Below are 55216 nucleotides of genomic sequence, written 5' to 3'. Positions count from 1 at the left end.
CAGCCTGCCCCGGCCCAGGTTCAGCAGCGCCATCGCGAGCTGCCGTCCCTCCGGCCCGAGTTCGCGGTAGCGGGCCAGCACGTCCATCTCGCGGTTGTAGACGATCCTGGTGCCGCCCGCGGCCATCCTGGCGGCGCCGATCGTCTTGGACACCTCGACCCGGCGTTTGACCAGGCGCAGGATCTCACTGTCGAGCCAGTCGATCTCCTTCCGGAGCTCGCCGATCTCTTCGGCGGTGGCGGCGGGTTCTTCGGCATCCGGCTTCTGCGTGGTGTTCATCGGGACCTCTCTTCGGTCCGGATTCCCTGCTGGCCCCCGGAACGGCGAAAGCCCCGGGTCCGCGTGGACTCCGGGGCTTCGGGTGATGGCGTTTTCGGGCACTACGCGATCACGGGAGCCGGTGTCCGGATCCCGTAAAAAAATCGGAACGCGTGGTGCTGCACGCCGATCATTATGCCACAGCGACGCCGTCACGCGGCCGGAAGCCGCGACGGGCCCCGCGCACCCGCGCGTGCACGAGCACGCTCATCGCGAGCCAGAACATCGGCAGGGCCGGCCAGAAGAACGGCACGCCCGAAACCGTCCAGCGGACGATGAGCAGCACCGAAAGCACCGCGGCGATCGCGAGATGGACCCGCACCGCCGGATGCCCGAAGGCGACCGGACGCCGTTTGAGCGCGGGTCGCGGCAGGTCCGAGGTGAGCGCCTCGAGTTCGTCCGTGTACTTGGTGGAATACACAGTGCCGAGCCGCTCTTCTACTTCTTCGAGGGTGAGCCGGCCTTCGCCGCCGGCGGCCTGGATGAGCGAGGCGACCCGCCCCCGGTCGGTGTCGGCTGCCCTGAGCCGGGAGGGAATTCCGTTGGTGTCCATGGCATCCGATCCTCCGCCGCGAACGCCGCCCGCGCGTCGGACGGCAGGCGACAACAGCGCCTACGCCCGGCGCTGTAGCGTGGACCGGCGATGAACACCCTCTTCGATCTCCCAGCGGACGGTCCGGCCAAGTCCCGGCACACGGACCTGCTCGACGACCTGAACCCGGCACAGCGCGAAGCCGTGACCCACGCGGGCTCGCCGCTGCTCGTCGTCGCGGGCGCGGGTTCGGGCAAGACCCGGGTGCTGACCCGGCGGATCGCCTACCTGCTGGCCGAACGGGACGTGCATCCCGGCCAGATCATGGCGATCACGTTCACCAACAAGGCGGCCGCGGAGATGCGGGAGCGAGTGAGCGACCTCGTCGGCCGCCGCGCGAACGCCATGTGGGTGTCGACGTTCCACTCCATGTGCGTGCGGATCCTGCGTCGTGAGGCCAAAACGCTGGAGATGTCGTCGAGTTTCTCGATCTACGACTCGGACGACACGAAGCGACTGATCACGCTCGTCGCCCGCGACCTCGACATCGACCCGAAGCGGTACGCGGCGCGCACGCTGGCCGTGCACATCTCGAACCTCAAGAACGAACTCGTCGACCCGGAGACGGCGTCGTCGAACGCGGCCAACGACCTGGAGCGCCGGGTCGCCGAGGTCTACGTCGAGTACCAGCGCCGGCTCAACCAGGCCAACGCGTTCGACTTCGACGACCTCATCATGCGGACGGTCGAACTCCTGCAGACCTTCCCGGACGTCGCCGAGTACTACCGGCGGCGGTTCCGGCACGTGCTGGTCGACGAGTACCAGGACACGAACCACGCGCAGTACACGCTGATCCGCGAACTGGTCGGCACCGAGGCGAACGAGGCGGGCATCGAGCCCGCCGAACTGTGCGTCGTGGGTGACGCGGACCAGTCGATCTACGCCTTCCGCGGCGCGACCATCCGCAACATCGAGGAATTCGAACGCGACTTCCCGAACGCTCGGACCGTGCTGCTGGAACAGAACTACCGCTCGACCCAGACGATCCTCTCGGCGGCGAACGGCGTCATCGCGCGTAACCCCAACAGGCGCGCGAAGCGGCTGTGGACCGACGCGGGCGACGGCGAGAAGATCGTCGGCTACGTCGCGGACAACGAGCACGACGAGGCCGCGTTCGTCGCGGGCGAGATCGACGCGCTGGCGGACAAGGGCGAAGCGGACTACTCCGACGTCGCGGTCTTCTACCGCACCAACAACCAGTCCCGCGTCTTCGAAGAGATCTTCATCCGCCTCGGCCTGCCCTACAAGGTTGTCGGCGGCGTGCGGTTCTACGAACGGCGCGAGGTCCGCGACATGCTCGCGTACCTGAGGGTGCTGGCGAACCCGGAGGACACGGTCAGCCTGCGCCGTGTCCTCAACGTTCCCAAACGCGGCATCGGCGACCGTGCCGAAGCGGTCATCGCGACCTACGCCGAGCGCGAGCGCATTTCGTTCGCGCAGGCGTTGCGCGGGGCCGTCAACGGCGAGGTGCCGCTGCTGAACCCGCGCTCCGCCAAGGCGATCACCGGTTTCGTCGAGCTGCTGGACGAACTCGGCGAGGTCGTCGAGAGCGGCGCCGAGGTCGCCGACATCCTCGAAGCGGTCCTGGAGCGCACGGGCTACCGCGCGGAACTCGAGGAGTCCGACGACCCGCAGGACGCGTCGCGGGTGGAGAACCTGACGGAACTCGTCACCGTCGCGCGGGAGTTCACCGAATTCACCGCCGAGGTCGCCGGTCCGGACGGAGAACTGCCCGAGGCCGAACCCGGGGTCCCGGAGCCGGGCTCGCTGCCCGCCTTCCTGGAACGGGTCTCGCTGGTGGCGGACGCGGACTCGATCCCCGCGGCCGACGGCGGCGACGACGGGGACGGGCACGACGCGGGGGTGGTCACGTTGATGACCGTGCACACCGCGAAGGGCCTCGAATACCCCGTCGTCTTCTGCACGGGCTGGGAAGACGGGATCTTCCCGCATATGCGTGCCCTCGGTGACCCGACCGAGCTGGCCGAAGAACGACGGCTCGCCTACGTCGCGATCACGCGCGCCAGGAAGCGGCTGTACGTCTCCCGTTCGATGGTGCGCTCCGCCTGGGGGCAGCCGCAGATGAACCCGGCTTCGCGGTTCCTGGACGAGCTTCCGGGCGAGCTGGTCGATTGGCGCAGGCTCGCGCCTTCGTCGTCCTCCGGTGGTTTCGGTTCTTCGGGCGGCTCGCCGCGCGCCGCGACGACCTGGGGCCGCCGCGGTGGTGGCACCTCGTCGCCGTCGGGTTCGACGGGTACGAGCCCGTTCGGCAAGGGCTGGAAGGACACCGTCGCGCTCAAGCTCGACGTCGGCGACAGGGTCAGCCACGACAAGTACGGGCTCGGGACCGTCGTCGCCTGCGACGGGGCCGGGCCGCGGGCCACCGCGACCATCGACTTCGGTGCCGCCGGCAAGGTCCGGCTAATGCTCATCGGCAGCGTCCCGATGGTCAAACTCTAGCCCTGACCTGCGCTTTCATCCCCGTGTCCGAAAATTGTCGGACCCTTCCCGTATACCTCTGTCATCGAACACGAGTTCGATGCGCTGGGGTATGCTGGACGAGCCGGTGTGCCCCGATCAGGGAGGGGGCGCACGGTGTGGACGGGGTCTTGTTTGGTGTTCTCGCGGGTGGGGTACTGGAGTACTTGCGGGGCGTTGAAGAAGGGGCGGGGCCGGATCGGGGTCCGGAACCGCCGGAAGTGCTCAGGCTGGTCGCGGCCTGGCGCGCGTTACTGCGGATGCACGAGCTGGACGGGGTCGGCCGGTGCGTCGTATGCGGGCACGCGCGGCTGTTCGGGCCGCGGCCAGCCGGGTGCCGGGGTCCTTCGCGGGGAATCTTCGCCGGACGGCTGCCGATCAGACGGCGCCCGGTGGGTCTCTGCACGGTGTGGCAGGTCGCCGTGGGGTACTTCATCCGAAGAGCGCCCGACGGCGTCGCGTGAGGGCGCTGAGGGTGCGGAAAGCCGGACCTGCTCGGAGCCGGAGGACCCACGACGCTTCCTGTGCCCAAAGCCGGAGCACACAGCGGAGATCCTGAAGGCGCGCCAGAGCGCCGTTGCCCGGCGCGCGTGTGCTTCAGGCGGGATTACCGGTGTAGCGGTGGGGAAAGAGGCTCGATCAGCCGACGTTGACGCCGCGGGCGGCGAGCCACGGGCGCGGGTCGATCTTCTTCGTGCCGTTCTGCCACACCTCGAAGTGCAGGTGCGGGCCGGTGCTCTGGCCACGGTTGCCGACCTCGGCGATCTCCTCGCCGCACTTGACCTTCTGGCCTTCGCGGACGGAGAACGAGTTCATGTGGCCGTAGACGTGGATCGTGCCGTCGGCGAGCTGGACCTTGACCCAGAGACCGAAACCGCTGGCCGGGCCGGCCTCGATGACCGTGCCGTCGGAGGCCGCGACGATCGGGGTGCCGATCGGGGCCGCGATGTCGATGCCGAGGTGGCTCGTGCCCCACCGGGCGCCGAAGCCCGAGGTGAAGGTGCCCTTGGCGGGCATGCAGGTCTTGGGCCGCTTGGCCTCTTCGGCCGCCTTGCGGGCCGCTTCGGCCTCACGCTTGACGCGGGCCTGGGTGATGCTGCTGTTCTCCGAGAGCTTCTGGGCTTCGGCGGAGGCGTTCGTCGAGTGGCTGGTCGGCAGCAACTCGGGGGCGCCACCACCGGCTCCGCCGCCGAGGGCGAACGAAGCGCTCGCGTCCTGGGTGCTGGCCAGCGGGGTGACAGCGGCGTCGGAGGATTCCGAAACGGACTTCAGGGTCTGCCCGGCAGCGGCGGCCGCGAAGGCGCCGGCAGCGACGGCTGCGACCACGACACGGCCGCGAAGAGCCGAGGACGGGGGCGACAGGCGGTGCGAGCCCCGGACGCGGACGACCGCACCATCCAGTGCGTTCTCGAGCGCCGGGGAAGGAGCTTGGCCGCCGGGGGAGCGGTGTGAAGCCAAGACGGGGCCTTCCATGTTCGGGGAGTCTGATCAAGAGCCCGGGCGGGGGAACCCGGTGAACGACCTCGGGGGTGGTTCGTTCGTTGCTCTCATTCGTGATCTGACTGTAATGGGGACGCGGGAACAGTAACGAAGCGGTACCCCGATCAGCAAGATCTGAGGCCTTCCTCGGCCGATCGGGCGACGGCGATCTGGCCGTTATCCAGTGAATATTACCCAAAGTTAAAGGAGGTTTACTCGTAACCTTGTGACTTGCGTTACAGGTTCATGCGGCCGTTCGGGGGTACCGGAGGGCCGGGAAGGAGGCGAACGGGGGAAATAACCGGTTGCCGAGAGGTGTTGAAGGAGGTTTATCCGCCGTCGGTCCCCGTGGGACCTGCTGTGTCCTCGTGACGACCCACTGTGACCCGCCGCTGACGTGCCCGGTCTGCCGCCGTGACGCACCGCGACCCCTTCCCGAGCTGCCGCCCCTGCCTGCTGTCGCGCCGGTGCGGGTCCGGCTTGCTAGCGTCGCCGTCGATGACTTCGCGCTCACGGCCCCCTGGTGACGAATCCGCGGAATCCGCGGAACCGGCCGGGCAGTCCGTCCCCGGGACAGCCTCCGCCGAACTTTTCCGGAGCGAACCGGGCGCCCGCCCGCGAGCGCTCGTGCTGTCGGCGGGGCTGGTGTCGGCCGGTGCGGTCGCGCTGACCGCCGGCGCGTTGCTGCCCGTCGTCCGGGCCGGTTCGCCCGGATTCACCGCCTGGCCGGTGCTGGTCGTGCTGGCCTTGGTTCCCGCGGCGGCAGTGCTCCACGCGGTGGTCACGGGACGCGCCGGGCTCGCGTCCGGGCTGGTGCTCGGCCTGACCGCGCTGGCGCCCGGACGGTTGCTGCTGGATCTGCAGCTGCTCGCGGACGGATCGCTCGCCGCGCGGCCGGAACTGTTCCTCGCCGATCGCCTGCTGACACTGCCTCCCGCCGGGCCGGGACTGTGGGCGCTGGTGGTGGGGCACCTGCTCACCCTCGCCGCCGGCGCGTTCGCCGCGGGCACCGCCCGCGACGAGGCGGAACTGGCCGGCGAACTCGACGGGCGGCGGCGCTGGCGGCTGCTCGGGCCGGTCCTCGGCGTGGCGGGCGGGCTCGGGCTGCTGCTCCCGCCGTTGGGGTCGGGCAACGCGTACCTGCTGGCCAAGAACGCCTTCGAGGGCCCGACGGTCGCGATGGCCGGGTATCTGCTGCTCGCGGCCTTGCTTCCGCTGACCGTGCTCGTGGCGGTGAGTTCACCCTCGGCCGCGGTGGGCAAGGGCGGGTTCGCCGGTGCGGCGCTGGCGGCGCTCGCGGTCGGCGTACCGCAGGTGCTCGCGGGGCTGGTCGTGGACAGGCTCTCGGTCGCGCCGGGGTCGGTCGTGGTGACTCTCGCGGGTTCGGCGCTGCTCGGGCTGGCCTTCACCCGGTTCGACGGCGCGGAGGCCGGTGAGGCGGTCACCGGGGATCTGGCAGGCGAGGCCAGGCTGCCCGGACTGTTCTGGTGGCGGCTGGCCACCGGCGCGCTGGCACTGCTCGCCGCCGCGACGGCGGTCGCGGGCGCGCTGACCCCGGTATTGAAGGCCAACGGTGCGACGCCCGTCCCGGAGACGCCGGCGCGCTGGCTGCTGCTCGGCGCCGCCGTCGTACTCGCCGTACCGGCGCTGTTCGTCTTCGTGCCGAGGCTTTCGGCGTTCGCCAGGGGAGTCGTCGCGGCCACGTGGGTGGGCGTCGTCCTCGCGGGCGCGGCCGTGCTGAGCGCGGCCCTGTCCGTGACCGAGGACAAGGCGGTCGACCCCGCGTTGTTCGGTGTCGACCTCCCGGTGCTGCCGGACAAGATCGGCTTCTCGGCGGGCCCCGGCGTCACCTGGACCTTCATCTCCCTCGCGCTGGCGGCCATGGCCGGGCTCGCCGCCGTGATCACCGGGGTGGTGGAGCGTGACGACGACGCCGCCGATGCTGCCGACGACGGCTCACGGACGAGCGGCAACGTGCTCACCCCGGTCGTCGCGGCGGCGGTGCTGGCGGTCGCCGCGTTCGGCACGCCTGTGTTCACTGCCCCCGGCTACACCGCGCCGGGTCTGTGGTCGGACTTCGGCTCGGCGTCGTGGGGTCTGCTCGGCGCGCTCGCGGTCGTGCTCGGCCTGTACGCGCTCGTCGTGCGTTCGCGTCCGGTCGCGGCCGCGTCCGCGCTGATCGGTGCCGCGCTGGTACTCGACCTGCGCGCGGCGGAGTGGGCACTTGTCGGTTCGGAGTACGAGGGCGCGTCGGCGGGTGTCGGGTTCTGGCTCGCGTTGAGCGCAGCCGTCGTCTCCTTCGTCGCGGCCGGGATGGCCGTCGCGGGTTCGAGGCGGTCCAGGTGACCCGTCGTCTCCTGCGCGTCGTGCTGGCCGAGTTCGACATCGCGGATGGTTCGGCCGTCGCGCTCGGGAGGCTGCTGCGCGACGACGGGGTCGAGGTCGTCTACTCCGGGCGTCTCGGCGCCACCGAGCAACTGGTCCGGACGGCTGAACAGGAGGATCCGGACATCCTCGGCGTCGTGCGGGGAGCGAGTGAGCCGGAAGGGCTCGCCGAAGCGCTCCCGGACGTCCTTCTCTTCGCGGTCGGTAACGGGCCGAGCCGGTTCGAGAACGCCTTCGAAACGCTGGAAGAGGCGGCGAACTGGGTCTCCGGTGTGCGGTCTCACACCGTGGAAACACCGTCTGACCGCGTACGGTGACCGACTTCACCAGGTGCGGAGTCCCCTGCTTCTGCGCAGGTCGCTAACCTCGACTGGTCCGACAGCGCGGTCCGGCAACGGACCACCACAGTGGCGTGTCGTCAGGAGACTGGAGTAGTGGACCTCTACGAATACCAGGCGAGGGATCTCTTCGCCGCCCACGGAGTACCGGTTCTGCCGGGTGCCGTGGCAAACACCCCCGAAGAAGCCAAGGCCACCGCCGAGAAGATCGGCAACCAGGTCGTCATCAAGGCCCAGGTCAAGACCGGCGGCCGCGGCAAGGCCGGCGGCGTCAAGCTGGCCCAGACGCCCGACGAGGCCGCGGAGAAGGCCGAGGCGATCCTCGGTCTGGACATCAAGGGCCACATCACGCGTCGCGTGCTGGTGGCCGAAGCCTCGGACATCGCCGAGGAGTACTACTTCTCCTTCCTGCTGGACCGTGCGAACCGCACCTTCCTCGCGATGGCTTCGGCCGAAGGCGGCGTGGAGATCGAGCAGCTGGCCGTCGAGCGTCCCGAGGCGCTCGCGAAGATCCCGGTCGACGCGATCAACGGTGTCGACAAGGCAAAGGCCGTCGAGATCCTGACCGCGGGCAAGTTCCCGGAGAAGGTCATCGACGAGGCCGCCGACGTCGTCGTGAAGCTCTGGGAGACCTTCGTCTCCGAGGACGCGACCCTGGTCGAGGTCAACCCGCTGGTCCGTGACCCGCAGGACAAGATCATCGCCCTCGACGGCAAGGTCACCCTCGACGAGAACGCCTCGTTCCGTCAGCCGGGCCACGAGGCCCTGGTCGACAAGGACGCGGAGAACCCGCTCGAGGCCAAGGCCAAGGCCAAGGACCTCAACTACGTCAAGCTCGACGGCGAGGTCGGCATCATCGGCAACGGCGCGGGCCTCGTGATGTCCACTTTGGACGTCGTGGCCTACGCGGGCGAGAAGCACGGCGGCGTCAAGCCCGCCAACTTCCTCGACATCGGCGGCGGCGCTTCGGCCGAGGTCATGGCGGCCGGGCTGGACGTCATCCTCAACGACACCGACGTGAAGAGCGTCTTCGTCAACGTCTTCGGCGGCATCACCGCTTGCGACGCGGTCGCGAACGGCATCGTCGAGGCGCTGAAGATCCTGGGCGACGAGGCCACCAAGCCGCTCGTCGTGCGGCTGGACGGCAACAACGTCGTCGAGGGTCGCCAGATCCTGGCCGACGCGAACCACCCGCTGGTCACCGTGGTGGACACAATGGACAACGCGGCCGACAAGGCCGCCGAGCTCGCCGCGGCAGGTGCGTGAGATGTCGATCTTCATCAACGAGAACAGCAAGGTCATCGTCCAGGGGCTCACCGGCTCCGAGGGCATGAAGCACGCGACCAAGATGCTGAAGTCCGGCACGAACATCGTGGGTGGCGTCAACGCCCGCAAGGCCGGCCAGACCGTCTCCATCGAGGGCAAGGACCTCACCGTGTTCGGCACGGTCGAGGAGGCCATCAAGGAGACCGGCGCCGACGTTTCGGTCATCTTCGTGCCGCCGAAGTTCGCCAAGGACGCGGTCATCGAGGCGATCGACGCCGAGATCCCGCTCGCCGTGGTGATCACCGAGGGCATCCCGGTGCACGACTCGGCCTACTTCTGGGCGCACGCGGTCGCGACGGGCAACAAGACCCGGATCATCGGGCCGAACTGCCCCGGCGTGATCAGCCCCGGCAAGTCGAACGCGGGCATCATCCCGGCCGACATCACCGGCGCCGGCCCGATCGGCCTGGTGTCGAAGTCCGGCACGCTGACCTACCAGATGATGTACGAGCTGCGTGACATCGGTTTCTCGACCGGTGTCGGCATCGGCGGCGACCCGGTCATCGGCACGACGCACATCGACGCCCTCGAGGCGTTCGAGGCCGACCCCGAGACCAAGGTCATCGTGATGATCGGCGAGATCGGCGGCGACGCCGAAGAGCGCGCCGCGGCCTACATCAAGGAGAACGTGACGAAGCCGGTCGTCGGTTACGTCGCGGGCTTCACCGCGCCCGAGGGCAAGACCATGGGCCACGCCGGCGCCATCGTCTCCGGCTCCTCCGGCACGGCCGCCGCCAAGAAGGAGGCCCTCGAGGCCGCCGGCGTCAAGGTCGGGAAGACCCCGAGCGAGACCGCCGTCCTGGCGCGCGAGCTGTACAACAGCCTCTGACCCTTCGGAGACTGACGCTTACCCCGGCGGGCCGGGCACCCCCGGTGCCCGGCCCGCCTGCTTCTACCCCTCCCTCCCGCCCCCGCGCGTCGACTTTCGCCCCCTAATCGCGCTCCCTGGGGCAGGTCGACTTTCGCCCCCTAATCGCGATCCGGGGGCCGTGTCGACTTTCGCGGGCTGACCGCGATCCGCGGGGGCGCGTCGCGATTAGGGGGCGAAAGTCGAAACGGGCGTCGACGGGGGTTCCGCACGGAACCCGATCGGGTGTACAGACGTCTCAGAGCCCGAGGCGTGGGGTGACCGCGTGTGCGCTAGCGTTCGAGCATCACAGCCGCCTCGTTTGTCCCGGGAGTCCCGCGTGCCCCGGGGTGCCGGTCGAACGACAGGAGAGCATTCGGATGTCCTATCCCAGCGGTGGGCCCGGCTACCCCCAGCAGGGTGGCGGCCAGCAACACCCCAACCCCGGCTCGGGAGCCTTTCCACAGCAGCAGGCGCCGTCGCAGGCGGCCCCGCTGAACCTGGCGCTGCTGCTCGCGCTCGCCGTCACCGTCCTCGGGCTGGTGCAGTTCTTCATCGGTTTCTCCGACGAAGCCGACGCCGCCGGACAGGTTTCGGTCTTCCTCCTGGTCAGCGGTCTGCTCGCGGCCTTGCACGCGCTGCCGCGCGGCCCGAAGACGCTGCCGTTCGCGGCGTTGTTCAGCGTCCTCGGCGCGTTCGGCGGTCTCGACCTGATCATCGGCTACGGGGGCGGTCGTGACGAGGTCTCGGTCCCGGGCATCCTCACCGTGGTGCTGATCCTGGGCATCCTGCAGATGCTGGTCGCGGTCGCCGCGCTGCTCTTCGAGCACGAGGTCATCAAGCTGCCCGCCGCGAAGCCGCAGCAGCAGTCGCCGCAGGGCCCCTACAGCCAGCAGTTCCCGCAGCAGGGCCCGCAGGGTCCGTTCGGCCAGCAGGGGCAGCAGGGGCCGGCCGCCACTCAGGTCCAGCCGTTCCCCGGCGCGGGCCAGCAGGGGCAACAGGGCCAGCAGGGTCAGCAGCAGGGCGAGCCGTCCGGCCCGTTCTCGCAGCCGGGCGGGTTCCAGCCGCCGGTCACGCAGCCGCCGGGCCAGCAGGCCACGACGTACGCGCCGCAGCAGGGCCAGTTCTTCCAGCAGCCGCCGTCCTCCTCCTCGGAGCAGGGCCAGAACCCGGGTACGCCGCCGGGTGGGTTCGGCCAGCAGAGCTGATCTCTCGCACGTAAAAAGCACCCGCTGTGACTCTCCGTGTCACAGCGGGTGCTTCTTTTTCCGGGGTTACCCGACCGGGTGGGTTGGGCCACGCGCGCCGTCCGACGGCGGCGTGCCTCACCCGGACGGACCAGTCCGGATGTCATGGTGCGGATCATGAAGCTGCTCACCCGTGACGAACGCCCGCCGGGCGAAGAGCCGGTGAGCGACCTCGTCCCCGAGCCGGAGGTGTCCAGGGCGAAGCGGGTCCGGGTGTTGCTCGCCGCCGCCTGCGCGCCCTTGCTCTTCTCCTACACCGCCGTCGCGACCGTCCTCGCGGTGGTCGCGTTCGCCGCCGACCGTTCCCGCTTCTCCGGCATCGGCACCCTGCGCGCCGCGGGTCCGGGCTGGCTCGCCTCGTGGCAGGTGGGACTCGAATTCGGCGGCCACCCCCTCAGCGTGCTGCCGCTCCTGCCGACCATCGCCGTCGCGTGGTTCACGGCGCGGACGGCTTCGCGGGCCGTGCGCCGGATCGGCGGCGGGACCCCGGCCGACGCGGTTCCGGTGGTCGCGGTGATCGCCGGGTCGCACGCGTTGTTCGGCGTGCTCATCGCTCTGCTGGCCGGGGGATCGCCGGTCGGGGTGAACCCACTGACCGCCTTCTGTGTGCCAGGGCTCCTCGCCGGGCTCGCCGCCGTCGCGGGAACCGCCAAGCGGTGCGGATCGCCCGCTACGCTGCGGGAGCGATTCGACCCGGTGGCCGTCCACGGGCTGCGGGCGGGCGCGCTCGGCCTCGCCGCGCTGATCGCCTGTGGCGCGGCGGTGTTCACCACCGTCACCGCCGTCTCATGGTCCACTGTGGACGGCTTGTTCGAACCGGGCCTCGGTGCGAGTCTTGGCTTGTTCCTGCTTTCCGTGGCCTATCTGCCGAACGCCGTCATCGCCTCGCTGTCCTTCACCACCGGTCCGGGATTCTCGGTCGGTTCCCTGACCGTCGGCATGTTCGGCTACCGCGAAGGGCAGCTGCCGGGAGTGCCGGTGCTGGCGGGGATCCCGTCGCATCACGCGGTCTGGTGGCCGGCGCTGCTGCTCCTGCCCGCGCTGGTCGGCGCGCTGGTCGGCTGGAAGATCCGCGCGATCGACGAGGATCCGATGCTGCGGATGCGCGCGGTCGCCGTCGCCGGTGCGCTCGTCGCGTTCGGCTGCGTCGTCCTCGGGACCCTCGCCGGTGGCCGGCTCGGTGACGGGCCGTTCGATCCGGTCAGCGTGCCGGTCGGGGTCGCTTCGGTGATCACCTTCTGCTGGATCGTCATCCCCGGCGGGTTCGTCGCCTTCTTCACCGGTGCGCACGAGGCTCCCGAACCGCCTGGGGAACCGGGCGAAGACACCGAAGACACCGAAGACACCGATGCCACCGAAGACATCGACGCCACCGAGGTCGCCGAAGCCGACGAAGAAGTCGTCGAGTCCGAAGAGGGCGAAGCAGCGGAACCGGACGAAGTCATCGAGGCCGAGGCCGAATTCGAGGACGAAGCCGAAGCGGAACTCGCCCGCGAGCTGGGTGAGGACCTCGACGGGACCCCGGCCGAAATCGAGCCCGGATCCGAGCCTGAGCAGGACATCGCTGTGACCGAGTCCACCGACGGGTCCGGCGACGAAAGCTCGCCCGGCGGCGACCGTTAGGGTTGACGCGACCAGGTGAAGCGCCGTACGCCCGAGTGCGTACCGCCGTGGCAAGGAGCCCGTTCTGGCTAGTCGGTTGGACCTGCCCACTCCGGTGAAGCTCGTCGTCCTCGCGTCCGGTTCCGGCACGCTGCTGCAGGCCGTGCTCGACGCCGCCGAAAAGCCGAACTATCCGGCGAAGGTCGTCGCCGTCGGAGCCGACCGCACCGGGATCGAGGCGCTCACGCGGGCCGAACGCTCCGGCGTCCCGTCGTTCGCCGTGCGGATGGCCGACCATCCGGACCGCGCGGCGTGGGACAAGGCGATCACCGAAGCCGTCGCCGCCTACCAGCCCGATCTGGTCGTTTCGGCGGGGTTCATGAAGATCCTCGGCGCCGAATTCCTCGCGCGGTTCCCCGGCCGCGTGATCAACACGCATCCGGCCTTGCTGCCGTCGTTCCCCGGCGCGCACGCCGTGGCCGACGCGCTGGCGATGGCCGTCAAGGTCACCGGGTCGACGGTCCATTTCGTCGACGCCGGGGTCGACACCGGTCCGATCATCGCGCAGGAGGCGGTGGTCGTGGAGGCCGATGACGACGAGAACGTCCTGCACGAGCGGATCAAGGCCGTGGAACGCAGGCTCCTGGTGGAAACGATCGAAAAACTCGGCCGGAGCGGGTGCGCGGTCGAGGGACGAAAGGTGAGGTTTTCGTGAGTACCGCACAGGGACAGCGTCCCGTCCGTCGCGCGCTGATCGGCGTCTCGGACAAGGCCGGCCTGCTCGAACTCGCCACCGGGCTGCACGCGGCGGGTGTCGAGATCGTGTCGACCGGCGGCACGGCGAAGGTCATCGCGAACGCCGGGGTGCCGGTGACGCCGGTCGAAGAGGTCACCGGGTTCCCCGAGTCCCTCGACGGCCGGGTCAAGACGCTGCACCCGCGCGTGCACGCGGGCCTGCTCGCCGACCGTGATCGCCCGGAGCACGTCGAGCAGCTCAAGCAGCTCGACATCGCGCCGTTCGACCTGCTCGTGGTCAACCTGTACCCGTTCACGCAGACCGTGGCCTCGGGCGCGAGCCCGGAGGACTGTGTCGAAAACATCGACATCGGCGGCCCGGCGATGGTGCGCGCGGCGGCGAAGAACCACAACAGTGTCGCCGTCGTCGTCGACCCCTCCCGCTACGAGTGGGTGCTGGAGCGCGTCGCCGCCGGTGGTTTCGAGCTGGCCGACCGCAAGCGCCTCGCCGCGCAGGCGTACGCGCACACTGCCGCGTACGACACCGCTGTCGCCGCGTGGTTCGCCAACGTCTACGCGCCTGCGGACGACTCCGGTTTCCCGGACTTCACCGGTGCTTCGTGGGAGCGCGGCGACGTCCTGCGCTACGGCGAGAACCCGCACCAGAAGGCCGCGCTGTACAAGCATTGGCGCCCTGGCCTCGCGCACGCGGAACAGCTGCACGGCAAGGCCATGTCGTACAACAACTACGTCGACACCGACGCCGCGCGCCGCGCCGCCTACGACTTCGAGGCCCCGGCCGTCGCGATCATCAAGCACGCCAACCCGTGCGGGATCGCCGTGGGTGAGGACATCGCCGAGGCGCACCGGAAGGCGCACGCGTGCGACCCGGTTTCGGCCTACGGCGGGGTGATCGCGACCAACCGGCCGGTGAGCCGCGAGGCCGCCGAGCAGATCTCCGAGGTGTTCACCGAGGTCGTCCTGGCGCCGGACTTCGACGCGGAGGCGCTGGAGATCCTGCAGCGCAAGAAGAACGTGCGGCTGCTGAAGCTGCCCGCCATCACGTCGCCGGATCCGATCGAGTTCCGGCCGATCTCCGGCGGCATGCTGGTGCAGACCGTCGACACGATCGCCGCCGAGGGCGACGACCCGGCGAACTGGACGCTGGCGACCGGCGCGCCCGCCGACGAGCGGACGCTGGCCGACCTCGAGTTCGCGTGGCGTTCGCTGCGCGCGGTGAAGTCGAACGCGATCCTGCTGGCGAACGACGGCGCGACCGTCGGCGTCGGCATGGGCCAGGTCAACCGGGTCGACTCTTCGCGGCTCGCGGTCTCGCGGGCGGGAGACCGGGCGAAGGGCTCCGTGGCCGCTTCGGACGCCTTCTTCCCGTTCCCGGACGGGCTCGAGGTCCTGCTGGAGGCCGGTGTCCGCGCCGTCGTCCAGCCGGGCGGCTCGATCCGCGACGCCGAGGTCATCGCCGCCGCCGAGGCCGCCGGGGTCACCCTGTACCTGACCGGCACGCGCCACTTCGCGCACTAGCCCAGGTCGCGTTTCGCGGGCTAACCGCGCTCCGGTCGCCCCCGGCGCCGACTTGCGTTTAGCCCCCTAATCGTGATCCCGGGGGTGCCCGCGGACAGGACCGCGGGCATTCCCGGTGCCCGGCCCCGGTCGCCGTGCCATGCTGGCCGCGTGTCGACTTCAGCGGGCTAATCGTGACGCGGTGCGGACGCGAGGATCGGTAGGAGGAACGGGTGAACCAGCCGCCGCAGGGGTATGGCCAGGGACCGGGTCATGGCCCGCCACCTGGGCCGGGAGGCCGCCCGGGCTATGGACAGCAGCCTGGGTACGGCGCGCCTCAGCCCGGTGGGCCTGGGTACGGCGCGCCGCCTGGGCCCGGGTACGGCCCACCGCCCGGGTACAGTCCGCCGATGCCCGGCTACGGACAGCCGCCCAAGAAGAAAAAGACCGGGCTGATCATCGGCCTGATCATGGGCGGCGTGGTCCTGCTCGGCCTGGGCATCCCGGGCGGCATCTTCGCGTCGGAGTACTACTCGTCCGTCGGCAAGCCGCCGGTCTCCCAGCAGCCGCCCGCCCAGTGCAAGGTCTCCCCGGAGCTCCTGAACAAGGCCATCACCAACAGCTTCCAGGGCTTCCGCGAGAACGAGATCAAGGCCCTCGACATCGTCACCAAGCAGTACGGCTGTTCTTGGGTGGCGCCGGACGGGGACAACGTCCACGACCGTGCCCTGCAGATCACGGTCTACCGCCACGAAGGGCCGGACGCCGAGAAACGGGCGGCGGAGTCCTCCACCGGATCGGCCGCGCCGTCCGAGCGTCAGCAGCAGGTGCCGGGGATCGGGCAGAAGGCCGTCCTCGTCTCCCTGGACACCGACAGCGCCTTCAGCGGCGCCGAGCTGCGGTTCATCCAGGGCGTGTACGTCGGTGTCATCACCTACAAGGGCTGGGACAAGGGGTTCTTCACGAACTCGCCGATCCCGCCCGCGGAGTCCGCCGAAGTGGCGAAGTCCGTGGGCGCCGAGGTCGCGAAGAACCTGCCCCGCTAGGCGTACAGACCGTTCAGCCAGGCAGTCCACGCCTTCTCGGCCTTGTCCGCGTCGGCCTCTTCGGCGAACAGGTGGTGCCCGATGCCGACAGGCCAGCCCCACACGTTCCGGCCGTAGAAGCGGTACAGCGCGTCTTCGGTCCGGACGCCGAGGAAATTCGACGTCAGGTAGTCGACCACCCCTTCGACACCGGGGACATCGAGGTGCACCCGGTCGCCCACGGCCGTCGCGCCGATCGCCGCCCGGACCGCTTCGAACGCCTCCGGGGCGATCGACGCTTCGGGCGCGTCGGCTTTGAAGTACTTCGCGTCGCGGCGGTTGAAGTGCGTCAGGTACTCGCCGAGCGAGTGGTAGTAGAAGGCCGTGTGACGGCGGCAGGCGTCGTATTCGACGTCCCAGTCGTCGAGGACGGTGGTGTGCTCGTAGCGCAAGTACGTCCCGCCGTCCTTCGGTTCGAGGACGTACTCGAGGGTGTTGAACCAGCCCTCCTCGTTCTCGGCGTAGGTGACGAAGCGTCGTGACGGCTTCCAGACCGTGACCATGCCGCCGTTCGGAGTGAGGCCGGATTCGGCGCCGCCGTCGCGTGGTTCGTACTGGATCGGCCAGAGCCAGCCGCCCGTGCCTTCGGTGATCGCGGCCCAGGTGTCGGCGGGCGGGGTGGGCAGGAAGCCCTCGAAGCGGACCTCGGATTCCTTCGCCATGGCTGTCCTCTCTCGTTGTCTTCATAGAGGCGACGCCTGGCCAGGGGCCGTTTCGACAAACGGAGCGCGGTTAGCCCGCTAAAGGCGACGTGACGCGGGTCACGGTCGTGAGTCAGTCGTGGATGGGATGGCGGGCTTGGAAGGCGAGTCTTCCATCGGCGGCCGCCGCGATGCGGTCGAGTACGTCGTCGAGGGCCATGAAGACCTCCCACGGCGACTGCCCGCTCGCGGCGGTCAGGCGATCGACCAGGAGCTGTTCGAGGTCCGTGACCCGCTTCGCCTTCCACACCTTGTCCGCGGTGCTCACGAGCAGGTCCTCGACGCCGACGTCCGCGCTCCAGGCGGCGTGCGTCCGCGCGAACCGCGCCCGCTCTTCGTCGATCCCTTGGGACAGAAGGAGTTCGTAACCGGCCTGCTCGTGCGCGGAGCCGGGTCCGGACAATTCCTCGGGGTGGACCGTCTTGCCGATGTCGTGAGTGGCCGCGCCGAATAGCGTCGCTTCACGTTCGAAGGCCAGCTCCGGATGCTGTTTCTCCAGCCAGTCGGCCAGGGAACAGGCCACGTCGTGGACCGCCCGGAGATGCGCGGCGAGCCGCGGGGGAGCGGCCAGCTTCTCCAGGAGTTCGCTCACTTCGTCCGGCAGGGGCCGGGGCCCCGGGTCGGTCAGGGCGCGGCGCAGGGCTGGCGAGGGCATGACATCCAGAATGACAGAAAGCGCCGCTCACCCGGCCGGTTCCTCCGCCGCGTCGGGCTGGCTGGCGGCCCACGAGGTGAGGATGAGCAGGGCGTCATGGGAGGGGCTGCCCGGTTCGGCGGTCAGGATCATGAGCCGTTGCCCGGAGCCGTCGGGCCCGGCCCAGGTGTCGCAGTCCAGCGTGAGGTCGCCTGCCAGCCGGTGACGGTAGCGCTTGGTGCCGTAGGTGGCGGTGTTGACATGGTGCTCCGCCCACCACGTGCGGAAGTCCGTGTCCTGGAGCGACAATTCGCCGACGAGCCGGGCACAGTCGGGATCGTCGGCCGCGGCTTCCATGCGCAGCGCGGCGACGGCTTCGCGGGCGTCGTGCGCCCAGTCGACGTGCATCCGCCGGATCTCCGGATGCGTGAACAGCAACCGCAGGTAGTTGCGCCGCGCGGGCGGGATGGCGGCGAAGTCGGTGTAAAGCGCCGCGGCGGCGGCGTTCCAGGCGAGGATGTCGAGACGTTCACCGAGGACCATCGCCGGGGCGCGGGTGAGCTGGTCGAGCAGACGTCGCATCGGAGGTCGCACGCGTTGTGCGGGACGACGGCGGCGGGGACGGGCGTCCGTTCGGCCGGCGAGGTCGTAGAGGTACTTCTGCTGGTCCTCGTCGAGGCGCAGGGCGCGGGCGAGAGTGGCCAGCACGGAAGCGGAGGCGCGGACGCGGCCCTGCTCCAGCCGGGTGTAGTAGTCCACGCTGATGGCGGCGAGCTGGGCGACCTCCTCGCGGCGGAGCCCGGCGACCTTGCGCCCGGCGTCCGTCACGGGAAGACCGCACTCCTGTGGTGACAGCCGGGCCCGGCGGGCTTTGAGGAAGGCGCCCAGCGCTTTGGAGTCGGGGTCGGAACTCATGACTCCAGTGTGGACGGTCGCGGTGCGACTGTGCGGGGGCAAGTTCCTTCCCAGGGAGAAATCTGCTCTGCCACCCGCGTCGTGCCCGGCCGAAAGTGGGAGTCACGACATCCCGCCACCGGCTCAGGAGAGTGACTCATGACCAGGACCACCGTCGGTTTCGACAGTGCCGGCATCCCGATCGCCGCCCACCTCTACCTCCCCGACGCGCCGGGTCCGCATCCCGCGCTCGTGGTCGGCCACCCCGGCACCGGGGTGAAGGAACAGGCTTCCGGCACGTATGCGCGGCGGATGGCGGAGCGCGGCTTCGTCACCCTCGCCTTCGACGCCGCCCACCAAGGCGAGTCCGGTGGTCTGCCTCGCGGTCTGGAAGACCCTGCCCAGCGCGTCGAAGACTTCAAGGCCGCCGTGTCCTTTCTGGGCACCCGCGCCGACGTCGACGCGGACCGCATCGGGCTGCTGGGCATCTGTGCCTCGGGTGGCTACTCTCTCGCCGCCGCGGGCGGGGACCATCGCGTCAAGGCCGTCGCCACCGTCAGCGGCGTCGACGTCGCCCGCCAGTTCCGCCTCGGCGCGGACGGAACGCAGGACCGGGCCGTCTTCCAGGGCCTGCTCGACGCCGCCGCCCACGCCCGGACCGCCGCCGCCCGCGGCGAAGATCCCGGGACGCTGGCCGTGTTCCCCGAAACCGCGGAACAGGCCGGCGCGCTCGGTGGGGAGCACGGCGTCGAGGGCTTCGAGTACTACCGCACTTCACGCGGCGGGCACGAACGCTCCGCGAAGTCCCTCGCCTGGGAGAGCATCGACAGGCTGGCCTCCTTCGACGCCTTCCACGCCGTCCCGCTCATCGCCCCGCGTCCTCTGCTGCAGATCGTCGGCAGCCGGGCCGTCACCGCCTGGATGGCGATCGAGGTCCATCAGCGCGCCACCGGCTCCAAGGAGCTCCACTGGATCGACGGGGCCAGTCACGTCGACCTGTACGACAGGAAGCAGTACCTCGATCCCGCGATCGACAAGCTCGCCGACTTCTTCGCCGGCCACCTCGCTTGACAACCGCTGCGCCGCCCGGTCTACTGGAGGTATCGAACAAGCGTTCGAAGTGCCGCCTTCCCCGTGGCATGCCGGTGCCGTCCACAGAGGACGGTTTAGGTGTCGTGGGGAGGCGGGGTCCGGTGACAGCGGAGGTGGTCGAGGCACGGGCCTTGCCGTTGGCGAGGCTGGCGGCTTTGCCAGGAGTGAGCACGGCCAGTGGCGTGGCTTCCGCGGCCGAACACGCGAGGACGACGGGAAGGGTGCTCCCGGTGTCCCCGGCGTTGTCCGGTCTGCTGCCCGCCGCGGGGCTCCGGCGCGGGAGCACCGTTTCGGTGCTGGGGTCCACGTCACTGATGCTCACCCTGCTGGCCGCCGCGACCGCCGGCGGTGCGTGGGCGGTCGCGGTCGGCCTGCCCGCGCTCGGGGTGGTCGCCGCCGCGGAACTCGGGGTCGAGGTGGGCAGGCTCGCGCTGGTCCCCCGTCCCGGTGCCGAGTTCCCGGCGGTGACCGCGGCCCTGCTCGACGGTTTCGACCTCGTGGTCGTCGGTCCGGGACTCGCCCGGCCCGAGGTGGCGAGGCGGCTGTCCGCCCGCGCTCGCAACCGTGGTTCGGTGCTGCTTTCGCTGGGTTCCTGGCCCGGTGCGGAGGTCGAACTGAGCTGCCGCCGATCCCGCTGGACGGGCTTCACCGGCGGCGGCGCGGGCTATCTGCGCGTCCGCGAGGTCGAGGTGCGGGCCGGTGGCCGGGGTGCGGCCGCCCGGCCGATGTCGGCGTTGCTGCGGTTTCCCGGTGAGGGCATGGTCGAGCGAGCGGACTTTCCCGCGGCCAGGTGGGGGACGGCGTGAACCCGCCCGTGCGCATGCTGGTGCTGTGGTGCCCGGACTGGCCCGCGGTCGCCGCCGCGGCCGTCGCGGGCGAACCCGTCGGCCGCCCGGCCGCGGTCTTCTCGGCGAACCGTGTGGTCGCCTGCACCGCGGTGGCCAGGGGGTACGGCGTCCGCCGGGGGATGCGGCGGCGCGAGGCCCAGTCCTGCTGTCCGGAGCTGGCGGTCTTCGGCGAGGACGACGGCCGTGACGCCCGGCTCTTCGAGTCCGTCGCGCAGGCGGTGGAGGAAGTGGCCGTCGGGGTCGAGGTGGTGCGCCCGGGGATCGTCGCCGTCCCGGTCGAGGGCGCGGCCGGTTATTTCGGCGGTGAACACGGCCTTCTCGAACGGCTGATGGACGAGGTGTCCGTGGCGGCGGGGGGGGAAAGCCAGGTCGGTGTCGCCGACGGCCTGTTCGCCGCGACGCTCGCCGCCCGCCGTTCGACACTGGTCGAACGCGGTGGGACGGCGGAATTCCTGGCCCCGCTGCCCATCCGCGAACTCGACCAGCCCGAAGCCGGTCGCGCCGAATTGGTCACCCTGCTCAAACAGCTCGGCCTTCACACGCTGGGCGCCTTCGCGGCGCTCGACGAAAGCGACGTCTCCGCCCGCTTCGGGATGGAGGGCGTGCTCGCGCACCGGCTGGCACGGGGCCGGTCCGAACGTCCGCCGTCACGCCGTCGTCCGCCGCCGGAACTCTCGCTCGCGAAGGCGTTCGACCCACCGATCGACAGGGTCGACGCCGCCGCGTTCGTGGCGAAGGGCCTCGGCGAACGGTTCCACGCCGGCCTCGCCGCGCACGGGCTGGCCTGCACCCGGCTCGGTATCTACGTCACCACCGAGACCGGTGAACAACTCGGCCGCGTGTGGCGCTGCGCCGAACCGCTGACCCCGCTCGGTGTCGCGGACAGGGTGCGCTGGCAGTTCGAAGGCTGGCTGAAAGCCAAGGAACGCCCTCATTCCGGAGTCGTCCGGCTGCGGCTGGAGCCGGAGGAGACGGTCGAAGGCCGATCACTGCAGCTCGGGTTGTGGCAGGCGGGTGCGGCGGGCGTACTGCGACCGTCCACAGAGGACGAAGACCTGTCCGGCGAGCGCGCCGGTCGCGCGCTGGTGCGGGTGCAGGGCTTGCTCGGCCCGGAGAGCGTCTTCACCGCGGTGCTCGACGGCGGTCGCGATCCCGCCGAACGCGTCCGGCTGGTGCCGTGGGGCGACAGGCGCGAGAAGTCGGCGCAGGCGGACGCGAACTGGGCCGGGAGGCTCCCGTCGCCTTCCCCGGCGACGGTGTTCGCGCGGCCGGTGCCCGCCCAGGTGCTGGACGAGAACGGGCGTGCCGTGGAGATCACCGCGCGGCGCCGGGTCACCGCCGCGCCGTTCCTCGTGAGCTTCGAGGGCGACGAGCCGCGCGAGGTCCTCGGCTGGGCGGGGCCGTGGTTCGTCGGGGTCCGGGCCGGGGCGGGACATGCCCGGTCGGGGACCCGGATGCGCATGCAGGTGCTGCTGGCCGACGGGCGGGACGCCGAGGAGGCGGTGCTGCTCCGCTTCGAGCATCACAAGAATCCGATGTGGACACTGGAAGGGAAGTACGACTGAACATGGACGAGGAGTACACGCGGCTGGTGCGGCGATGGCTGGAGGAACCGGCCGTCCCGGTGCAACGTGCGGAGCTGGACACGGCCTGGGCGGCGTGCGTCCCGCGCGCGGAAGTGTTCGTCCCCGCGCCGAGAAGCTCGGCCGAGAACCGGTGACCGATGGGCTGGAACAACCCTCCGCGGCCTTGGAAGGACCTCGCCCGCGAGCTGGCGGGCGAGGTGCCGCCCGGGGACGGCGGTGACAGCCCGGCGTGGAGCGCCAAGCGGCAGGGGTACCAGCGGCCCGCGGATCTGACCGGGCTGATCGGTGACGACGACGGCGCCACCGCGCGCCGGATGCCGTACGCCGAGCTGCACAGCCATTCGAACTTCAGCTTCCTCGACGGGGCGAGCCATCCCGAGGAACTGGTGGAGGAGGCCGCGCGGCTGGGCCTGGACGCGATCGCGCTCACCGATCACGACGGCATGTGCGGCGTGGTCCGCTTCGCCGAAGCGGCGAGGGAACTGGGCGTGCACACCGTTTTCGGCACGGAACTCAGCTTCGGCCTGTCCGGGCCGCAGAACGGGTTCGCCGATCCCGAGGGTGAGCACCTTCTCTTGCTGGCCAGGCAGCAGGACGGTTACCTGAGCCTGAACCGGGCGATCACCGCGGGCCAGCTGTACGGCTTCGACAGGCAGTCGCTGTCCCCCAAGGAAAGGGCGGAGAAGGGCAGGCCGGTCTACGACCTGCGCGCGGTCGCCGAAGAGGTCCGCGGGAAATGCGTCGTACTCACCGGATGCCGCAAGGGCGCGGTGCGCAAGGCGCTCGTCACCGAAGGCCCCGCCGCGGCCGTCGAGAGACTGAAGGAACTCATCGACTGCTTCGGCCGGGACAACGTCTACGTCGAACTCATCGACCACGGCCTTCCCTTGGACAGCACGCACAACGACCTGCTGAGCGAGATGGCCGGGGAATTCGGGTTGCCGACGGTGGCGACCACGGCCGCGCACTACGCCCGGCCGGAGCGGGCTCCGCTCGCCGACGCGCTGAGCGCCATCCGCGCCCGGCGGGGCCTGGAGGACATGGAGGGCTGGCTGCCCGCCGCGGGGATGGCGTTCCTGCGGTCGGGGGAGGAGATGGCCGAGATCTTCGAGCGGTATCCGGGCGCGGTGCAGCGGGCGGCGCTGCTCGGCCGGGAGTGCGCGTTCGAGCTGCACCACATCGAGCCGAAGCTGCCGCCGTTCGAGGTGCCGGAGGGGCACACCGAAGCGTCCTTCCTGAAGAAACTCACCCGTGAAGGCGCTAAGGAACACGAGAAGAACAAAGACGCCGAATACCGCGAGAAAGCGCGGAAGCTGATCGAGCACGAACTGAAGATCATCGAAGAACTGGGTTTCCCTGGCTACTTCCTGATCGTCTGGGACATCGTGCGGTTCTGCCGGGAGGAAGGAATCCTCTGCCAGGGCCGGGGATCGGCCGCGAACTCGGCGGTCTGCTACGCGCTCGGCATCACCAAGGTCGACGCCGTGCGCTACGACCTGCTCTTCGAACGGTTCCTCGCCCCGGATCGCGACGGCTACCCGGACATCGACCTCGACATCGAATCCGATCGCCGAGAGGAGGCGATCCAGTACGTCTACCGGAAATACGGCAGGCTGAACACCGCGCAGGTGGCGAACGTGATCACCTACCGGGCCCGGTCCGCGGTCCGGGACGCGGCGCGGGCGCTGGGATACACGCCCGGCCAGCAGGACGCGTGGAGTAAACAGATCGACCGGTGGGGCGCGTTGCGGGCCACGGAGAAGGACCACGATCACGACATCCCGGAAGAGGTCGTGGAACTCGCCTGCGCGCTCGAAGACTTCCCGCGGCATCTGGGTATCCATTCCGGCGGGATGGTGATCTGCGCGCAACCGGTGAGCGAGGTCGTCCCGATCGAATGGGCCCGTATGGAGAACCGCAGTGTCGTGCAATGGGAGAAGGACGACTGCGCCGCCGCGGGACTGGTCAAATTCGATCTGCTCGGCCTCGGAATGTTGTCGGCACTGCACTATATGATCGATCTGGTTCGTGACCACAAAGGGGAAGAGGTCGACATCTCCGAATTGGATCTCAAGGATCAGAACATCTACGGAATGCTCTGCCGCGCCGACGCGATCGGCGTCTTCCAGGTGGAGAGCCGGGCGCAGCTGGCCACGCTGCCCCGCTTGCGCCCCACTACTTTCTACGATCTGGCGGTCGAGGTCGCGCTCATCCGGCCCGGCCCGATCCAGGGCGGTTCGGTGCATCCCTACATCCGGCGCAAGAACGGTCAGGAGAAATGGGATTTCGACCATCCCAAACTGGCCAACGCGCTGGGAAAGACCCTCGGCGTCCCGTTGTTCCAGGAACAGATGATGCAGATCGCGCTCGACGTCGCCGATTTCACCCCGGCGGAGGCGGATCGCTTACGGCACGCCATGGGGGCCAAACGGTCCGAGCAGAAGATGGAACGGCTCAAACGGCGCTTCCTCGAAGGCGCCGCGAAGAACGGCATCCAAGGCGAGCTGGCCGAGAAGATCTTCGGCAAACTCAAGGCGTTCGCGAATTTCGGCTTCCCGGAGAGTCACGCGCTGAGTTTCGCCCTGCTGGTGTTCGCGAGCGCGTACTTCAAGTACTACCACCCGGACGCGTTCCTGGCGGGTTTGCTGCGGGCTCAGCCGATGGGGTTCTACTCGCCGCAGTCGCTGGTCGCCGACGCGCGGCGGCACGGGGTGAAGGTGCTCGGCCCGGACATCAACGCGAGCCTCCCGCACGCGACGCTGGAACCCTTGCCGGAAGGGGGAGAACTGCTCGCCGTGCGGGGTGGCCTGTCCACCGTGCGGATGATCGGCGAGAAGCTGGCGAAGGAGATCGTCGAGGAGCGGGAACGCGGGGGCCCGTTCGCGGATCTGGCCGAGGTCGCCAGGCGGATGCGGCTGACCAAACCACAGGTCGAGGCGCTGGCCGCGGCCGGCGCGTTCGGTTGTTTCGGCGAGAGCAGGCGGAGCGCGCTCTGGGCGGCGGGCGCGGTCGCCGACGAAAGCCCGGAGAAGCTGCCCGGGCTCATCACCGGGGCCAAGGCGCCGATGTTGCCGGGGATGGACGAAATCGACATCGCGGCGGCGGATGTCTGGGCCACCGGGGTGTCGCCGGACAGCTTCCCGACCCAGTTCATCCGGGACCACCTCGACGCGCTCGGCGTCGTCACGGCGGCGGGCCTGCGGGAGGTCCCGCACGGCACGGAGGTGCTGACCGGCGGCGCGGTGACCCATCGCCAGCGGCCGGCGACCGCGGGCGGTGTCACCTTCATGAACCTCGAAGACGAGACGGGGATGATCAACGTGATCTGCACGATGGGGGTGTGGCAGCGCTATCACCGGGTGGCCCGCGGCAGTCCCGCGCTGCTGATCCGGGGCGTGGTCGAGCGCACCGGCGAGGTGGTGAACGTCCTCGCCGAACAGATCCGGCACCTGCCGCTGCGGATCACCGCCAAATCCCGTGACTTCCACTGAAACCCTCTTGACGATCACCGGCCGGCCATGCTGAAGTCTCCCCAGCGTCGCAGTGCACCCGGCAAAGAGACCGTCGTGGGCATGGAGGCGCCGGACCATGGGAAATCATGGAAACCCCTTTTCAGACGGACGACCGGTTGACGGCGTTCGGAAATCAACTCATTCAGGTGCACAACTGGCTGCGTAAAGAGCTGGCCAGGCTGGACGACGACCTCGAGTCGGTCGCGGCGGGGCGCGCCGAGCGGCTGCGCGATCTCCGGGCGCATTGCCTCACCTTCTGCTCGGCGCTGACCAGGCATCACACCGGCGAGGACGGCGGCGCTTTCCTCGTGCTGGCGGAGGAATTCCCCGAACTGCGGCCCGCGCTCGAAGAACTCGCGCACGACCACGGAGTGATGACAGGGATCATCGAACGGCTCGAAAAGCTGGTCGCCGGTGTCGGCCCAGGGACGAGTCAGGACGAGATCCTTGACGTCCAACGGGAACTGGACGGGCTCACGGCGATCATGGAGACGCATTTCCGTTACGAGGAGAAGCGGATCGTCGAGGCGCTCAACTCGCTGGACATATCGGAGTGGCGGGAGTCGAAGCCCCCTTTCCTGCTGAAATCGCATTAGGACACGATCTGTCCTATACGGGTTCTAACGTTCTTCTCAGCGCACACGACGACTGAGGAGAATCCCGATGAGCAACCCGATCCCCACCGGATATCACTCGGTGACGCCCTGGATCATCTCGCGTGACACCGCGCGCGTGATCGACTTCCTGAAGCGGGTCTTCGACGCCGAGCCGCTCGGCGAACCGGTGTACGTCGAGGGCGGGAAGATCGGGCACGCCGAGGTCCGGATCGGCGACTCGGTCGTCATGCTGTTCGACGCGCAGGACGACTGGATCGAAACCCCGGCGTATCTGCGGCTCTACGTCGAGGACAGCGTGGAGACGCAGCGCCGGGCCGTCGAGGCGGGCGCCGAAGAGGTCACGAGGCAGACCGAACTCTTCTTCGGCGACCGCGTCGGCCGGGTCCGCGACCCGTTCGGCAACCTGTGGTGGATCCAGACCCGGCTGGTCGACCTCGACCCGGCCGAGATGGAGCGCCGGATGAACGACCCGAAGTTCGTCGAGGCCATGCGGTACGTCTCCGGCGCGAAGATCATCCCGAGCCGCTGAAGTCGGTAGGGTGGTGGTCGCGACGCGGAGGTGAGCAGGTGGAGCACCACCCACTCCGGGGTAACCCCGGGGAGTACGAGGACAGCGAGACAAGGCGCCCCGCGCGAGAGCGGCATGCTTCGCGTACGGGTCCGCGCGGATGACAGGAGAAAGAGTCACCTCCGCGTCGCTCCTCGAACCCATGCCGGTCTGGCGATTTCAGGTGGCTCGCTGGGCGACCTTCGACGACTGCGCCGCCGCACTGGACCTGACACCCGGTGAACTCTCGTGGTTCGCCGACACGAAGGGCTGGAACCGGCGCGCGGCCGGCCCGGTCCGGCACTACACCTATCGCTGGATCCCGACGGCGTCGGGCGGGGTGCGGCTCATCGAACGGCCGAAACCGCGGCTCGCCGAACTGCAGCGCCGTATCGTGCGGCACGTCGTCGGGGCCCTGCCGGTGCACGAAGCCGCGCACGGATTCCGGCGCGGACGTTCGGCGATGACCTGTGCCGCGCCGCACGCCGGCCGGGAGACCGTGGTCAGGATGGACCTCGAAGGGTTCTTCCCGGCGGTGTCCGCGCGCCGGATCTCGGCGTTGCTCGCGCTCGCGGGCTATCCGGCCGCCGTGGCGGAGGCACTGGCGGGCGTGCTCACCACGGCCGCGCCGCCCGAGGTCGTCGCCGCCGCGCCGGACGGGCGGCGGGATCCGGCCCGCGTGCGGCTGCTGAACAGCCTGGCGGCCACGCATCTGCCGCAGGGCGCGCCGTCCTCGCCCGCGGTCGCGAACGCGGTCACGCACCATCTGGACCGGCGGCTGGACGGCCTCGCGCGCACGCTGGGCGCGGCCTACACGCGCTACGCCGACGATCTGGCGTTTTCCGGGGATTCCCCGCCGCTGCACCGGTTGCTGCCCGGCGTCCGGCGGATCGTGACCGACGAGGGCTTCCGGCTACGGGACGACAAGACGTCGATCGCCGGTGCGCACCAGCGGCAACGGGTCGCGGGCCTGGTGGTCAACAGCGCGCCCGCCGCGACGCGCGCCGACTACGACGCCCTGCGCGCACTGCTCCACAACTGCGCCCGCACCGGGCCGGAGGCGCAGAACCGGACCGCGCATCCGGACTTCCGCGCCCATCTGCTCGGCCGGATCGGCTGGATCGCCGCGTCGTCACCGGCGCGGGCGGCGAAACTGCGCGCGTTGTTCGGCGGCATCACCTGGCCGTGAGCGGGTGTGCGATCCTGGACGGGTGATCGAGACCGCCGAGGCTCAGCCGGATGAATTCTCAGCGGGAAGGAGTGCTTCGAATTTCCGTGAAGCCGTCCTTTCCCGGCAATGGTGGGAAAAACGCAGTTTCGTCGGCTGTGATTTCACCGAAGCCGACCTTCGGGGACTGCGGACCCAGGGCTGCACCTTCGACCAGTGCGACTTCACCAAGACCGACTTCGAGGGCTCGCGTCACGAGGCGTCGGCATTCCGGTCCTGCACCTTCGACCGCAGCGTGCTCGCCGGTACCCGGTGGAGTTCCTGCTCGATGCTCGGATCGTCCTTTGTGGACTGCCGGTTCCAGAAGATCGCGTTCACCGACTGTGATCTGTCCCTGGTCTCGCTGAGCCGCAACCGTCTGTCCAAAGTAGACTTCTCCGGCCTGCGGCTGCGTGAGGCCAACCTGACCGAGGCCGATCTCACCGGCGCGGATCTGCGCGGCGCCGATCTCACCGGCGCCCGGTTGGCGGGCGCGAAACTCGACGGCGCCGACCTGCGTGGCGCGCGGATCGACGCCAACGGCCTGGTGCAGGCGAACCTCTCGGGCGTCCACGTGGACACCGAGACCGCCGTGGCCTACGCGGCCGCGCACGGCCTTGTCATCCACTGACTCCTGGCCCTCGCGTGTAGTCGACTACTTGCGCCGCCCCGGCGTGCAATGAAAGGTCCTTTCCTTGCAAAATTTGCGAGGAAAGGACCTTTCATTGCAGTGCGGGCTAGTCGATCGGCGGTTCGCCCGGGTCCAGTTCGATGAGGTCGCCCTCGGCGAGCAGCTCCTCGATGGACGCGGGCAGCAGGTACGCCGACCCGCCACCGGGCTGGTTGAACCACGGGATCGCGACCCCGGCCAGCGCCTCGAGCGGACGCTGCACCCGGTACACGTGGTACGGCCGGTTCACCCACTCCGGCACGAGCGAACGCTCCTCGAACGGCGTCCCGGCCGCGTAGGTCAGGTTGCCGTTCGGGCCGCCGAAGCGGTCCAGCTCGCTGCCTGCGGGCAACTCACGCAGTTCCTTGCCGCGGAACAACGTCAGCGGCGGTTCGCCACTGAGCGGCGAGATCGGCCAGTTCTGCTTGGCGTCGGGCGGTCCGGCGCTCGCCGCGGCCGGCGGGCGGGCCGGTTCCTCGCGCCGCATGGGCGGCGGGGGAGGCGGCGTCACCGGCGGTTCGCGGCGGGGCGGGGCGGGCGGCGGGCTCGACAGTGCCGGGTTGGGCAGGGCCGGGCTCGGCCGTGCCGGGGGCGCGGGCGGGACCGGAGCCGGGGTGGGCTCGTCGTCCAGGTCGTCTCCGAGCAGCTCCTCCGCCGTCGTGAACGCCGTCTGCTCCTGCGGCGGGATCGATTCCCGCGGCGGCACCGGATGCGAACCGGTGGCGACCTCGGGGGAGAGCGTCGCCAGCACGGGCGGGGCCGGAGCGGGCGGCTCCTCGGCGGGCCGCTCTTCGACGGCGGGAGGCTCCTCGACGGGCGGAGCGCCGTTCGGGTTCAGCAGAACCTTGCCGAGCATGAACGCGGCCGCGTCCTCGGCGTCACCGAACACCGCCGGGTTGGTCAGCTTCCCGTCGTACCAGCCGACCCGCCAGCCACCGCCGTCGACCTGCTCGACACTCCAGCCGTGCTCGGCGGGGGCGCCGATGCGGTAGACGTCGTCGGGCACGTCGAGGTCGTCGAACTTCGACTGCAGCTCGTTCAGCACCGGCACGGGGTGCTCGGCGCGGCGCGGCCGCTCCGGGGCCGCACGGCGCGAGGGCTCCTCACGCTGCGGTTCGGGTTCCGGACGGGACACGGGGGCGGCGGTAGCAAAGGTCCCCCGCTCCTGCGGCGGGCCGTCGACCTGCGTGACCTCCGAGTCGGACGGCGGGGGCGGGCTCGGCGGCTCCGCGTCGTGCGTGAGGAGGGGCAGGCCATCCGCGTCGGCCTGCTCGACCGGCGTGTAGCCGGTGGTCGCCTCCTCCTCGGGGGGCGCGTACGGCTGGTCTTCGTCCTGCGGGGCGTAAGCGTCGTGCGTTTCCTCGCGGGGCTGCTCGTAGGCGTCGACGTGCGCGGGCCGCGCGTACGTGGTGGCCTCCGGGTCGGCGGTCTGCGGCTCGGGCTCGGCGCGCTGGTGCGGCTCGTCGTCCTGGCGGGCTTCGTCGGCGTAGACGTCCTGCTCGGACTCGTGGAACTGCGCCTGTTCGTGCGCGTACGGCTCGTCGTAGCCGTCCGCGTACTGCTGCTCGGCGGCGGCTTCGTGGAAGTCCTGCGCCTGGTAGTCCTGGGTGTCGTAGTCCTCTTCGTACCGCTGGGACTGCTCCGCCTGGTCCGGGACGGTGGTCTCGGCGGCGGGGACGGCCGCGGCCGCCGCGACCGGTGCGGCCGCCGCCGCGGCCATCGAGGCGGCGTCGGGACCCTGCTGGTGCGGTGCCGGCGGTGAGACGGGCGGCTGGGCGGCCTGGTTCGGGCCGGGGCCGCCTGGGCCCGCGGGACCGTGGGGTCCCGGCTGACCGGGAGCACCCTGGTTGACCGGTGCCTGCTGCTGCGGCGGCACGGGTCCGTTCTGGGCGGGGCCGTTCTGCGGCGGACCCTGCGGCGGCGGGCCGCCGGGGCCACCAGGGCCACCGGGGCCACCGGGGCCGCCGTTGGGCCCCCCGGGGCCGTTCGGCCGCTGCTGCGGAGGCTGATTCCCCCGGGTGAGGTACCCCGCCGCGGCCTGCAGCGTCGGTTCGTCGACCTCGGGCAGCGTGAAGCCGTTCTGCCGGACGTGGTCGATCAGGTCGAGTTCCGGCGAGACGCCGTACTCGCGCAGGTAGTAGTTGACGGCGGCGGGCCAGATCCACTGCCCGTCGCTGTGGAAGGCGACCGGGACGGTGGCCTCGGGGGTCTGGGCGAGCCGGTCGATGTCGTAGCCGCGCTCGGTGACCACCAGCGGCGCGTGGTCGAGGTATTCGAGCAGCCTGTCCTGCTCCTCGATCTCCAGGTCGGGCCGGTTGATCACCGGACGCCCGGCCGGGCCGATGGTGTCGAAGATGCGGGCGATGCGGAAATGCGGGCCGGGTTGCTCGGGGCCGAGGCCGGACATGCGCCGGATCAGCCATTCGGGCACGTTCTCCTCGGAGCGGGGGAACATGCGGAGTTCGTCGGAGTACGCCTGCGGAGGCGGCGCGAGGCGCCACTGAGGCTCGTCGCGGTTGTACTCGAGGTTGTAGCTCGAGGGGTGGTCGAGCTGGTAACGGGCGTTGAACCAGGTGCCGCGGCCGTCGCGGTACATCCCGGCACGGAGCCTGCCGAACAGCGTCGCGATGTCGTGCGTCGCGACCCACTCGTGCGCGGTGCCGTCCTCGGTGATGATCTCGCCGGTCATCTCGTGGTACCTGCCGACGGCTCGGTACTCGGCGGTCACCTTCCGCCAATCACGCGGTGCGGCCCGCAGCAGGGCGAGGCCGATCTGTTTGACCAGGGTGTCCTGCTCGGTCGCGTTCAGCTGAGTCGTCGGTTGTGCCACGGTCACATTTTGACCGTATCCGCGCCCGCGTGCACCCCGCATGTGGGTTTTGCCGCTCTTGACACCTCGGAAGACGCCCTGACCTGCTGCCGGATAACTCACCCGGGATACTGGCGACGTGAATCGTTTCGCCCGCGAGACCGTGAAGGACGAGGACTGATGGCGGTGGCCGGACAGCGGCGTGACCGTGGGGCACTGCTCCGTCACCTGCCGTTCCTGCTGGTGATGCTGGTGGTGGCGGTCGCGGCCCTGCGGATCGGCCAGTACCACTGGCGCCAGGGGGCCGCGCTGATCGGCGGGGCCCTGATGCTCGCGGGCCTGCTGAGGGCGGTGCTGCCGGACGCGAAGGCGGGGCTGCTGGCGATCCGGGGCAAGCCGGTCGACGTCCTGACTTATGGCGCGCTTTCTGTCTTGATCCTTTTCATCGCCTTCACGATCACCGGCGGTCCCCTGTCCTGATGCGCGTGAAGGCCCCCTTCCCTCGACTCAGCCGAGGGAAGGGGGCCTTCACGCGCTTGAGGGGTCAGGAAGCCATGGCCGGGGTGAGCCGGGCCTCGCGGCGGTCGAGGCCACCGGAGACCGCGGCCAGGGAGAGCCCCAGCACGGCCAGCGACGCGCCGACCCAGTTGGGCGCGACCAGGCCGAGTCCGCCCGCGATCACCAGGCCGCCGAGGTAGGCGCCGATCGAGTTCGCGATGTTGAACGCCGACTGCACCGCGGCGGAGACCAGCGACGGCGTGCCGCCCGCCTTCTCCATGATCCTGGCCTGCATCATCGGGCCGATCATGAAGCCGGCGAGGCCGACGAAGAAGATCGTCACCGCGGCGCCGACCTTCCCGTTCGCGGTGAAGGTGAAGATCGCCAGCACCGTCGCGAGCGCGAACAGCGCGACGTAGAGGCTCGGCATCAGCGCCTTGTCGGCGAGCCTGCCGCCGAGGTAGTTGCCGATCGTCATGCCGACCCCGGCGAGCGAGAGCAGCAGGGTGACGTTCGACGGGGAGTAGCCGGTGACGTCGGTCAGCATCGGGGCGATGTAGGACAGGCAGGCGAACACGCCACCGAGGCCGAAGGTGACGATCGCGAGCGCGAGCCACACCTGCGGACGGCGGAAGGCGCCGAGTTCGCCGCGGAGCGACGGATCGGCCGGTTTGCCCTGGTGGGGGACCAGTTTCGCGATCGCGGCGATGGCGACCAGACCGATCACGGCGACGACGCCGAACGTCGCGCGCCAGCCGACCTTTTGGCCGAGAAGCGTTCCGAGCGGTACGCCGACGACGTTGGCGAGGGTCAGGCCCATGAACATCATCGAGACGGCCTTCGCGCGTTGGCCCGGCTTGGCCAGGCTGGACGCGACGACCGCGCCGGCGCCGAAGAACGCGCCATGCGGCAGGCCGGCGAGGAAGCGGAAGGCGACGCCGAACTCCTGGTTCGGCGAGAGCGCGAAGAGGGCGTTGCCGAGGGTGAACAGCCCCATCATCGCCAGCAGCATGGTCTTGCGGGGCAGCCGGACGGCGGCCGCGGTGAGCAGGGGAGCGCCGACCACGACGCCGAGGGCGTAGCCGGAGATGAGGTAGCCGGCGGACGGGATCGACACGTCGAAATCTGCGGCGGCTTCGGGCAGCACGCCCATCATGACGAATTCGGTGGTCCCGATGCCGAAGGCACCGATGGCGAGCGCGAGCAGCGCGACGGGCACGGCTCTCCTTTCGGGGGTCGTACTGGGTAAACGATTACTCGCCCACCGTCGCGGATGGACTTCTGAATCGATCTAGGTCTCGGACACAAAAGAAGACAGCGCGTTCGGCGCGTGCGTCGACGAGCTGCCCTGCATCCAGTTCAACCGATCAAGGGTGCCTTTGTCATCCCGGTTTCGGGTGAGGCTGCCCACCCTCAGCGGCGGGCGGCGAGCACTCCCTGGAGCAGGCCGGGGAAGAGTTCGTCGAGATCGTTGCGGCGCAAGGAGTTGTAGCGCGTGGTGCCCTGCTGGCGGCCCATGATGATGCCCGCTTCGCGCAGGGTGCGCAGGTGATGGGTGAGTGTGGACTTGGTCACGGCGACGTCGAATCCGCTGCACGAGATCTCGGTGCCGGGTTCGGCCAGTTGGCGGACCATGTCGAGCCGCACCGGGTCGGCGAGCGCGGCGAGGACCGCCTCGATCCGGATCTCGTCCTGCCCGGGGTAGACGTACTGCGGGGTGGTGGTCGCGGCCATGGGTCCATAGTACGACGCCCCTCGAACTTTCGGCGAGTTCGTAGTACGGTCACCATCGAACTACGACAACCATCGAACAAAGACCCCAGAGCGACTTTCGCCCCCTAATCGCGCTCCGGCGCCGGCCGGGGGCCCTCGGCACCGAGTCGCGTTCCGCGGGCTAACCGCGCTCCGGGCCGCACCCGGGCGACAGGGCCCCGGAGCGACTTTCGCGGGCTAACCGTGCTCCGCCGGCAGCCGGGCACCTGCGCCACCGACTTGCGTTTAGCCCCCTAATCGCGATCCGGTGCCGGGGGCGGAAGTGGCGTGAAAAGGGGTCTGGAGCTGGGGAGTCCATGACTTTCGCACCACCCAGGACCTCGGTGCTCGCACTCGGCACCTTCGCGGTCGGCACGAGCGGCTACGTCGTCGCCGGACTGCTGCCCGCGCTGACCGGCGAACTCGGCGTGTCCGAGACGGCCGCCGCCCAGCTGGTCACCGCCTTCGCCATCGCGTACGCCGTCGGCTCGCCGCTGTTCGCCGCGGTCACCGGCCGCTGGGAACGGCGCACGCTCCTGGTCGCCGCCCTCGTCGTCACCGCGATCGGCAACGCCCTCGCCGCCCTCGCCCCCGGATACGTGACGCTGCTCCTGGCGCGGATCGTCACCGCGATCGGCGCGGCCGTGTTCACTCCGGCCGCCAGCGCGGTCGCCGCCGAACTCACCACACCCGAACGCCGGGGCCGCGCCGTCGCGCTCGTCTTCGGCGGCCTGACCGTCGCGACGATCCTGGGCGTCCCGCTCGGCAGTGTCCTTTCGCAGAGCGTCGGCTACCAGGCCGTCTTCGCGCTCGTCGCGGCCTTCGCCCTCCTCGGCGCCTTCGCGGTCCGGCTGGTCCTGCCGCCCGTCCCGGCGCCGCCGCCGGTCCGGCTGGCCGAACGGTTCACCGTCGCCAAGGACCCGCGCGTACTCGCCATGCTCGGCGCGACCGTGCTCGGCTGCCTCGCCGCGTTCTCCGTCTACACCTTCATCTCGCCGGTCCTGTCCGCCACGGCAGGCGTCCACGGCACGACGGTCAGCCTGCTGCTGTTCGTCTACGGCGCGGGCGGCGCGCTCGGCAACGTCCTCGGAGGCCGCGCCGCCGACCGCTGGGGCGCGAAGGGACCGCTGCTGGTGGTGTTCGGCGGGATCACCGTGGTGCTCGCGCTGCTGCCGTTGGTGGCGACCACCGTCGCGGGCGCGGCCGTCGTGCTGTTCCTCTGGGGGCTGGCCACCTGGTCGGTCAACCCGCCGATCCAGCACCGGCTGATCGAGCTGTCCCGGCAGAACGCCGGGCTCGTCCTCTCGCTCAACGCGTCCGCGATCTACCTCGGCGTCGGCCTGTCCGGCCTGGTCGGCGGAGCGGTGCTCAGCGGTGGCGGGCCGCTCCTGCTGCCCGAGATCGCGGCGGCGCTGACCGCGCTCGGCGCGGTCGTGGTCGTGGCGGGCTGGCGGAGCCGCGTTCGGCGGCCCGCGTTGGCGGAGTGAGGACTATTCGGTCCGGGACAGGACTTCGCAGTCGGGGCCGGGGAACACCAGCCCTTCGTGCCCGTCGGCGAACCGGACGAGATACGGCGGTGCGCCGTCTTCGCCGCGTACTTCGAGGATTTCGCCGCGCTGCTCAGCCGAGCCCACCGTGCGTCCGTGCACCTGGATCTCGTCTCCGACGGTCGCGTGCATGAAAACCACCTCCGACGCCTCCAGGTTAGGAGGGGCGGAGGGGTTCGTACAGGTACCCGCCACGATCGGCCGAGGGCTTCGGCGAAATTCGCGGGCTCGCCGTGACAGCCGTCGATAAGCTGCCCGGATGACCGACGTACTCGACGTGGTGCCCGGGAAGAGCGGTGAACTGGTGCTCCGCCGGGCCGGTGACGATTTCGAAGTCATCGCCAACGGGGTGTTCCTGATGGACACCCGCAACGGCGAATCCGAACGGCTGCTGGTCTCGGTGGCGGCGGATCTGGTGCCGGGCAAGGCACGCATGCTCATCGGCGGCCTCGGTGTCGGCTATTCGCTGCGCGCCGCGCTGGATCACCCCGGCGTCGGCGAGATCGTGGTCGTCGAGCGCGAACCCGCCGTGATCAGCTGGAACCGCGAGGGTCCGCTCAAGGACGTCCACGACGACGCGCTCTCCGACGAACGGGTCACCGTCGTCGAGGCCGATCTGGTGAAGTGGTTGCGCCGGACGGAAGAGCGGTTCGACGCGCTGTGCCTCGACATCGACAACGGTCCTGAGTGGACGGTCACGGACGGCAACGCGGAGCTGTACCGGGAAGACGGGCTCGACATGCTGGCCGCGCGACTGCGGCCCGGCGGCGTGCTCGCGGTGTGGAGCGCCGAGTCGGTGCCGTCGTTCGCGAAGCGCCTGCGTGCGCGGTTCGGTCAGGTGCGGGAGCTGAAGATCCCGGTGCCGCAAGGAGAACCGGATGTCCTGTGGTTCGCGCGGGTGTAGCGGACGCGGCGCGGGTCAACGCGAGCTGGTGCGACACGGTGTGCCGCGCGCACGGGCTCGCGGGCGCCTTCTCCCGCCACGTCTGGAAATCGGCGCGCCGGACGCCGCCGCTGTACCCGGACGCGGTGACCTTGACCCCGGACGCGTCGGTCGCGGACGTGCTGGACGGGATCGACACCTCGCCGGGCTGTTCGGTGAAGGACAGCTTCGGCCGCCTGGATCTCGCGCAGGCGGGTTTCACGGTGCTCTTCGAAGCCACCTGGATCACCCGGACGGCTCGGGTGCCCCTCGAACCAGGCTGGTCTCGCACTGACGATCAGTTCGGGGATCCGTCCGTCGCGGTGTGGTCCGACGGTGTCTCCGGCGTGACAGCCAACCGCGACGGCGACTTCGCCGGACTGTCCAATTTGTACACTCAGGGCGACCTCGACGACGCCTGGCGCGGCGCGACCTCGGCGGTCGCGGCGAGCTTCCCCGGTCTGCCGATCACCGGGTACGAACGCGGGGACGATCTCGAAGCCGCCCTGCGGAACGGCTACACGGCGCTGGGGCCGCTGCGGGTCTGGCTGAAATGATCGCCGCATGGAGATCACGACCTGGCACCTCGAACAGACCTCGCCGGACGACTTGAGCGCGGCGAAACCACCTGCCGTCCCGGTGACGATCACCCGCGCCGAGCTGGTCAGCCCGGAGCTGAACCGCTACCTCTACACCGCCGTCGGCGGCGACTGGTTCTGGATCGACAGGCTCGCCTGGACTTGGGACCAGTGGATCGAGTGGCTGGACAGGCCGGGCGTCGAGACCTGGGTGGCGTACGCGCAGGGGACGCCGTGCGGCTACTTCGAACTCGACGGCAGCGGCGAGGGCGGTCTTGAAGGCACTGTCGAACTCGCGTACTTCGGCCTGTTGTCGTCCTTCGTCGGAAAGGGCATCGGCGGGCATCTGCTGACCGTCGCGCTGCGCGAGGCATGGGCGCTCGCCGAGCGCTGGCCCGGCAAGACGGCGACGCGACGCGTGACGGTCCACACCTGCACCACGGACGGTCCGGCCGCGCTCAAGAACTACCAGGCACGCGGCTTCCGGATCTTCCGCACCGAAGTCGGGCAGGAAGAACTGCCCGCCGAGACACCGGGGCCGTGGCCGGGAGCGGCGAAGAGGTAGTTACTTCGCCGGCGCCTTGGCGGCGGCCTTCGCCGCCTTCTTGAACGCCCGCACTTCACCGAGGGTCTTCGCGTCGACGACGTCGGCGATCGAACGCCGGGAGCCGCGGTCGCCGTACGAGCCGGTGGCCGCGCGCCAGCCCTTCGGCTGCACGCCGAGCTGCTTGCCGAGCAGCGCGAGGAAGATCGCCGCCTTCTGGTCGCCGAAGCCGGGGAGCGCCTTGAGTCGTTTGAGGACTTCGGGGCCGTCCGGCTTGGGGCGTCCGGAGGTCCAGATCCCGGCCGCGTCACCGTCGTAGACGTCCATGACGTGCTGCGCGAGATCCTTGACCCGCCGCGCCATCGAGCCGCCGTAGCGGTGGATCGCGGGCGGGACCACGCAGAGTTCGACGAAGGTCTCGGTGTCCATCTCGTGGATCTTCTTGATGTCGAAACCGTCCATCCGGTCCGCGATCTTCTGCGGGCCGCGGAACGCGTGCTCCATCGGGAACTGCTGGTCCAGGAGCATCCCGACGAGCAGGGCGAACGGGTCCTCGGTCAGCAGCCTGTCGGCTTCCTCGTCCCCGACCAGGTGCAATGCGCGCGTCATGCGCCCAGGATCTCACGACCGGGCCGGTGAGCGCGTCCTCATCCGTGTGGGTCGACCAGAAGGTCCGCGGCCGCGGTGGTGACCGCGGCCGACACCGCCGCCAGCGCGGGGGAGTCGAGTTTCCACTGCTGCCAGAACAGCGGTACGTCGATCGGGTGGTCCGGGTCGAGAGAGAGGAACGTCCCGTCGCGCAGGCGGTCGCCGATCTGCGCGAGCGGCACCATGCCCCAGCCCATCCCGGCCGCGACGGCGTCGAAGAACCCTTCGGACGACGGGACGTAGTGCCGCAGCGAACTCGCGATCGTCCCGCGCTCACGCGCGAAGCGGTCCTGGAGGTCGTCACGGCGGTCGAAGACGACGACGGGGGCTTCGGCGAGGTCGAGGTCCGTGCCGAGCGCCGGGCTCACGACGGCCAGATAGCGCATCTGCCCGAGCCGGTGCACCGAACACCCCGCGACCGGATCCGGCGACGACGTCACGGCCGCCATCACCAGGCCTTCCCGCAGCAGGGTCGTGGTGTGGTCCTGATCCTCGCGGTGCAGTTCGAAGCAGATCTTCTGGCCGGCCGGCACCCGGGTGAGCGCCGGCAGGAACCACGTCGCCAGCGAGTCGGCGTTCACCGCGATCGGCAGCCGGACCGGTTCGTCGCCCGCGGTCAGGCCCAGTTCGGCCCGCGTGTCGGCCTCCAGCAAGGCCAGCTGACGGCCGAAGCGCACGACAGCCTGCCCGGATTCGGTCAGGCGCACCGGTTTCGTGCGGATCAGCAGCACCCGGCCGGTGCGCTGTTCGAGTGCCTTGACGCGCTGGCTGATCGCCGACGGCGTCACGTGCAGCGCCGAGGCGGCCGCGTCGAAGGTGCCTTCGTCGGCGACCGCGAGCAGGGTGCGGACCAGGTCGAGCGGCAGATCGGTCATCATGAGCGCTAATGTTACGTAAGAATCTTTAGCTGTACTGTTGACGCTCCGCTTCCTAGTGTCGTCCGTATGGAAGACGCCCTGTTCAGCGCGGCCGCCGGATTCGGCGCCACCATGGCCCTCATCGTCGCGATCGGCGCGCAGAACGCCTTCGTGCTGCGTCAGGGCATCCGGCGGGAAGCGGTGCTGGTGGTGGTCCTGATCTGCATCGTCTCGGACGTCATCCTGGTCAGTCTCGGCGTCGGCGGGGTGGGTGCCTTGGTGGGGACGTCGCCCGAAGCGCTGACCATCGTCGCCCTGGTCGGCGGCGCTTTCCTGCTCTGCTACGGCGCGCTCGCGGCCCGGCGCGCGTTCAAGCCGGCGGCACTGGAGACCGGCGGCCCGGAGACCGGCGGATCGCTGCGCCGCATCGTGCTGACCACGCTGGCGCTCACCTGGCTTAATCCGCACGTCTACCTCGACACCCTGCTGCTCCTCGGCGCGATCGCCGCGGGGCACGGCGGCGGCCGGTGGGCGTTCGGTGTCGGTTCGGTGCTGGCGAGCGTGATCTGGTTCCTCGTGCTCGGCTTCGGGGCGCGGCTGCTCAGCGGGTTCTTCCGCAACCCGGCGTCGTGGCGGGTGCTCGACGGTCTGGTCGCCGCGACGATGATCGCGCTCGGGGTGACGCTGGTGGTCAGCGCCTGATCGGTTGCGGGGCACCGCGGACACTTGTATGCATGAGTCATGCATGAATGTTGCGCGCAGTCCTGCGGCCACGGGGAGGCCGACGGTGGGTGAACTCACCGCACTCCTCGCGGCCCTCTGCTTCGGCACCACGCATTTCGCGGGCGGAATGCTGTCGAGACGGGCCGCAGGGATGACGAACTCGCTGTACGCGCAGGTCGGCGGCACCGTGCTCAGCGTGGCCGTCGCGCTGGTCTTCGGGGGACCGGCCACTGCGCAAGCGCTTGCGTGGGGTGCGCTGTCCGGCCGCGGTCGCCGTACTCGCCTTGGGTGAGCGGCTGTCCGTACCCGCCGCGGCCGGGATCGTGCTGGCGCTGCCGTCGGTGTGGCTGGTTTCCCGCACCGGCGACGGGCACGGTGCGGCCGGGGTGGCCGACGCGCTCGTCGCGGGTGCCGGATTCGCCGTGCAGTTCCTCGCCATGGCCCGGTGCCCGCCGACGCCGGGTTCTGGCCGATCGCGCTCAGCCGGGCGGTGTCGGCCTGCGCGATCGTCCCCCTCGTGCTCCTGTCGTCGGCGGGTTTCCGGCTGCCCGGGGTCACGGCGCTGAAGGCGGCCGCCGTCGGGGCGCTCGGCTCGGTCGCGATCCTGCTGTACTGGTACGCCACGCATCGGCAGCTGGTCGCCGTCGCGACCGTGCTCTATCCGGCGATCCCGGTCGTGCTCGCGATGCTCTTCCTGCGCGAGCGTGCCCGTCGCACGCAGGTCGCCGGCCTGCTCGGCGCTGGCGCCGCGGTCGGCCTCATCGCCGTCGGGTGATCACGGCAGGCGGGCGAGATCACCGGCGGTGAGCACGAGATCGGCCGCGGCCGCCGAATCGCGGATCGTCGCGGGCCTCGTCGATCCGGGGATCGCGATCACCGACGGCGACTTCGCCAGCAGCCACGCCAAACAGACCCGCTGCGGGCTGACACCGTGATCCTCCGCCACGGCGAGGAAACCCGCGTGCGCCGCGCCGATCCGCGAGGCGCCCGAGATGCCGCCGAGCGGACCCCAAGGCAGGTAGGCGAGCCCGAGTTCCGTACACAGCGCCAGTTCCGGCTCGTGTGCCAGGTAGGCCGGGGAGTGTTCGTTCTGCACGGAAACCAGCTTCTCGCCGAGGATCTCGCGCGCTTCGAGGATCTGCGCACTGGACACATTGGATACTCCGGCGAGCCGGATCTTGCCCTCGTCGGCCAGCTCCTTGATCGCGCCGACGGAGTCCGCCCATGGCACGTTCTCGTCGGGCTTGTGCAACTGGTAGAGCCCGATCGCCTCGACGCCGAGCCGCTTCAGCGAGCCTTCGCAGGCGTTCTTGAGGTGCGCGGGTGTCCCGGTGACGGTCCAAGAGCCGTCACCGGGCCGCCCGCGTCCACCCTTGGTCGCGATGAGGACCGCGCCGGAGTCGCCGCCGTACGTGGCCAGCGCGTCGGCGATCAGCACCTCGTTGTGCCCGGTTTCGCCCGCGTGCCAGTGATAAGAGTCGGCCGTGTCGATCAGGGTGATCCCGGCGTCGAGGGCGGCGTGGATCGTGGCGATCGCCCGCTCGCGGTCCGGACGGCCTTCGATCGACAACGGCATCGCGCCCAGGCCGATCGCGCTGACCTCGATGTCCCCGATGCTGCGGTAGCGCATGGTCAAAGTGCCTTTCGGATCTCTTCGATGGCTTCGCTGAGCCAACCGGTGGTGGTGGAGAACGAAAACCCGAGACCGGTCGCGCGTGAGGTGTCCAGGACCGTGTACCGGTCGAAGGAGTACGGCGAGGCGTCCCGCTCGACGACCCGGAACCGCGGCTCGGCCACGACGGCACCGGCGAGGTCCGTCGCGGACAGCTCTCCGTGCGAACCGGCGTTGATTGCCCCGGTGAAGTCCGCTTCCGTGGCCCAGGCGAGGAAATCGGCGATCTCACGCTCGTGGATGAACGTCGTCGGCCGCGGCCGCGCGTGGACGTCGACGGCGTCGCCCGCGTCCAGCCGTTCGACGTAATGCCGCAGCCGTCCGGTGAAATCGTCGCCACCGAGGACATGCGCGGCCCGCACCGAGGCGAACGGCACGTCGCCGGCGGCGAAGACCGCCTCGGCCTGCCGCTTGCCTTCGCCGTAGTGCGCTTCGAGGAAATCCCCGTCGTGCCAAGGAAGTCCGAACTCGGCGGCCGACGGGGTGACCAGCGATTCGACCATCGGAGTATCCGTCCGGATCTGGTCGTAGACCTCGATGGTCGACGTCATCACGTACCGGTCCGCGCGGATCACGCGGCGCGCGATCGCCGCCTGGACCGGGGTGTAGCAGACCTGGTCGAGTACGACGTCGAAGGAGCGGGAACCCAGCGCGGTCTTGAGGCCGTCTTCGTCGTCGCGATCGGCGATCAGGTGGGCGACCCCGGACGGCGCCGGCGTGGAACCGCGGTTGAGCACGGTGACGTCCAGTCCGCCGTCGCGCAGCCGCTCGACCACCCCTCGGCCGAAGTACCGGCTTCCGCCCAGCACGAGCACTTTCTTCATGTCCACCAGTGTTACGGTGGCGATCCAGGTGATTGAAGGGGAAATCATGGGTGTATCGGCGGAATCGGTTAAAGAACGACGGCAGAATCAGGTATCCACTGAAAGTTCACTGGACGTGATCGACCGGCGACTGCTGGAATTCCTTCAGGAGGAGGGCCGCATCACCCTGAGTGAACTCGGCCGCCGGGTCTCGCTGAGCCCGGCCGCCGTCGGCGAACGCGTCAAACGGCTCGAAGCCGACGGCACGATCACCGGCTACGCGGCCCTCGTCTCGCCGTCCGGGATCGGCCTCGGGCTGCGGGCGTTCGTGCGGATGGCGCCGCACAGCGGGTTCACCGTCCGGCATCCGCGCACGCGGAAGCTCATGGACCGCCCCGAAATCCTCGAACTGCACCACGTGGTGGGGGAGGACTGCTGGATCCTCAAGATCGCCGTCCGCGACACCACGCATCTGGAAGACCTCCTCGAAGACCTGTCCACCCTGGGCGCCACGACGACATCGATCGTCATGTCGAGTCCGATCGAACGCCGGGTCCTGCTGCCCTTGTGACGTGTCACAACTGAGGGCCCGGAAGTCTGGTCCTTCTCCCGGTTCTCGACGTCGGTTTGTGACGCATGATGACTCACATCACTTACTGGCGAGTATCGGAGGCAGGGATGCGGGTTCGGGTCACCAACGGCGGTGCCACGAAAACCAGAAGGATCCTCAGCACGGTCATCGCGGCTTTGACGTTCACGATCGCCGCCCCCGCGGTGGCGGGCGCGGCCACGACGAGCGGCTGGAACGACTGGTCGTGCAGGCCGGGTTCGGCGCATCCCGAGCCGGTCGTGCTGGTGCACGGCCTCGGCGGCAACGCGACGACCAACTGGTTCTCTCACGCGCCGAAACTCAAGGACGCCGGTTATTGCGTCTATTCGCTGACCTACGGCGCCACCGTCCTGGGCGGACAGTTGTTCGGCGGACTCGCCTCCATGCGGAAGAGCGCCGTCGAACTCGACGCGTTCGTCGACCGCGTGCGTTCGAGCACCGGCGCGGTCAAGGTCGACATCGTCGGGCATTCCGAGGGCACGACGATGCCCGCGTACTACCTCAAATTCGGGGGTGGCGCGGAAAAGGTGAAGCACTTCGTCGGCTTCGGCTCGAACTTCAAGGGCACGTCGCTCAACGGCCTTTCCGAGCTGGCCAGGGCCGTCCTTTCGCTGCCCGGCATCGACCTGCTCGCCGACGGGGTGTGCGGGGCGTGCCGCGAGTACCTCGCGCCGTCGGACTTCCTCGACGACCTCGCCCGTGGCGGCGTGAGCGTCCCGGGGCCGACCTACACGAGCATCGTCAGCCGCCACGATCGAGTGGTCACGCCGTACACCAGCGGTGTGCTGGGCGAGCCGGGCACGACCGACATCGTGCTGCAGGACCGCTGCGCGACTGACGTGTCCGGGCATCTGAGCCAGGCGATCGACCCGAACGTGACGAGCCTGATCCTCAAGGCGCTCGACCCGGTGAACGCGCCCGCGCCGACGTGTGTGCCGTTCTTCGCGCCGCTGTAGGCCTCAGGGCCTGGTCGCGTGCACCACGAACACCGAACGGGTCCGGTCCGGCGTTTCGACGTCCAAGCGTTTGACCGTCACCTCGGTGAAACCCGCTTCGGAGGCCAGTTCCGCCGCCTCGTCCTCGGTTTCCGGCAGCTTCAGGTCGGTGGGGACGAGGGCGGCGAACGCCGCCGACGGCCGGAACGCCGACGCCAGCGGGAGGCTGAAACCCACCCGGCCGCCGGGGCGCAACGCCCGCAGCCAATCGCGGAGCGCGGCCGCGCCGAGGAAATGCAGTGAGGACGCGCAGAGCACGGCGTCCGCGCCTTCGTCCTCCACCGGGGAAGGGACCGCCGAAGCGACCTGCCAGGTGATGATTTTGCCGGGATCCCGTGTCGCCGCCTTCGCCTCGGCCTGGGCGATCATGCCCGGCGAGATGTCGATCGCGAGCACCTCGCCCGGCTCCAGGCGCAGCGCGGCGAACGCGGCCACGCCGGTACCGGTCGCGACGTCGAGAACGCGTTCGGGAGCCGTGCTGCCGAGGCCGTCGACGAGTGCGTCGGCGACCAGGCCGTGAAAGTCGTCTTCGTCGTAGTGCGCGGCGACGCCGTCGAAGAGGCCGGCCGCGATTTCCTCGCTCACGGCCGCGACCCTATCCGGCAACCGGCGCCGTCCGGCGAACCCCAGGTCGACGCGGTGATACCAGCGGAGTTCCGGATCGCCTTCGAGCCAGCAGAGCAGGACGTCCGCTCCGTCGAGTTCGGCGGGGAAATCGATCAGGAGCGGGGCGAACCCCTTCAGCTCCGCGCCCGTCCGCTGGACGGTGGTCATCAGATCGTCCAGCCTGGCCTGCGCGGCCTTCCATTCCGGCATCCCGCCGAGCGCGGTCTCGCGGCCGCCGGGGCGCAGGGACGCGGCCAGCTCGGCGGCGTCGGCGCGCAGGCGGATCAGCTCGTCGAGCACGGGGCGTAGCCGGGCGAGTTCGGCGCGGGCTTCAGGAACGGTGAACAATCCCATCCGCCGATGGTCCCAGCATGCTCAGCGGCGCCGCCGGGCGAGTCTCGCCGCGAGGCCGGCGCCGATCAGGAGGAACCCCGTCCCGAGCAGGCCGCCGATGAACAGCCAGCTCGTGACGCCGTAGGTGACGTCGTTCTGTGGCAGGTATTTCACCAGCCGGAAGCCCCATTCCGGGACGGCGGCGGTGGCCACGCCGGGAACGACGCCCCAGACGAGGCCGCCCACGATCGGGCCGGTCGCCGAGAGCGCGCCGAGCAGCCCGACCGCGAGCAGCAGGATCCCGCCGCCCACGAGCAGGCCGATGCTGAAGACGTCACGCTGGGTGCTGAGGGTGGCCTGGACGAGCATCTGCTGCCGCAGGCCGCCCCAGGCCAGCAGGCCGAGGGCGACCGGCGTCAGGATCAGGCCGCTCGCGCCGCTGAGCACCCGGCGCACGCCTCGGCCGGCCCGGCTGTCCTCGGAGTCGGGCTCGTCGTCGAAGGGCTCGTAAGGCTCGTACGACTCGACGTCCTCGTAGGGCCTGCGAGGGTCCCTGGGCTGCTGGTCGTACTCGCCGTACTCCTGGTAGTCCTCGTCGTCGTACTCCGCGACGTACCGGTGCGATGACATGGGCGGGCCACCTCCCTTAACCGGACTACGGACGCGAGGCCCACCCGGTTCACATCGATCTCGCCGGGAGCGCGTTTAGCCCGCTGAACGCGACCTGGGACGGCGGCGGGTGAGGGTGCCGACCAGGCCGGCCCCGACCAGCAGGACCCCGCTTCCGAGCAGGCAGCCCATCATCAGCCAGGTCGCCAGGCCGACGCCGAGTTCCCGGCCGCCCAGGTCGTACATGAGGCCCAGGAGGTCCGTCGAGCCGACGAGGGCGGCCAGCCCGGGCAGCACACCCCAGACGAGGCCGCCGATCACCGGGCCGAGCCCGGACAGCGCGCCGAGGAGGGCGACCCCGAGCAGGAGAAGCGCGCCGAGCAACAGCGTGATCAGGCCGAGAGGGTCCTCGCCGACGCCGTAGGCCTGCGCGAACACCCGCTGCAGCCGCGAGCCGCCGTAGATCACCATGCCGAGCGCGACCGGCGTCAGCAGGAACCCGCCGAGCGCGCTGAGCACGCGAGGCACGGCGCGGCTGCTTTGCCTAGGCTGCGGGTAGGGCTCCGGGGCCGGCTGCTGCTGTTGTTGCTCGTATGGCGGTACGGCGTAGGGGTTGGTGGACATGGGGACCGCCCTTCCGGTGGCCGGCTGAGGAGTGCGGTTCGATGATGTCGCGGTTCCGCGGGTCCCGTGACGGCCGGATGGCCGTCGTCCGACCGGGTGACGTCAGTCACATCGGCCTCGTGGAGACTTGATACCGACCACTACTGGAACCATCAAGGACCGTTAAGCAGTACGCTTGTACCGCTACCGGAGACTGAAGAAGAAACGCGAAGATCCGCGGAAGGAGCACCGCTGCTCATGGCCAAGATCAAGGTCCAGGGCACCGTCGTCGAGCTCGACGGCGATGAGATGACCCGCATCATTTGGCAGTTCATCAAGGACAGGCTGATCCACCCGTACCTGGACGTGAACCTGGAGTACTACGACCTGGGCATCGAGGAGCGGGACCGCACCGACGACCAGGTCACCGTCGACTCGGCCAACGCGATCAAGAAGCACGGTGTCGGCGTCAAGTGCGCCACGATCACGCCGGACGAGGCGCGGGTCGAAGAGTTCGGCCTGAAGAAGATGTGGCTCTCGCCCAACGGCACGATCCGCAACATCCTCGGCGGTGTCATCTTCCGCGAGCCGATCGTCATCCAGAACATCCCGCGGCTGGTGCCCGGCTGGACCAAGCCGATCATCATCGGCCGTCACGCGCACGGTGACCAGTACAAGGCGACCAACTTCAAGGTCCCCGGTCCCGGCACGCTGACCATCAGCTACACCCCGGACGACGGCTCCGAGCCGATGGAGTTCGAGGTCGCGAAGTTCCCCGAGGGCGGAGGCGTCGCCATGGGGATGTACAACTACCGCAAGTCCATCGAGGACTTCGCGCGCGCCTCGCTGCAGTACGGCCTCGACCGTGAGTACCCGGTCTACATGTCGACCAAGAACACCATCCTCAAGGCCTACGACGGCATGTTCAAGGACGTGTTCGAGGAGATCTACCAGGCCGAGTTCAAGGCCGACTTCGACGCCAAGGGCATCTCGTACGAGCACCGCCTGATCGACGACATGGTCGCCGCCGCGATGAAGTGGGAGGGCGGCTACGTCTGGGCGTGCAAGAACTACGACGGTGACGTGCAGTCCGACACGGTCGCGCAGGGCTTCGGCTCGCTGGGCCTGATGACCTCGGTGCTGCGCACCCCGGACGGCAAGACCGTCGAGGCCGAGGCCGCGCACGGCACGGTGACCCGGCACTACCGCCAGCACCAGCAGGGCAAGCCGACCTCGACCAACCCCATCGCGTCCATCTACGCGTGGACCCGGGGCCTCGAGCACCGCGGCAAGCTGGACTCGAACCCGGAGCTGATCGGGTTCGCGAACAAGCTGGAGCAGGTCGTCGTCGAGACCGTCGAGAGCGGCAAGATGACCAAGGACCTCGCGCTGCTGATCAGCAAGGACCAGGCGTTCCAGACCACCGAGGAGTTCCTCGCGACGCTGGACGACAACCTGGCCAAGAAGATCGCCCAGGGCTGAGTTTCGCTGTAAGTGCCTGAAGGCCCCCTTCGCTGCGTCTCGCGCGGTGAAGGGGGCTTTCACGTACTTCGGCCCGTGGTGTGACGGTGGGTAGTGCGAAGGCCGTCCGGTTGGCGCCTCCGAGTGGTTGGCGATCCGGGATCTGGGCGACCGCCCCGGCTTCTGCCACTCTGGTCGAGGAAGAAAACGATTCCCTTGTTCGAGGAGTGACCATCATGGCCATCTCGAAACCGGTCTTGTTCATCGGCGGCGGACTGGCGCTGATCGTCGTCGTCGCCATCTCGGGGCAGGACAGGGCGTCGAGCGCTTCGAGCCCGACCGGTTGCCAGGTCGTGGTGACGGCCGACGTGCTCAACGCGCGCGACACCCCCGGCGGGCAGAAGATCGTCGGCAAGTACGTCAAGGACGCGAAGATCGACGCCCAGCCGGTGGTCGAGAACGGCTTCCGCAAGATCGCGGAGGGCAAGTGGGTTTCGGCCCAGTACGTGACCCCGGTCGAAGGCTCGAAGTGCGGCCCGTGACCCCTCCCGCGTCGCGTTTAGCCCGCTAAACGCGACCTGCCGCGCTCCGCCCCTGCCCCGCGTTTAGTCCTCTGGATGCGACGGGGCGCGAGTCCTGCTCGGGTCGGGTTCGGATCGCGGTTAGCCCGCGAAAGTCGACCTGACGTGGGGCACCTGAGGTGCATTTCGTCCTCTGAATGCGAGGGGGCAGGGGCCCGCGCGGATCGCGGTTAGTACTCCAGCTGTAGATCGTGATCTTGGTGTCGTCGCTGGTAGTGGCTTGTTTTGGCTCGGTGCTGGTGTCGGCGTCGCCATTGCGACCAGCCCAGGGTGTCGATGGTGGTGTAGGCCGGTTCGATGACGAGTTTGCTGTAGAGGTGCCTGATCTCGTTGCGTGTCAACGAGATCAGGCCCGGGGTGGTGTCGGCGCGGGCGTGAGCGCTGGCGATGGCGAGGAAGGCGTGCGCGAGCATGACCAGGGTGGTCCAGCGATACCAGGAGGTCCAGGTCCTCACCTGATGCTGGTCGAGGCCGGTGAGTTCTTTGCCGGTCTGGAAGGTTTCCTCGATGGTCCAGCGGCGCCCCGCGATCCGGGCGAGCTCGGGCAGCGACGCCGGATGCGGGCTGTAGCAGCGGTAGAACGCGGTCTCGCCGGTCCGCTGGTTCCGGCGCATCAAGGCCCAGTGATGCCCGGATTTCCCGGCCGGGTTCAGTCGGATCCGTGTCCAGAGGTAGTAGCGATGTCCTTTCGCGCCGGGCCCGGCGGAGAGTTTCTGCCACGCTCGTTTCGGGAGCCGGCCGGCCAGCTCGTCGACGCGGACGTTGCTCGGGCCGGGAACACGGTGGTCACAGGCCACGGCCAGCACATAGGCCTGTTCCCGGGTCTCGAGCGGATCCCGCAGCCCAGCGCCGTCTTTGCCGTAGGCCTCGTCCCCGGTCACCCATTTCGCGGGCGTGCCCGCGTCCAACGCACGGATGATCATCGACAAGGCGAGCGCCGACTTCGTAGCGAACCCGGTTCCGGCCGGGACACCCGCGCGTTCCCGCCGCACCGGGTCCTCGGCCCAGCTCTGAGGAAGGTAGAGCTCCCGGTCGATCAGCGTGTGCCCACGCCGCGCGGAATAGGTCAGAAACACCGACATCTGCGAATTCTCGATCCGCCCCGCCGTGCCGGTGTACTGCCGCTGCACCCCGACCGTCTCGGTGCCTTTCTTCAGATCCCCGGTCTCGTCGATGACCAGCACCGCATCCGAATCGGCGAGGTGCTCCAGCACCCAGCCACGCAGGTCATCACGGACGCCGTCGGCATCCCAGCTCGCCCGCGACAGCAGATGCTGCATCCCGTCCGGGGTCCGTTCCCCGACCCGCTCGGCGATCGTCCAGCAATTCACCCGCGACAGCCCCGACAACAGGCCCGCCACGAACCGGCCCGCTCGCCGACGCGGCTCCACCCGCGCGAACCGGCCCGCAACACGACCTAAACCCTCACCCAGCAACGCCTGCCACCGCACAACCTCTACGCTGACAGCCGCGGCCACCACACGATCTTGAGTTGTCCTCACAAACACCCATGATCACTGCGGTGGCCGCACCCATCTCAGCGGGTCACCCAGCACCATCACGAACTACAGCTGGAGTATTAGCCCGCTAAACGCACGTGGGTGCCCTCCTCAGCCGCCAGCACCTCGCCGCTGAACTCCTCCCGCGCCTCGGCCACCGAGACCTCGCGGTCGGAGCCGGGCCAGAAGTGAGTCAGCAGCAGCCGCCGGGCACCTCCGCGTTCGGCCCAGTACCCGGCCTCGCTGGCCGTCGACACCAGCCGCGGCGTCTCCTCGGGAGACGGACCCTGCAGGGTCGCGTCGGCGATGAGCAAATCGGCATCGCGCCCCAGCTCCGCCAAGATCGGGCTGGGCCCACTGTCGCCGGTATAGGCGACGGTGAGCCCGGGGGCGGTCAACCGGACGCCGTAATTCGGCACATGGTGCGGCAGCAGGAACGTGGTCATCCGGAACGGCCCGACCTCGCGCGGCGGACCGAGGTCGAAGACGTCGAAGATCGTCGTCGGATGCGGCCGCGGTTCCAGCGCCTCCAGTCGCCGGACCGTGCCCGGCGTGCAGTGCAACGGGATCCTCGGCTCGTCCGGCAGCCCATAGGCACGCGCCCGGCCGAGCGCGCTGACGTCCGCGCAGTGATCGGGATGCTCGTGCGTCACCACCACCGCGTCGACCCGGCCGCCGGGGCAGTGTTCGAACAGCCGCGACGCGACGCCGTAGCCGAGGTCCAGCACGAGCCGGAAACCTTCGTGGACCAGGAGGAAGCCGGCGCAGGCGCGGCCCGGTTCGGGCCAGGCGCCGCAGCTGCCCAGCACGGTCAGCTCGCTCATGCGCGCAGTCTCGCAGAGCGCCGCGGGTAACGGCGCGCGATTTCCGGCGACTTTCGTGACCATGGGATCTCACCGCGCGCTCCACCCCTGATGGTTCTGTCGGACCTTCCGGGTAGCGTGCGAAGGGTGCTGACCGTCTCCACTGTGAATGTCAACGGCCTCCGTGCCGCCGCGAAAAAGGGCTTCGTCGAGTGGCTCGGCTCCACCAAGGCCGATGTCGTCGCATGCCAGGAGGTCCGGGCCGAGCTCAAGGAGCTCCCGGCCGGTGCCGCCGCGCCCGAAGGCTGGCACGTGGTGCACGCGCCGTCGGCACAGAAGGGGCGCAACGGCGTCATGCTCTTCAGTCGCGCCGAGCCGGAAGAGGTCCGCATCGGTTTCGGCGAGCCCGAATTCGAGGACAGCGGCCGCTACGCGGAGATCCACCTGCCGAACGTCGTGGTCGCGAGCCTGTACCTGCCCAGCGGCGACGTCGGGACCCCGCGCCAGGACGAGAAGGAGCGCTTCATGGCGGCGTTCCTGCCGTACCTCGTCGACCTGCGCGCCAAGGCCGAGGCCGGCGGCCGTGAGGTCGTCGTGGTCGGGGACTGGAACATCGCCTACGAGAAGACGGACCTGAAGAACTGGCGGGGGAACCAGAAGAGCTCGGGCTTCCTCCCGGAGGAGCGGGAGTGGCTCGGCCGCGTGTTCACCGAGGCCGGTTATGTCGACGTGCAGCGCAAACTCGACCCGGAAGGTCCCGGCCCGTACACCTGGTGGTCGTATCGCGGGAAGGCGTTCGACAACGACTCGGGCTGGCGCATCGACTGCCAGATCGCCACCCCCGGCCTCGCCGAGCGGTGCACCTCGGTCGTGGTCGAGCGTGCCGGGTCCTACGAGCAGCGGTGGTCCGATCACGCCCCCGTGACGGCGACCTACTCCGACTAACCTGGGCCGGTCATGGAGACGAACGAAGCCAGGCGTATCGAGGCGACGAACGCCGAGCGCTACCAGATGTCCGGCCAGTACGGGTGGGAGTTCAGCCCGGACGCGCCGAACCTGCTGGAACGCTGGACGGTGCTGCCGTTCAACCAGCGCGGCGACAAACGGATCGCGTTCGGCGCGCTGAGCGGCGCGTACAACGGGCTCCCGTTCAGCGTTTTCGACTACCACCGCCGCCCGACGGTCACCAGCGTGCACACGCGATGGACCAACAAGAAGGTCAATGAGCTCGACACGATCTCGATCGACACGGTCTGGGTGGTCACCTTGCCCGCGCCGATGCCGAACTTCCAGATCGTGTCGAGCATCGAATCCGCCTGGGACGTCGAGCAGTATCCCGAGCCCGCCACCGCGGACCGGAAGTTCAATCGCTGGTACAAGCTGATCGACACCGATCCGAACATCGCGGTCCAGGTGCTGACGCCGCAGGTCGCCGCCCTGATGCGGTCGTCGAAGCTGCACACCTGGTCGCTGGTGGGGGCGGAACTGGTCTACGTCGAGAATCCGACGTTCGGCCGGACGAAGCCGGACGACATCCTCGCGACGCTGGGCAAACTCGGGCAGTTGGTCTCAGTGCTGCCTTTGCACCTCGGCGGTGGGCAGCCCGCCGCGCCGCCACCGCAGCCCCAGCAGTACCCGCCACCGCCCTATCCGCCGCAGAATCCCGGGTATCCGCAGCAATATCCGCCTCCACCGCAGTACGGCCAGCCGCCGTATCCGCCGCAGCAGCCGGGCTATCCGCCGCCGCCCTACCCTCAGCCCCAGTACCCCCAACCGCAGTATCCGCAGCCCGGGTACCCGCCGCAGGGCTATCCACCGCCGGGTCCCTACGGGCCGCCGCCGGGCTATCCGCCGCGCGGCTACTGACGGCTCTTCGCGCTCTCCGTCCACACTGGACTGTCCACGAAGTGGTTGTCGAATTTTTCCTGGCTGTCCAAGAGTTCCTGGACTGTCGCCGTCCCGTGGCCGACCTTCTCCAGTAGCCGGAAGTAGCCGAATCGTTCCACGCCGGGGATGAACACGATCAGCACGTCCGCGGGAGCGTCCACCGCCGCGCGGAAGGCGTGTGTCGTCATCGGCGGGACGACGAGCATGTCACCCTCGGAAACGGTGACGATCTCTTCCCCCACAAGGACTTCCAGCCTTCCGCCGAGCATGAAGAACATCTCGGAGGAGCCGGTGTGATAGTGCGGCGCCGCGCCGTCGGCGCCGACGCCCAACCGGGTTCTCGCGCTGCTCAGGACTCCGCCTGTGGTCGAGACGTCGGCGAGCAGGGTGACGAGGGTGGGGTCGGCGCCGACGGTCTCCGCTTCGGAGGCGCGGACGAGGACGGGTTCGCGGGTTTCGATGCTTTGCGTCATGGCCAAATAGTTCCACTACGGATAGTTCGCTGTCAAACTATCTCCGATCGAATAGACTTCGCTCGTGAGTGAAGAGCGGAACGCCGACGCGATCGACGCGGTGGTCGGCGCATGGCGCCGGGAGCGGCCAGAACTGGACTTGAGGGCGATCGGGGTCGCGGGGCGCCTCGGGCGCGCGGTGATGCTGACGACGCCGATGGTGGAGGCGGTTTTCGCGAAACATGGCCTGAAACAAGGGGAGTTCGACGTGCTCGCGGCGCTGAGGCGGTCCGGGAAGCCGTACACCCTGATCCCGTCCGAGCTGTCCGCGACGCTGATGATGTCCCGGGCCGGGATGACCAGCCGGATCGACAGGCTCGAGTCGGCGGGGCTGGTCGAGCGCGCGCTCGACCCGGAGGACCGGCGCAGTTTCCGGGTCACGCTGACCGAGCGCGGTTTCGAGGTCGTCGACGCCGCGATGACCGAGCACACCGCGAACGTCGCGAAGCTGCTTTCGCCGCTAGGTGACGATCTCGACGTCCTGGACGCTTCGCTGCGTCGGCTGCTGATGTCCCTCGAAAGCTGAAGGGGGCCTTCGCCGCATGTGACGCGGTGAAGGCCCTCCTTCGGCTCCCTGCCTGGGTCAGCAGTAGAGGTTGCCGCCGGGGTCGACGCCGAGGATGCCGGTGAACTGTTGGTACTTGCTCACGCGGCTCTGCACCTGGGCGGGGTTGCCGCCGTTGCACTCGAGGCTGCCGTTGATGCTGCGGATGGTCTCGCCGAAGCCGCGGCTGTTGACCATCGCGTTGTGCGGGGTCATCGTGCCCGGGCCGTTCTGGGTCATCCAGTACCAGATGCCGGTCTTCCAGGCGACCGCCGCGTCGTTCTGCACCAGCCACGGGTTGGTCAGCAGCGGCAGGCCCAGCGCGTCGCCGGCGGCCTTGTAGTTGAAGTTCCAGCTCAGCTGGATCGGGCCGCGGCCGTAGTACGCGGCGTTGCCGGCCGGGCAGCCGTAGGACTGGCTCGTGTCGCAGTAGTGCGGGTAGTTGGCCTCGTTCTGCTCGACGACGTGGACCAGTCCGCCGGTCTCGTGGCTGACGTTCGCGAGGAAGGCCGCCGCTTCTTGCTTCTTGACGGTGTCGCTGCCGGTGCCCGCGAAGGCGGGGTACGCGCTCAGGGCCGCTACCAGGCCGTTGTAGGTGTAGAACGGGTTCCGGCTGGGGAACATCTGGTTGAACTGGGCTTCGCTGACCACGAAGCCGGACGGGTTCGGCGGGTTGGTCGTGCCGCCGCCGCAGGTGCCCTGATCGGCCCAGACCTGCGCCGTACCGGGGGTTTCGTTCTGTGTCCACCACTTCGCGGACCAGTTGTGCCCGTTGTAGGAGGCGGTGTTGCCGCCCCAGTAGACCGAACTCGCGTTCCACGGCGCCACGCAGTCCGCCGCGGCGGCGGACTGGGCCGGGACGACGACGGCGACCGTGGTGGCGGCGAAGGTGGCGGCGACCGCCGCGAGAATACGTCGAAGAGACATCGGTGGCTCCTTCGTACGAGGGGACCATGCAGGGAGATTGGTCTATACCTTTTAAGGGGTATGGCCAACAGGTATAGACCATTGCAGGCAAGAAACCAACCGGGGAAAGTCGGATCGTGCCTGTTCGGCCCTGTGGTGGCAGCCGAACGGCGTAATGTGCCGCGTTTTGCCGGAACACCTTCAGTCCGCGACATACTTTGAGGGGTAGGGGTGCTCGAAAGATCCCCCCTGTGAGGGGCTAGTCTCGTGCCCCGAGTTGATCAGAACCCACAGGTCTTGACACGCTCGGTAGTTTTTTGACCAGCAACCTGGAAATGCTCACTCGTTCGGGTTAGCGTTCCGGTTCGGCACTGTCACGTCACGGGAGGCACTCCGGTGCGGAACCCAGTTCATCTCCTGATGCGGTCGGCTCTGCCCGCGGCCAGGGCCGCGGCGGTCGTCGCGATCCCCGTCGCGCTGCTCATCGCGGGCGCGGGCCCGGCGTCGGCCGCGGAGTCGACCTCGCGCTCGGAGATGGCGTTCGGTCTTCTGGGCCCGGTCGGCCTGGTCGCCGTCGCCCTCGGCATCGTCGGCATGGCCTTCGGCGTCTTCCGTCAGCGCCGCAAGGCGCGTGCCGCCACCCTCGGCTCAGCCGCTCCCGCCATCCCTGCCGTCCCGGCTGCCGCCACTCCGGTCCAGCCCACCGCCGACGTCGCCGCGATGGCCGAGGCAGTGCTCGCCGATGGCGAGGCCCTCACCCACCCGCACCGCCCCTGACCTGCGCATCCCTACCGCCGGATCGCGATTAGGGGGCGAAAGTCGCTCCGCCCGCGGATCGCGATTAGGGGGCTAAAGTCGCTCCCCTCCGGATCGCGGCGCGCCTCCTCCAGGTCGCGATTAGGGGGCTAAAGTCGCTCCGTCGGATTACTTGGGTAGGTACACCTAGTCCGGCCCGGATTGTTTAGCCGCGCGCTGATCGCCACGCTCAGGTCCATGACGGTGACGCGGCGTCGCAGCCGGCCCGGAGATCCCTTCCCTCGCGCTCTGGACCGGGCGATCACGGACAGCGGTCTCGGTCTCGACCGGATCCGCCATCGGCTCGCCCAGCAGGGTGTCCGGGTCAGTGTCGCGACCTTGAGCTACTGGCGGACCGGAAGAAGCCGCCCCGAGCGGTGCGACTCCCTGAAGGCGGTCGCGCTGCTGGAGCGGCTTTTCGAACTTCCGCGCGGTTCCTTGCTGAACCGGCTGGGCCCGCGTCGCCCCCGGGGACGGTGGGGCGACGCGGGAACCGGATCAGACTCCGGTGTTGGTGCGGATCCAGCTGCGGAAGTAGGGGACGTCGACGTAAATGGACGGCCCGGTCGCGCAGGTGCTGCTGTTGTTCCCGGCGCGGCTCGTGGCGCCGATCAGCTGCCAGACACCGTTGACCTGCTTGATCTGCGGGCCGCCGGAGTCGCCGTAGCAGGCGCCCGAGTTCCCGTTGGGGTTGTTGGTGCAGATCTCGCTGGCACCGTTGATGCCGAGGCACCGGCTGTCGGAGACGATCGAGGTGTTCAGTTCCTGCAAGGTGATCGGGGCGCCACAGCCACCCTGCGGGGCGCAGGTCTGGCCCCAGCCGATGATCCGCGTCGCGGTGCCGACGGCCCCGGACGTGTC

At 69.6% G+C, this 55216-nt stretch carries 58 protein-coding genes (2 of these 58 cut by a window edge); 36 read left to right on the top strand and 22 right to left on the bottom strand.

The annotated features are described in order from the left end of the window. Positions 1-279, bottom strand: the 5' portion of a protein-coding gene (locus SD37_RS37290) for a chorismate mutase (RefSeq protein ID WP_037314906.1). 9 nt of this gene lie to the left of the window's left edge; only the first 279 of its 288 coding nucleotides appear in the window; its start codon is at positions 277-279; the stop codon falls past the left edge of the window. A 172-nt stretch (positions 280-451) separates the two neighbouring features. Beyond that, complete coding sequence (locus SD37_RS37285; protein ID WP_044855659.1) at positions 452-871, bottom strand: DUF1707 SHOCT-like domain-containing protein; 420 nt, start codon at positions 869-871, stop codon at positions 452-454. A gap of 90 nt (positions 872-961) precedes the next feature. Here SD37_RS37285 and pcrA point away from each other — a divergent pair, with 90 nt between their 5' ends. Beyond that, positions 962-3370 carry a DNA helicase PcrA gene (gene pcrA / locus SD37_RS37280; RefSeq protein ID WP_044855658.1) on the top strand — a complete coding sequence of 803 codons (2409 nt, stop codon included), beginning with the start codon at positions 962-964 and terminating at the stop codon, positions 3368-3370. A 239-nt stretch (positions 3371-3609) separates the two neighbouring features. Beyond that, complete coding sequence (locus tag SD37_RS37275) at positions 3610-3852, top strand: hypothetical protein (RefSeq protein ID WP_044855657.1); 243 nt, start codon at positions 3610-3612, stop codon at positions 3850-3852. Between the two features lie 175 nt (positions 3853-4027). On the opposite strand, the gene SD37_RS37270 is transcribed toward SD37_RS37275, so the two are convergent. After that, positions 4028-4714, bottom strand: a complete 687-nt coding sequence (locus SD37_RS37270; protein ID WP_037314917.1) for a M23 family metallopeptidase — start codon at positions 4712-4714, stop codon at positions 4028-4030. A gap of 651 nt (positions 4715-5365) precedes the next feature. Between SD37_RS37270 and SD37_RS37265 the strand changes: the two genes are divergently transcribed. The 9 genes from SD37_RS37265 (at position 5366) to SD37_RS37225 (ending at position 15911) form a co-directional block, all read left to right on the top strand. Continuing rightward, entirely contained in the window at positions 5366-7213 is a 1848-nt protein-coding gene (locus SD37_RS37265; RefSeq protein WP_052675135.1) for a hypothetical protein, read from the top strand. Further along, positions 7210-7569 (top strand): hypothetical protein, encoded by a 360-nt coding sequence (locus SD37_RS37260; protein WP_044855656.1) that lies wholly within the window; start codon positions 7210-7212, stop codon positions 7567-7569. Before SD37_RS37265 ends, SD37_RS37260 begins: the two co-directional genes overlap by 4 nt. Before the next feature lie 117 nt (positions 7570-7686). Beyond that, entirely contained in the window at positions 7687-8856 is a 1170-nt protein-coding gene (sucC, locus tag SD37_RS37255) for an ADP-forming succinate--CoA ligase subunit beta (RefSeq protein ID WP_044855655.1), read from the top strand. Between the two features lies 1 nt (position 8857). Further along, positions 8858-9745, top strand: a complete 888-nt coding sequence (gene sucD, locus SD37_RS37250) for a succinate--CoA ligase subunit alpha (protein WP_037314929.1) — start codon at positions 8858-8860, stop codon at positions 9743-9745. A 398-nt stretch (positions 9746-10143) separates the two neighbouring features. Next, complete coding sequence (locus tag SD37_RS37245; RefSeq protein ID WP_044855654.1) at positions 10144-10971, top strand: DUF5336 domain-containing protein; 828 nt, start codon at positions 10144-10146, stop codon at positions 10969-10971. A 144-nt stretch (positions 10972-11115) separates the two neighbouring features. Further along, positions 11116-12633, top strand: a complete 1518-nt coding sequence (locus SD37_RS37240; protein WP_145926821.1) for a cell division protein PerM — start codon at positions 11116-11118, stop codon at positions 12631-12633. A 76-nt stretch (positions 12634-12709) separates the two neighbouring features. After that, positions 12710-13327 (top strand): phosphoribosylglycinamide formyltransferase, encoded by a 618-nt coding sequence (purN, locus tag SD37_RS37235; protein ID WP_044855653.1) that lies wholly within the window; start codon positions 12710-12712, stop codon positions 13325-13327. Then, positions 13324-14886 (top strand): bifunctional phosphoribosylaminoimidazolecarboxamide formyltransferase/IMP cyclohydrolase, encoded by a 1563-nt coding sequence (gene purH, locus SD37_RS37230; RefSeq protein ID WP_044855652.1) that lies wholly within the window; start codon positions 13324-13326, stop codon positions 14884-14886. Before purN ends, purH begins: the two co-directional genes overlap by 4 nt. A 389-nt stretch (positions 14887-15275) precedes the next feature. Next, positions 15276-15911, top strand: coding sequence for a hypothetical protein (locus SD37_RS37225; protein ID WP_236725206.1), 636 nt, complete (start codon positions 15276-15278; stop codon positions 15909-15911). On the opposite strand, the gene SD37_RS37220 is transcribed toward SD37_RS37225, so the two are convergent. The 3 genes from SD37_RS37220 to SD37_RS37210 all read right to left on the bottom strand — a co-directional run bounded on the left by SD37_RS37220 (position 15908) and on the right by SD37_RS37210 (position 18200). Next, entirely contained in the window at positions 15908-16612 is a 705-nt protein-coding gene (locus SD37_RS37220) for an SRPBCC family protein (RefSeq protein ID WP_044855650.1), read from the bottom strand. The two genes, SD37_RS37225 and SD37_RS37220, sit on opposite strands and share 4 nt — an antisense overlap. A gap of 112 nt (positions 16613-16724) precedes the next feature. Next, complete coding sequence (locus tag SD37_RS37215) at positions 16725-17306, bottom strand: HD domain-containing protein (protein WP_044855649.1); 582 nt, start codon at positions 17304-17306, stop codon at positions 16725-16727. A gap of 27 nt (positions 17307-17333) precedes the next feature. Then, the gene (locus SD37_RS37210) at positions 17334-18200 is read right to left on the bottom strand and encodes a helix-turn-helix domain-containing protein (protein ID WP_044855648.1); all 867 of its coding nucleotides are present in this window, start codon (positions 18198-18200) and stop codon (positions 17334-17336) included. Positions 18201-18338: 138 nt separating this feature from the next. On the opposite strand from SD37_RS37210, the gene SD37_RS37205 reads away from it, so the two are divergent. From SD37_RS37205 to SD37_RS37170, 9 genes are all read left to right on the top strand, one after another. After that, entirely contained in the window at positions 18339-19250 is a 912-nt protein-coding gene (locus tag SD37_RS37205; RefSeq protein WP_044855647.1) for an alpha/beta hydrolase, read from the top strand. 122 nt (positions 19251-19372) lie between these two features. Then, on the top strand, positions 19373-20077 hold the full coding sequence (locus SD37_RS37200; protein ID WP_065913052.1) for a hypothetical protein: 705 nt from the start codon (positions 19373-19375) through the stop codon (positions 20075-20077). Positions 20078-20091: 14 nt separating this feature from the next. Then, the gene (locus SD37_RS37195; protein WP_065913119.1) at positions 20092-21684 is read left to right on the top strand and encodes a DNA polymerase Y family protein; all 1593 of its coding nucleotides are present in this window, start codon (positions 20092-20094) and stop codon (positions 21682-21684) included. Positions 21685-21686: 2 nt separating this feature from the next. Further along, entirely contained in the window at positions 21687-21839 is a 153-nt protein-coding gene (locus tag SD37_RS42905) for a hypothetical protein (protein ID WP_162835882.1), read from the top strand. A gap of 3 nt (positions 21840-21842) precedes the next feature. Beyond that, positions 21843-25196, top strand: coding sequence for an error-prone DNA polymerase (locus tag SD37_RS37190; RefSeq protein ID WP_044855645.1), 3354 nt, complete (start codon positions 21843-21845; stop codon positions 25194-25196). 107 nt (positions 25197-25303) lie between these two features. Beyond that, on the top strand, positions 25304-25813 hold the full coding sequence (locus SD37_RS37185) for a hemerythrin domain-containing protein (RefSeq protein WP_044855644.1): 510 nt from the start codon (positions 25304-25306) through the stop codon (positions 25811-25813). A 67-nt stretch (positions 25814-25880) separates the two neighbouring features. After that, entirely contained in the window at positions 25881-26363 is a 483-nt protein-coding gene (locus tag SD37_RS37180; protein ID WP_044855643.1) for a VOC family protein, read from the top strand. Between the two features lie 139 nt (positions 26364-26502). Then, positions 26503-27570 carry a reverse transcriptase family protein gene (locus tag SD37_RS37175; protein ID WP_237671648.1) on the top strand — a complete coding sequence of 356 codons (1068 nt, stop codon included), beginning with the start codon at positions 26503-26505 and terminating at the stop codon, positions 27568-27570. 25 nt (positions 27571-27595) lie between these two features. Next, positions 27596-28219 (top strand): pentapeptide repeat-containing protein, encoded by a 624-nt coding sequence (locus SD37_RS37170; RefSeq protein ID WP_044855811.1) that lies wholly within the window; start codon positions 27596-27598, stop codon positions 28217-28219. Between the two features lie 106 nt (positions 28220-28325). On the opposite strand, the gene SD37_RS37165 is transcribed toward SD37_RS37170, so the two are convergent. Further along, the gene (locus SD37_RS37165) at positions 28326-31130 is read right to left on the bottom strand and encodes a TNT domain-containing protein (protein WP_418189796.1); all 2805 of its coding nucleotides are present in this window, start codon (positions 31128-31130) and stop codon (positions 28326-28328) included. Between the two features lie 117 nt (positions 31131-31247). Here SD37_RS37165 and SD37_RS37160 point away from each other — a divergent pair, with 117 nt between their 5' ends. Next, complete coding sequence (locus tag SD37_RS37160) at positions 31248-31547, top strand: DUF3017 domain-containing protein (RefSeq protein WP_044855640.1); 300 nt, start codon at positions 31248-31250, stop codon at positions 31545-31547. Positions 31548-31611: 64 nt separating this feature from the next. On the opposite strand, the gene SD37_RS37155 is transcribed toward SD37_RS37160, so the two are convergent. Both SD37_RS37155 and SD37_RS37150 read right to left on the bottom strand, forming a co-directional pair. Next, positions 31612-32784 (bottom strand): MFS transporter, encoded by a 1173-nt coding sequence (locus tag SD37_RS37155; RefSeq protein ID WP_044855639.1) that lies wholly within the window; start codon positions 32782-32784, stop codon positions 31612-31614. A gap of 194 nt (positions 32785-32978) precedes the next feature. After that, positions 32979-33299, bottom strand: coding sequence for an ArsR/SmtB family transcription factor (locus SD37_RS37150; RefSeq protein ID WP_044855638.1), 321 nt, complete (start codon positions 33297-33299; stop codon positions 32979-32981). Between the two features lie 335 nt (positions 33300-33634). Here SD37_RS37150 and SD37_RS37145 point away from each other — a divergent pair, with 335 nt between their 5' ends. Next, a complete protein-coding gene (locus SD37_RS37145) occupies positions 33635-34804 on the top strand; it encodes an MFS transporter (protein WP_044855637.1) in 1170 nt (389 codons plus the stop codon). A 3-nt stretch (positions 34805-34807) separates the two neighbouring features. Here SD37_RS37145 and SD37_RS37140 read toward each other — a convergent pair whose 3' ends face one another. Next, entirely contained in the window at positions 34808-34996 is a 189-nt protein-coding gene (locus SD37_RS37140) for a DUF1918 domain-containing protein (protein ID WP_044855810.1), read from the bottom strand. Positions 34997-35123: 127 nt separating this feature from the next. On the opposite strand from SD37_RS37140, the gene SD37_RS37135 reads away from it, so the two are divergent. Genes SD37_RS37135 through SD37_RS37125 form a run of 3 tightly spaced genes read left to right on the top strand, consistent with a single transcriptional unit; the run spans position 35124 to position 36929 of the window. Beyond that, complete coding sequence (locus SD37_RS37135) at positions 35124-35768, top strand: spermine/spermidine synthase domain-containing protein (RefSeq protein ID WP_044855636.1); 645 nt, start codon at positions 35124-35126, stop codon at positions 35766-35768. Then, positions 35750-36343 (top strand): hypothetical protein, encoded by a 594-nt coding sequence (locus tag SD37_RS37130; protein ID WP_044855635.1) that lies wholly within the window; start codon positions 35750-35752, stop codon positions 36341-36343. The genes SD37_RS37135 and SD37_RS37130 overlap by 19 nt, the downstream gene beginning before the upstream one ends. Positions 36344-36350: 7 nt before the next feature. Next, complete coding sequence (locus SD37_RS37125; RefSeq protein WP_044855634.1) at positions 36351-36929, top strand: GNAT family N-acetyltransferase; 579 nt, start codon at positions 36351-36353, stop codon at positions 36927-36929. On the opposite strand, the gene SD37_RS37120 is transcribed toward SD37_RS37125, so the two are convergent. Both SD37_RS37120 and SD37_RS37115 read right to left on the bottom strand, forming a co-directional pair. Further along, the gene (locus SD37_RS37120) at positions 36930-37517 is read right to left on the bottom strand and encodes an HhH-GPD-type base excision DNA repair protein (RefSeq protein ID WP_037308946.1); all 588 of its coding nucleotides are present in this window, start codon (positions 37515-37517) and stop codon (positions 36930-36932) included. It abuts the gene before it with no gap. A 38-nt stretch (positions 37518-37555) separates the two neighbouring features. Continuing rightward, on the bottom strand, positions 37556-38434 hold the full coding sequence (locus SD37_RS37115) for a LysR family transcriptional regulator ArgP (protein ID WP_044855633.1): 879 nt from the start codon (positions 38432-38434) through the stop codon (positions 37556-37558). A 66-nt stretch (positions 38435-38500) separates the two neighbouring features. Between SD37_RS37115 and SD37_RS37110 the strand changes: the two genes are divergently transcribed. The 3 genes from SD37_RS37110 to SD37_RS44020 all read left to right on the top strand — a co-directional run bounded on the left by SD37_RS37110 (position 38501) and on the right by SD37_RS44020 (position 39911). Further along, positions 38501-39115, top strand: coding sequence for a LysE/ArgO family amino acid transporter (locus SD37_RS37110; RefSeq protein ID WP_044855632.1), 615 nt, complete (start codon positions 38501-38503; stop codon positions 39113-39115). 85 nt (positions 39116-39200) lie between these two features. Continuing rightward, on the top strand, positions 39201-39428 hold the full coding sequence (locus tag SD37_RS44025; protein ID WP_044855631.1) for a hypothetical protein: 228 nt from the start codon (positions 39201-39203) through the stop codon (positions 39426-39428). Between the two features lie 153 nt (positions 39429-39581). Then, positions 39582-39911 (top strand): hypothetical protein, encoded by a 330-nt coding sequence (locus SD37_RS44020; RefSeq protein ID WP_236725205.1) that lies wholly within the window; start codon positions 39582-39584, stop codon positions 39909-39911. Here SD37_RS44020 and SD37_RS37095 read toward each other — a convergent pair whose 3' ends face one another. Then, the gene (locus SD37_RS37095) at positions 39912-40766 is read right to left on the bottom strand and encodes an aldo/keto reductase (RefSeq protein WP_044855630.1); all 855 of its coding nucleotides are present in this window, start codon (positions 40764-40766) and stop codon (positions 39912-39914) included. A gap of 2 nt (positions 40767-40768) precedes the next feature. Further along, complete coding sequence (locus SD37_RS37090) at positions 40769-41632, bottom strand: NAD-dependent epimerase/dehydratase family protein (protein ID WP_044855629.1); 864 nt, start codon at positions 41630-41632, stop codon at positions 40769-40771. A 115-nt stretch (positions 41633-41747) separates the two neighbouring features. Between SD37_RS37090 and SD37_RS37085 the strand changes: the two genes are divergently transcribed. Together SD37_RS37085 and SD37_RS37080 are read left to right on the top strand one after the other, a co-directional pair. Continuing rightward, the gene (locus tag SD37_RS37085; RefSeq protein WP_201788861.1) at positions 41748-42182 is read left to right on the top strand and encodes an Lrp/AsnC family transcriptional regulator; all 435 of its coding nucleotides are present in this window, start codon (positions 41748-41750) and stop codon (positions 42180-42182) included. Between the two features lie 107 nt (positions 42183-42289). Further along, positions 42290-43177, top strand: coding sequence for an esterase/lipase family protein (locus SD37_RS37080; RefSeq protein ID WP_044855627.1), 888 nt, complete (start codon positions 42290-42292; stop codon positions 43175-43177). Between the two features lie 3 nt (positions 43178-43180). On the opposite strand, the gene SD37_RS37075 is transcribed toward SD37_RS37080, so the two are convergent. From SD37_RS37075 to SD37_RS37065, 3 genes are all read right to left on the bottom strand, one after another. Next, positions 43181-44176 (bottom strand): DUF2203 family protein, encoded by a 996-nt coding sequence (locus SD37_RS37075; RefSeq protein ID WP_044855626.1) that lies wholly within the window; start codon positions 44174-44176, stop codon positions 43181-43183. A gap of 21 nt (positions 44177-44197) precedes the next feature. Further along, entirely contained in the window at positions 44198-44785 is a 588-nt protein-coding gene (locus SD37_RS37070) for a hypothetical protein (protein ID WP_044855625.1), read from the bottom strand. A 75-nt stretch (positions 44786-44860) separates the two neighbouring features. After that, positions 44861-45388 carry a hypothetical protein gene (locus tag SD37_RS37065; protein ID WP_236725204.1) on the bottom strand — a complete coding sequence of 176 codons (528 nt, stop codon included), beginning with the start codon at positions 45386-45388 and terminating at the stop codon, positions 44861-44863. Between the two features lie 237 nt (positions 45389-45625). Here SD37_RS37065 and SD37_RS37060 point away from each other — a divergent pair, with 237 nt between their 5' ends. Next, entirely contained in the window at positions 45626-46849 is a 1224-nt protein-coding gene (locus tag SD37_RS37060) for an NADP-dependent isocitrate dehydrogenase (protein WP_037315703.1), read from the top strand. 215 nt (positions 46850-47064) lie between these two features. Beyond that, positions 47065-47370, top strand: a complete 306-nt coding sequence (locus SD37_RS37055; protein WP_083255351.1) for an SH3 domain-containing protein — start codon at positions 47065-47067, stop codon at positions 47368-47370. Between the two features lie 209 nt (positions 47371-47579). Here the strand turns inward: SD37_RS37055 and SD37_RS37050 are convergent, their stop codons facing one another. Next, entirely contained in the window at positions 47580-48860 is a 1281-nt protein-coding gene (locus SD37_RS37050) for an IS701 family transposase (RefSeq protein ID WP_145926500.1), read from the bottom strand. Between the two features lie 128 nt (positions 48861-48988). After that, entirely contained in the window at positions 48989-49732 is a 744-nt protein-coding gene (locus SD37_RS37045; protein ID WP_044854452.1) for an MBL fold metallo-hydrolase, read from the bottom strand. A 117-nt stretch (positions 49733-49849) separates the two neighbouring features. Between SD37_RS37045 and SD37_RS37040 the strand changes: the two genes are divergently transcribed. Together SD37_RS37040 and SD37_RS37035 are read left to right on the top strand one after the other, a co-directional pair. After that, on the top strand, positions 49850-50656 hold the full coding sequence (locus SD37_RS37040; protein WP_037315705.1) for an exodeoxyribonuclease III: 807 nt from the start codon (positions 49850-49852) through the stop codon (positions 50654-50656). A gap of 12 nt (positions 50657-50668) precedes the next feature. Beyond that, a complete protein-coding gene (locus tag SD37_RS37035) occupies positions 50669-51577 on the top strand; it encodes a hypothetical protein (protein WP_044854454.1) in 909 nt (302 codons plus the stop codon). Here the strand turns inward: SD37_RS37035 and SD37_RS37030 are convergent. Then, positions 51571-52071 (bottom strand): cupin domain-containing protein, encoded by a 501-nt coding sequence (locus SD37_RS37030; protein ID WP_044854455.1) that lies wholly within the window; start codon positions 52069-52071, stop codon positions 51571-51573. The genes SD37_RS37035 and SD37_RS37030 overlap by 7 nt on opposite strands. 64 nt (positions 52072-52135) lie before the next feature. Here SD37_RS37030 and SD37_RS37025 point away from each other — a divergent pair, with 64 nt between their 5' ends. Then, the gene (locus SD37_RS37025; protein ID WP_044854456.1) at positions 52136-52636 is read left to right on the top strand and encodes a MarR family winged helix-turn-helix transcriptional regulator; all 501 of its coding nucleotides are present in this window, start codon (positions 52136-52138) and stop codon (positions 52634-52636) included. 57 nt (positions 52637-52693) lie between these two features. Here the strand turns inward: SD37_RS37025 and SD37_RS37020 are convergent, their stop codons facing one another. Further along, on the bottom strand, positions 52694-53581 hold the full coding sequence (locus SD37_RS37020; protein WP_044854457.1) for a glycoside hydrolase family 19 protein: 888 nt from the start codon (positions 53579-53581) through the stop codon (positions 52694-52696). 399 nt (positions 53582-53980) lie between these two features. Between SD37_RS37020 and SD37_RS37015 the strand changes: the two genes are divergently transcribed. Beyond that, positions 53981-54337, top strand: coding sequence for a hypothetical protein (locus SD37_RS37015; RefSeq protein WP_044854458.1), 357 nt, complete (start codon positions 53981-53983; stop codon positions 54335-54337). A 516-nt stretch (positions 54338-54853) separates the two neighbouring features. Here SD37_RS37015 and SD37_RS37010 read toward each other — a convergent pair. After that, positions 54854-55216, bottom strand: partial view of a S1 family peptidase gene (locus SD37_RS37010; protein WP_044854459.1) — the end only. 384 nt of this gene lie beyond the right edge of the window; the window shows 363 of its 747 coding nt (coding positions 385-747); its start codon lies off the right edge, out of view; its stop codon occupies positions 54854-54856.

The organism is Amycolatopsis orientalis (assembly GCF_000943515.2).
GTDB classification, from domain to species: Bacteria; Actinomycetota; Actinomycetes; order Mycobacteriales; family Pseudonocardiaceae; genus Amycolatopsis; species Amycolatopsis orientalis.
Note: the sequence above shows the minus strand (reverse complement) of the source record. Positions and strands in the feature narration are given on the sequence as shown.

Excerpts from the sequence above, each read along its gene's own strand:
- SD37_RS37285 (WP_044855659.1), bottom strand. The coding sequence starts at position 871 with ATGGACACCAACGGAATTCCCTCCCGGCTCAGGGCAGCCGACACCGAC.
- pcrA (WP_044855658.1), top strand. The coding sequence starts at position 962 with ATGAACACCCTCTTCGATCTCCCAGCGGACGGTCCGGCCAAGTCCCGG.
- SD37_RS37265 (WP_052675135.1), top strand. The coding sequence starts at position 5,366 with ATGACTTCGCGCTCACGGCCCCCTGGTGACGAATCCGCGGAATCCGCG.
- sucD (WP_037314929.1), top strand. The coding sequence starts at position 8,858 with ATGTCGATCTTCATCAACGAGAACAGCAAGGTCATCGTCCAGGGGCTC.
- SD37_RS37245 (WP_044855654.1), top strand. The coding sequence starts at position 10,144 with ATGTCCTATCCCAGCGGTGGGCCCGGCTACCCCCAGCAGGGTGGCGGC.
- SD37_RS37240 (WP_145926821.1), top strand. The coding sequence starts at position 11,116 with ATGGTGCGGATCATGAAGCTGCTCACCCGTGACGAACGCCCGCCGGGC.
- SD37_RS37225 (WP_236725206.1), top strand. The coding sequence starts at position 15,276 with ATGCCCGGCTACGGACAGCCGCCCAAGAAGAAAAAGACCGGGCTGATC.
- SD37_RS37220 (WP_044855650.1), bottom strand. The coding sequence starts at position 16,612 with ATGGCGAAGGAATCCGAGGTCCGCTTCGAGGGCTTCCTGCCCACCCCG.
- SD37_RS37215 (WP_044855649.1), bottom strand. The coding sequence starts at position 17,306 with ATGCCCTCGCCAGCCCTGCGCCGCGCCCTGACCGACCCGGGGCCCCGG.
- SD37_RS37210 (WP_044855648.1), bottom strand. The coding sequence starts at position 18,200 with ATGAGTTCCGACCCCGACTCCAAAGCGCTGGGCGCCTTCCTCAAAGCC.
- SD37_RS37205 (WP_044855647.1), top strand. The coding sequence starts at position 18,339 with ATGACCAGGACCACCGTCGGTTTCGACAGTGCCGGCATCCCGATCGCC.
- SD37_RS37195 (WP_065913119.1), top strand. The coding sequence starts at position 20,092 with ATGCTGGTGCTGTGGTGCCCGGACTGGCCCGCGGTCGCCGCCGCGGCC.
- SD37_RS42905 (WP_162835882.1), top strand. The coding sequence starts at position 21,687 with ATGGACGAGGAGTACACGCGGCTGGTGCGGCGATGGCTGGAGGAACCG.
- SD37_RS37190 (WP_044855645.1), top strand. The coding sequence starts at position 21,843 with ATGGGCTGGAACAACCCTCCGCGGCCTTGGAAGGACCTCGCCCGCGAG.
- SD37_RS37185 (WP_044855644.1), top strand. The coding sequence starts at position 25,304 with ATGGAAACCCCTTTTCAGACGGACGACCGGTTGACGGCGTTCGGAAAT.
- SD37_RS37180 (WP_044855643.1), top strand. The coding sequence starts at position 25,881 with ATGAGCAACCCGATCCCCACCGGATATCACTCGGTGACGCCCTGGATC.
- SD37_RS37175 (WP_237671648.1), top strand. The coding sequence starts at position 26,503 with ATGACAGGAGAAAGAGTCACCTCCGCGTCGCTCCTCGAACCCATGCCG.
- SD37_RS37165 (WP_418189796.1), bottom strand. The coding sequence starts at position 31,130 with ATGCGGGGTGCACGCGGGCGCGGATACGGTCAAAATGTGACCGTGGCA.
- SD37_RS37160 (WP_044855640.1), top strand. The coding sequence starts at position 31,248 with ATGGCGGTGGCCGGACAGCGGCGTGACCGTGGGGCACTGCTCCGTCAC.
- SD37_RS37150 (WP_044855638.1), bottom strand. The coding sequence starts at position 33,299 with ATGGCCGCGACCACCACCCCGCAGTACGTCTACCCCGGGCAGGACGAG.
- SD37_RS37145 (WP_044855637.1), top strand. The coding sequence starts at position 33,635 with ATGACTTTCGCACCACCCAGGACCTCGGTGCTCGCACTCGGCACCTTC.
- SD37_RS37140 (WP_044855810.1), bottom strand. The coding sequence starts at position 34,996 with ATGCACGCGACCGTCGGAGACGAGATCCAGGTGCACGGACGCACGGTG.
- SD37_RS37135 (WP_044855636.1), top strand. The coding sequence starts at position 35,124 with ATGACCGACGTACTCGACGTGGTGCCCGGGAAGAGCGGTGAACTGGTG.
- SD37_RS37125 (WP_044855634.1), top strand. The coding sequence starts at position 36,351 with ATGGAGATCACGACCTGGCACCTCGAACAGACCTCGCCGGACGACTTG.
- SD37_RS37120 (WP_037308946.1), bottom strand. The coding sequence starts at position 37,517 with ATGACGCGCGCATTGCACCTGGTCGGGGACGAGGAAGCCGACAGGCTG.
- SD37_RS37115 (WP_044855633.1), bottom strand. The coding sequence starts at position 38,434 with ATGATGACCGATCTGCCGCTCGACCTGGTCCGCACCCTGCTCGCGGTC.
- SD37_RS37110 (WP_044855632.1), top strand. The coding sequence starts at position 38,501 with ATGGAAGACGCCCTGTTCAGCGCGGCCGCCGGATTCGGCGCCACCATG.
- SD37_RS37095 (WP_044855630.1), bottom strand. The coding sequence starts at position 40,766 with ATGCGCTACCGCAGCATCGGGGACATCGAGGTCAGCGCGATCGGCCTG.
- SD37_RS37090 (WP_044855629.1), bottom strand. The coding sequence starts at position 41,632 with ATGAAGAAAGTGCTCGTGCTGGGCGGAAGCCGGTACTTCGGCCGAGGG.
- SD37_RS37080 (WP_044855627.1), top strand. The coding sequence starts at position 42,290 with ATGCGGGTTCGGGTCACCAACGGCGGTGCCACGAAAACCAGAAGGATC.
- SD37_RS37075 (WP_044855626.1), bottom strand. The coding sequence starts at position 44,176 with ATGGGATTGTTCACCGTTCCTGAAGCCCGCGCCGAACTCGCCCGGCTA.
- SD37_RS37070 (WP_044855625.1), bottom strand. The coding sequence starts at position 44,785 with ATGTCATCGCACCGGTACGTCGCGGAGTACGACGACGAGGACTACCAG.
- SD37_RS37065 (WP_236725204.1), bottom strand. The coding sequence starts at position 45,388 with ATGTCCACCAACCCCTACGCCGTACCGCCATACGAGCAACAACAGCAG.
- SD37_RS37060 (WP_037315703.1), top strand. The coding sequence starts at position 45,626 with ATGGCCAAGATCAAGGTCCAGGGCACCGTCGTCGAGCTCGACGGCGAT.
- SD37_RS37055 (WP_083255351.1), top strand. The coding sequence starts at position 47,065 with ATGGCCATCTCGAAACCGGTCTTGTTCATCGGCGGCGGACTGGCGCTG.
- SD37_RS37045 (WP_044854452.1), bottom strand. The coding sequence starts at position 49,732 with ATGAGCGAGCTGACCGTGCTGGGCAGCTGCGGCGCCTGGCCCGAACCG.
- SD37_RS37035 (WP_044854454.1), top strand. The coding sequence starts at position 50,669 with ATGGAGACGAACGAAGCCAGGCGTATCGAGGCGACGAACGCCGAGCGC.
- SD37_RS37030 (WP_044854455.1), bottom strand. The coding sequence starts at position 52,071 with ATGACGCAAAGCATCGAAACCCGCGAACCCGTCCTCGTCCGCGCCTCC.
- SD37_RS37020 (WP_044854457.1), bottom strand. The coding sequence starts at position 53,581 with ATGTCTCTTCGACGTATTCTCGCGGCGGTCGCCGCCACCTTCGCCGCC.
- SD37_RS37015 (WP_044854458.1), top strand. The coding sequence starts at position 53,981 with ATGCGGTCGGCTCTGCCCGCGGCCAGGGCCGCGGCGGTCGTCGCGATC.